The following is a 57,671-nucleotide window of genomic DNA, read 5'->3' as shown; positions in this document are numbered from 1 at the left end:
CGTTCTTCGTGTTCCAGCGAAGCGGCCCGGCCCGCAGGCAGGGGCAGGTGAACCTACCGGCCGAACAGGTACCGGATCCCGAAGCGCAGCACCACACCCCGCTCCCCGTTCTCCACGCCAAAGTTCACGTTCGTGCGCTCATTCACGTTGTACCCGGCGCTGAATGTCGGCCGGATCGACTGCAGGTTCAGGCCCTTGAGCGGCGTGGTCACGCGGAACGTGAACCGGTTGTCGGGAGTACTGTACTCCGCGTTCAGCAGCCCCTCGCCGTTCAGGTTCACCTGATACTGCAGGTACAGGTCGCGCGTCAGGTACGACCCCAGCGTGATTGTGGCGCCCAGCGTTCCGTCCTTCACCGACAGCTGCGGCGTCAGGCGGAACACGTCCAGGCCGAACGCCGTGGCAATAGTGCGCTCCAGTTCACCCAGCACGAACACGTTCAGGGCCGTCTGCAGGGCGCTGCTGCCCAGCGCCGCCAGGTTGCTGGGCAGCGTGGCGAGGTTCGGGACTCCGGTGGCCACCAGCGCGTACAGTTCCGCCTCGCCGTACGGCAGGCCCGTGGACGGGTCAGCGCAGCTGGCGCCCTCGGTAGTGCAGCGCAGCGTGGTGTCCAGTTCCAGCGCGGTCGTGCCGTCAGGGCGGGTCACGAACTCCCCACCGAGTTCCAGGGTCACCGGCACCCGCTGGCGCGTGGTGGCGGCCTGAACGGTGCCATTGGCCCGCACCTCGAATTTCGGGAAGAGGTTGTCGCCGCTGAAGGTGACGGTGCTCGTCTGCAGCGTGAACTCGTTCTCGCGCAGGTACACGAAGCCGCGCTGCGAGCGGACACTGCCGGCCAGACGCGGCCGGTCCCCGCTGCCCGCCAGAACCAGGTTCCCGGTGAACTCTGCGCGCACCAGGTTCTCATCGATGCGGATGCCGTTCGTTGCCGTGATGGGAATGTCCTCGAACACCAGCCGCTGCAGGAACGGCCGCGCCGGGCGCTCGCCGGCCTGCTGTTCAGGCTGCGGGAAGGTCGTGAACTGCTCCGGCAGCGGACTCACGTAGTTGTCGGTGGTGCGGCCCGTGCCGGGGTCCGTGCTGCTCTGTCCGGGCGCAGGAATGGTCGCCGGGGCGTTCACGCGGCCCAGCACCAGCCGCACGAAGTCGGCCGCACCGGTCACCCGGATCACGCTGCCGTCGTCCACGGCGCGCAGGTCGGCGTTCAGCGCGCTTTCACGGCCGTAGATCACCGCCAGCGGGAGGTTGTAGTTGCGGGCGCTGAGGCTCAGGTCCCAGCGGGGTGAGAGCGTGCCGCTCAGCACGAGGCTGCCCGCGCCACTGCTGGCACTGACGCTGCGGCTCTGCGCGTCCACCAGCCAGCGGCCGTCCGGCTGCTGGCTGACCGTGACGGCGGTGTTGGGCAGCGCGCCGAGGGCCTGCGGCGCCAGCAGCCCCGTGAAGGTTGCGCGCGTGTCGCTCAGGCGGCCCAGGGTGAGCTGACCGCGCAGGTTCACCGTGCCGTCCGTCCCGACCGTGCCGCCCGTCATCACCCGCCCGCCCGCCGTGAACGCGCCACTGTCCGGCAGGTCCCCCGCGAACTGGGGAACCCGGAGGCTCAGACCGGCCATGGCCCCCTGAAGGTTCTCGGCGCGCAGCAGCCCGCGCGGGCGGTCGTACGTGCCGGCCGCAGACAGCACCAGGGTGCCTTTCAGGCTGGGTTGCAGGTCAAGCAGACCCGGCACGAGCTGCAGCACCGGCGTGAAGGTCGTGTTCGTGAACCGGGCGTTCAGATCCACCCGTTCGCGGGTGTACTGCCCACGCACGTCCCAGGTGCCGGCGCCGCTCAGCTGGATGTTCACGCTGCGCAGTTCCCGCGCCGCGAACTCCAGGGTGCCGCTGCCCGTGAGGGTTTCGGTCACAGCGGCGGCCCCCTCCCCGCTCGTGGCACTGACGCGGATGCGTTCGGCCACCACATTCACCGTCCCGGCAGGCGGATCCGCCATCGGGAAGCGGAAACGGACCACGCCCGTCACCACGCCCTCGCCCGGCGCGGCGCCAGTAAATGCCGCCACGAGCGCGCCCACCGGCAGCCCGCGCAGGGCGCCCTGTCCGAATACTTCCCCGCCGCTCAGGCCAGCCGTGAAGTCCGACTCGCCCAGGAAGCCGCGGATACGCCAGTCGCCGCCCACCTGCGTGCCCTCGAGGCGTGCAGGCAGGGTTCTGGGGCCCACACTGAGATTCGCGGAGCGCAGCACGAACGTGCCGCCCCCGTCGCGCAGCGTCGCCTCGCCGCTGATCCGGCCCGCCAGGGCCGGCGCCACCTTCAGGTCCCGGATGTCCAGGTCGTCCAGGGTGGCGCGGGCCGTGTAGCCCTCTCCCGTCGCCTGAACGGCCAGCGGGCCGTCCAGCACGGGCAGCAGGTCCGCGATGCCGCCCGAGGCGGTCACGGTGGCAGCGCCCATGTTGTTTCCGCCGCGCAGGTCCGCGCGGAAGGTCTGACCGGCCAGGGTGACGGTGCCGTCCAGGGTCAGGACCTGCCCGGCCAGGTCCAGCGGATAGCGGGCGGCGCCCAGCGTACCGGTGAGCCCGTCCGCGCCGGCGCGGATATCAACACTCAGGGCACCGGACTCACGGACCAGGCGGCCGGTCAGCTGACCGGTCCAGGTCTCCGGGCTCTGCTGGGCGTTCAGCGTCAGCGTACCGGCGCTCAGGGTGACCGTGGCCTGCACGCTGGGGCGTCCGGCCCGCAGGGTCACCGCGCCAGTCACGGCGCCCTTGAGGGCGACCCCTAGCGCCGGGACCTCGTAGGGAGTGTCGAGCTCACGCGCTTCGAACGTCACGCGGCCGTCCTGACTCCCGGTATTCAGGGTGCCGTTGGCGGTCAGGAGGCCTGAGAGGCCGCTGATGCCCAGCCGGCCCAGGTTCAGTCCCGGCAGGTTCGCCGCCAGCTGCCCCGCCTGCCAGCGCAGGCGGCCGTCCACCAGACCGTCGGAGACGTTCAGGTCCGCGGCGCGCAGGCCGACCGTGCCGCTGGCCCGCCACTCGCCGCGGCGCACGCTGAGCTGCGCCTGCGGATCATCCAGGGTGCCGCCCGGCGTGACGCTCAGCGACCCCTCCGGGCGGGTCAGGCTGGCTGCGCCCAGCAGGCGCCACGTGCCGCCTGCGCCGGGCCGGGCTTCCAGCACGCCGCTGCCCTGCGCCTGCGGGCCGTCCACCAGCCGCAGTTGCACGCCGCGCGCGGTGGCGACGATGCGCGCGCCGGCGCCCAGGAGTCCAGCCTCGCCCTGCACCAGCGGCGCGCCGAACGGACCGGACACGCTCAGCGCGGCCGGCCGGGTCAGCAGCCCGGCGGGGCCGCCCGTGACGCGCGCCGTGCCGCGCCAGCCGCCCAGCTGGTCGGCGGTGAGGTCCAGCGCGCCCCGCAGGCCCTGCGGACCGCTGAGATTCCCACGCAGCGTCAGGGCGCGCGCGCCGTACGTGGCCTGCATGCGCCCCGCCAGGGTGCCCTGCGCGTCAATGGTCAGGGCCGCCGTGCCGTTCAGGTTCGCGGTGCCGCTGACCTCCAGGGTGCTGCTGGCCGCGCGTGCGCCCAGGCGGTCCAGCGTGACCCCCTGACTCTTCAGGGCGGCGACCGTGCGGCCCCCCTGCGTGAAGGTGCCGCTCAGACCGGCCAGCGTGCCGGTCAGGCTCCCGCTCAGGTCCTCCAGGGTCACGCCGCCGAGAGAGGCGCCGCGCGTGGTCAGTGTTCCGGCCAGGGTGGGGGAGAGCAGCGTGCCGCCCAGCGTGGCCTGCACGTTCGCCACGCCGCTTCCCCCGGCCAGCGGGAGGGGCGTGACCCTCAGGGTGCCGCCCAGGGTGGGGATCAGGTTCGTGCCGGGCGTGAGGGTCAGGGTGCCCTGCCCCAGCGGCCCCGCGCGCAGCGTGTACCCGCCTTGCCCGTTGCCGGTCACGAGCACCGGCCCGGTCAGGCCGGCCGTGGCCCGCACCTGCCCGGACAGGCGCGGCCACACGCCGCGCAGGTCCACATCCGCGCGGGTGGTGCCGCTCGTGACCGCGCCGTACAGCCGGGCCTGCACAGTGCCCGCCGCGAGGTTCAGGTTGCTCGCCTCGACGTACAGCGTGCCGCGCGCCGGGCCACGCAGGGACACGCGGGCGTTCAGGGCCGGGTCCGACGCCCTGCCGGACACGGCGGCCGCGGCGTCCACCTGGGTGGTGAGGAGCGTCACCCGCCCCGCCAGCGCCGGATCGGCCGCCCGGCCCGTGAGGGTCACGTCGGCGCCCAGCGTGCCCTGGCCCAGGGACGCGGCGTTCAGGTACTGCGTGCTGAGGTTCCGGGCCGTCACCCGCAGGCCGCCGGGCAGAGCGCCGCGCGCGCTGAGCACACCGTCACGCAGACTGCCGCTCAGGTCGGCGCTCAGCACGTCGCCTGCGGGCAGGTACCCCAGGGTACCGTACAGGCTGAACGGCCCGGCCTGCTCCTGCTGTCCCTTCACAGCAAGATTCCGGACCTCCAGACGGTCCAGGCCCCCCGCAAGGGTCCCGGCGGCGTCCAGGGTGCCGCCCACGGTCAGCGCGTCCACGTCCAGCGTGGCGGGCAGCAGGCGGGCGGCGCGCAGCGGGTCAGCCCGCAGGGCCAACGCATACCGCCCGCCCTGCAGGCGGCCGTCGGCGCTGACCCGCGGTCCGCTGAGGTTCACCCGGATGTCCCCGGCGGCGTAGCGGGCGTTCAGGGCGCCGCCCAGTTCGCCGCCCGAATCCTGCAGCTGCCCGGCGAACGCCGCGTTCAGGGCCGCCCAGCCAGGCCCGCCCAGCGTGGCGGTTCCGGTCACGCGCAGCTGCTCCGGGCGACCCCACAGGGCGCCCACGTCGAACGCCGCCAGCGACAGCGTGCCGCCCGGCCGGAAGGGCAGTGAGGCCGGCAGGCGGCCCGTGATCCGCGCCTCCCGCACACCGGTCCCCAGCACGGCGGCCACGTTCAGAGTGCCACTCTGGCCGTCCAGCAGTGCGTCCAGCGGTCCGCCGGGCACGTCGCCCACCACACGCAGCGCCCCCGTGAAACCCGTCCGGGCGTTCCAGCCGACCGGGCCGCGCAGCCGCAGGTCCGTGTCGCCACTCACGTAAGCCGTGTTCAGGGTCAGGGCCGCGCGTTGCAGGCCGCCCAGCGCGTTGGCGCCCAGCCGGCCGCGCACCTCACCTGCCAGCGGCGCGCCGCTGAACGTCACGCGGTAGTCACGGGCCAGCAGGCGGCCCATGACGCGTGAGCCGGTGGCGCGCAGGCCGGCCGGTCCACTGGCGAGCACGCCCTGGAAGGTGACGTCCGGTTTGCTCAGTGCGCCGCGCAGCTGCGCGGTGTACGAACCGGGCAGCAGGTCCGTCAGTGTGGCCTTGGCACTCAGGTTCAGGTTGGGCAGCACCGTTCCGCTGGCCCTCACGGCGCCCTGTGCTAGCGTGGCCTGCGCGCCGTCCAGGCGGAGCGTGCCGCTGACGTACCGGGCCGGAGCGCGGAAGTTCACGCCGGCCACCTCGCCGCTGACGCTGGCGCGCACGTCGGCCAGCGTGCCGGCCAGCGTCGCTGTGGCGCGGCCGGGGGAACCCAGCAGGGGGCGCAGGTCCGCGGCGCTGGCGCTGCCGCGGACCGCCCAGGCCGGCAGGCCCACACCGCGCCCCTGCGTGAGCCCCACGTTCAGGGCGGCGCCGGCCGCGCTGCCGTCTGCGGTAATGCCCGCCGATCCCCCGGTCAGGGCGGTCCCGGTCACCGTGACGTTCACGGGCTGGCGCGCGTACGTGCCGGCCACGCGCAGCGTCAGCGTGTCCCGCGTCGTCGGTCCGGCGCGGCCGGTCAGGGTGGCGCGCAGGTCGTCGAAGGTGACGGCGGCGTTCGCCTGCGGGTACAGCGTTCCCCGCACGCTCAGCGCCGCGCCGCCCAGCGTGCTGCGCAGCCTCGCGCTGAGCTGACCGCGCGCGAGGCTCACCTGGCCCTGCGCCGCCTGTCCGGCGGCGCGCACATTCACGTCCGCGCGGCCACTGGCGCGCGAGGCGTTCAGTTCCGGCACGTTCAGGTTCAGGCTCACGCGCCCCCGCACGCCCGGTACGACGGGCTCGAGCACGCGGGCGTCCAGTACGGCGCCGCGCACCGTGAGGCCAGCGGCGCTGTAGGCCACCGGCACGCGGGAGCCAGGATGCGTGAGGGTTCCCTGCACGCGCAGCGTGGTGCCCCACGCGGCCCGGGCGTCGAGCCTGACCGGGTCACCGAGGTAACGGGTGCCGCTGGTAAACAGCGTCACGCTGTCCGGCCCGAGCGCCGCATTCAGCTGCCCCGGGATGAGCTGCGTCCGTACCGCCTCAGGCAGACTGGCGGCGAACGGAGAGAGCGCCGTGCTGAGCGTACCGCCGAGCGCTGGCAGCACCGAGACCCGCCCAGTGAGCGGCCCGGCGGGCAGCGCGAGCAGCGCAGACGTGCCCTGCCCGGCCAGTTGCACCGTGCCTGCGCGGCCACCGAGTGCGTACCGCAGGCCCTGCGCGCCGCTCCAGGTGCCGCCCAGGTAGGTCAGGCCGCCGACGGTGATCCGCGCGCCAGTGAGCGAGCCACTCAGCGGGAACACCTGCGCCGGTACGCTCAGGCGCGCCGGCCCGCTACCGAACGCCTGTGCGTTCAGGCGCAGCGTCCCCCGCAGGTTCGCCACGCTGCCGCCCGCCACAGCTGTGAAGTAGGGACCGGCCACCTGCAGGTTCAGGTTCTCCAGCGTGGCCGGCAGCGTCAGACGCCCCGACGCCGTCACGGCCTGCCCGGCCACCGTTCCGGCAACGCGCAGCGCGCCGTTCTCCGCACGGATCAGGAAGGGTCCGGCGTTCAGCGTGCCGTTCAGTACGCCCCCACGGGCATTCAGGGTGCCCTGCAGCCGCTGCCCGGCGAGCGTCAGGCCGCTTGCCTGCACGTTCAGGTTGTCGAAGCCCGCGAGGGTCACGCGCGCCCGGCCGCCCTGCCGGTCGCGGACGGTAATCTCCCCGCGCGGTTCGAGCCCGGTGCCCTGCACGTTGCCGTCCACGAACAGCCCGCCCCCCAGCGGGCCGCTGACGTCCACGTCGTAGCGGCCGCTGGGAAGCGCCGCGGCGCCCTGGGCGCGCAGGCCCTCGGCGTCCGTGACCAGCAGGTTCAGCTTGTTCCAGGGGCCCTGCAGCGCCACGGTGTACTGGTCGAGCACACCGCGCGCGTCCACGGCGCCGCGGAACGCGCCGCCCCGCCCGGGACCCCAGGTGGCGCGGCCCTGAACGCGGCCCGCCTGCCCGAACGCCGTGAGGGTCTGTGCGCCGCGGACCCTCACCAGTCCGCTGGGTCCGTCGTACGCCACGCTCAGCTCTCCCCAGGTGCCGGTCGCGCTGAGGGCCGGGGTGACGGTACCCCGCAGGTTTACGGTCTGTGCGGGAAGGGTCACCCCGCCGAACGAGAGGGGCCCGGTCCGGCCGGTGGCTGCGGCGCTCAGCGCGCCGTACGGGCCGCTGACGGTCAGCGCCAGGGTCTGGCCCTGCACCTGGACCTGCCCGGCCGCGCGGACGTCCGGGAACACCTGGCCTGATACGCGCGCCTGCACGTCACCCGACGCCACCTGCAGCTTCGCCGTGACGGGGGTGCCTGCCCCCGGCTGCCGCGTCAGGGTACCGCGGACGGCGGCGCCGGCCACGCGCGCGTTCACGTCGGCCGTGCCGCCGCGACCGGTCAGGTTCAGGTCCAGCGTGCCGCCCAGCCCCAGGGTGGGCAGCAGGGGTCTCAGCGCGCCGAGGTTCACGCGGCCCGCGGCCTTGACCGACTGACCGTTCACCACGCCACGCGCGGTGGCGCCGGCCGTGTTCAGGGTGAACTGCACGCCCTGGTTCATGCTCAGTTCCCCGCGGATGTCCGCTCCCTGCACGCGGGCCGACACGCGGTACGGAGCGCGCAGGTCCGTGTCGGCACGGACCGTCACGCCGTTCGACACGCCACGCAGCTGCGCGGTGATGCCGTTGCCTTCCGCGCTGAGCACCACACCCCGCCCGGCTGCGCGCAGGGACCCGAACACCTTCAGGCCGGTCGTGACCGTCACGTCGCCCGTGACACTCAGGTCGCCAGACACCGGGAGATTCCGGGCGCGCACGCCGAACGCGTCCCCGCTCCAGGAAAGCTGCTGGGCGCCCGCCGTGAAGGTCCCGCTCTGGCGGGTGTAATTCAGGTTGAGGGTGCCGCTCAGGGTGTCACGCAGGCCTGGGACGGCGGCGCTGAGCGTTCCGGTCACGTCCCCGCCGATCAGGTCCACGCGGCCCTGGCCGCTCAGGGTGACGCCCGCGCCTTGCAGCGTGCGGGCTTCCCAGGTGCCCTTGAAGCTGCGGTCGAGATTCAACCGGGCGCGGCCCAGGTCGGCGCGCAGGCCGCGGCGGTCCAGCACTGCGGTGCCGGCCAGGGCGAACGGCCCGGCCTCACCGCCGGTAACGCGCGCCCGCAGGTCCTCGGCGGTGCCCGAAAGTGCCACGCGCGCCCGCGCCGCGCCGTAGGTGGGATTCAGAACGGCATCGAGCCGCGACCCGCTGAGCGCGTAGGAGCCGCGCAGCGGGCCGCCCAGGCCCTGACCGGTGAACCGGACGACGCTCTGCGCGTCGATGCTGGCCGCCACGTCCAGCGCCTTCTGCCCGAAGGTGCCGGCCAGTGTGGCGCGGCCCCCCCGCCCGATCGCCCAGCGGCCCGCGAGCTTCTGCACCGCGCCGCCCAGGGCCGTGTCGGCACTGAACGCCAGGTCGTTCGTCTGGCCGGCCACGGCCCCGTCGCGGTTCAGGTACGTGTACTCCACGTTCGCGTTGCTGACCCCCACACCGCCCAGCGTTCCGGCCCCCTGCGCGTACGCTTTCACGCGAACCGTACTCCAGCCGCCCGCCGTGACCCGCAGCTTCAGGTCGCCCTGTCCGGTCGTCCCCAGCGCGCGCGCCAGCCCGGACACGGTGGGAGCGGCGTCGGCCGTCACCTGCCAGTTCTGCGCCTTCAGGTCCACGTTGCCCCGCGCGGTCACCGGGCCGTTCCAGCCGCGCCCGGTCAGTTGCAGTCGAACGTTATCGCCACGGTGCGTGGCCGTGCCGGTCACGCCGGTGACGGTCACGAACTTCGCCTCGGGCACGCGCAGCGCCCCGTCCTGCACGCGCAGGTCTCCACGCACCGGGCCGTCGCCCAGCACGTACCGGCCCGTGATGCGGCCCGCCGTTACCCCCGGCCAGTAGTGGTTCAGGACCCGGGCGTCTGCGTTCAGGTCCATGGTAAACACGTTTGCACCGTTCTTTTCACCCAACGTCACGTCTGCGTTCAGGTCCCCGTCGGGGGTGGCGCCCCGCACTGCCAGCCGGCCCGCGCGCCCGGGCGTGACGCTGAAGCGGCCGTCAGGGACGTTCACGCCGGTGCCGTCCACGTTCACGCGCGTGTTCCGTACGGCCACGCTGCCCAGCGTGACCTTCCAGCCGGTTCCACCGCCGCTGCCGCCCGGTCCGCCGATGAGGTCCTTGAGTTTCAGGGCCACGGTGGCGTCTGTGGCCTGCACGTTCAGGCGCAGGGTCCGGGTGATGGGGTTCACGCCCGCCACGCTGACACTCAGCGTCCCTGCTTCGCCCTTCACGCCTGGGGCGTTCAGGGTCACGCCGCTCAGGTGCGGCGCCCACAGCGGTCCACTCACCCGGTCCGCCGTCAGTCCGGCCGACGCGCCGAAACGTGCCAGGACGGCGCCGCCGACCAGCGCTGGCAGAAACACGAGCGTCAGCAGCAGCGCGCCCACCAGGGCCAGCAGCCACCAGCCCCGCCGGCCTGGACCCGGACGGCGCCCCACACCTGGGCCGTCCGGGGGGGGCGGAGCGGCGGGTCCTTCCGCGTTCACAGGCCCGTGGTCGTTGGCCAGCGGTGGGTCTGAGGTCACGTCGTTCTGATCGCCCTGCGGCCTCTGCGTCACACCGTCACCCGGCCCCGAGCTTCACGGTGCCTCTCCACTTTCAACGCTCCTGGCCGCATTCTCCGCATTCTACGCAGCGGGGTGTGAACGCCGCACCCACCCGGTCCTCATGCAACCGTCAGAAAACCACGTTCTGCGCGTGCAGACCCGGTAGCATGCCCCCCATGCGCCTGTCATGGAGTGCGGCCGGACCTTCAGGCCCCGGCCCAGAACACACGAACGCTGCCAGCCCTGAAAGGCTGCCCGCCGGGCCCCGGTCCTGGGGGCCGTGGACGTCATGCGCCTGACCGCCCTGGTGTCCGGAACGGTGCAGGGCGTCGGGTACCGCCGCTACGTGCAGCGGCACGCCCGCGACCTGAATCTCAGCGGGTACGCCGAAAATCTCAGTGACGGGCGCGTGGAGATCGTCGCTGAGGGCCCGCAGCCTGAACTGGACCGCCTGCTGCACTGGTTGCGGCGGGGCCCGCCCCACGCCCGCGTGCAGGACGTGCAGACCATCTACAGTGAACGCACCGGCCTGAACGACTTTCACCTGTACTGACGCGGCTCTCCTCAAGGCGGCGCGGCCCCCATTGCCGGGGCCGCGCCGCTCTTTGATCCGGCGAGGTGCGCCTAGGCCTGAATGCGGCGGATCTCCCCGACCACGCGGTAGAACCCGCCGGCGTCCACAAGGTCATCCACGAGGTAGGTGGCGCCGGCTTCGCGCAGGTTGCGGGGGAACTGCACGTTCCAGGCGTGGAAGCGCGGATCGATCGCGCGGACGCGCAGGCGCGTGCCGTCGCGCTCGCACCTGAGGCGAACACCCGGCCCGGCGTCGCTCGTGACGTTCAGTTGGGTCAGGGGGGCGCTGGCCGGCAGGGCCGCGGCGAGCTTCACGTCGCGGGGGGTGGGGGTTTCGCCGCGCTGGGCGGCCTGAATGGCGGCCTCACTGGCGTCCAGGGCGGCGAGGTACCCGCGGGAGGTCACGAGGTACAGGCGCCCGCCGGCGTATTGCATGCTGAGTGCGCCGCCCACGCCGGTGCCGAGCTTCCACAGGCGTTCGCCGGTGCGCGTGAAGCAGTACACGGCGCTGCCGCTGTCGCCGGCGAACACGAAGTCCCCACCGGGGCTGGTGGCGCACGACAGCACGGGGGCGTCACAGGAGTAGTCCTGAACGTGCTCGCCGCCTTTCGTGAAGCGTTGAATGAGGTTGTGGGTGGTGCCGGCATACAGGTCCTGGCCGGCCTGCCAGCCGAAGAGTACGCCGCCCCGGGTTTGCTGCGTCCAGAGGGGCAGGCCGCTGTGCCGGTCGTACATGCCCACACCCGCGGAATGCCCGTAGTACACGCCCTGGTCGTCCACGCGGACCATCCAGCCCATGCTGCCGCCCGTGCTGACGTTCGCCCACTGCTGGTCGCTTTCTGCGTCGAAGGCGAAGACGTTCCCGCTGGCGTCGCTGGCGGCCAGGGTGCCGGCATGAATGTCCATCCACAGCAGGGCGGCGCTGCCTTCGACCTCGTACGCCACAAAGGGCAGCTTGCCGCTGAGGTCGTACACGTTGCCGTCGTCGCAGCCGGCGAAGGTCCAGTGGGCGTCGCGGACGAGACATTTGACGCCGTCCGGGAGTTTGAAGGACAGGTTCACCTCGCCGTCGGGCGTCAGGGCGTACACCTGTCCGGCTTCGTTGCCGACCCAGATCTGGCGGTCGTCGGCGAAGATGCCGAACGCGGTGGCGTTGGTGTTGAACTGCCACAACAGGGGCGCGCCCTGGCGGGTGGTGCTGCGGGTTTCGGTGAAGGTGCGGCGCATCACGGCGCGTTTCTGCCGGACGCCTGCGACGGCGTCCTCGTAGCCTTTGCGGCGTTTCTCGCGGAGCTTCTTGTCGGCTTCGGCCTGGGCTTTTTCGGGGCTGGGGAAAGTTTTGTGCTGGGTCTGGCCCTCGGTACCGATGCGGCCGTAGCGGATGGTGAGGGTGGCGGCGTCGAGGGTCACCTCGTAGAACTTGTGTTCAGCCCCGTTCGGATCAGAGTACTCTAGATATGTTACAGACATAATTTTATTGTAACGAGAATCACGCTGAGATACCAGCGCACATGACGCAGCGACCAGCCTGCGAGTGCGCCCCCCGGCCCGCTGGTGCCCCCGGCGCGCCCCGCTCCTCCCTCCCGGCCTGCCGCCCACCGCTGAGCAGCGGCATGAACTCACCGTTACGCCACTCGCCTGTTCGGCCTTCATGCCAAAGCCGTTCTGCCCCTGTACCAGCACAGCCTGCCCACCCTGCCTCCCAGCCGGACGCCACCGCGGCAAAGAAGGTGAGCAGCAGGCCGGGAAACAGGGGAGCCTGAAGGCGCATGGAGCCAGCGTTCACAGCACAACCGCCCTGGCCGCGCTGGCCAGGGCGGGACCGGGAACCGGGCCTACTCGAGGATAGCTTCGTGGACGATTTCCACGTTGCCCTGCATGACGCGGCTCATGGGGCACAGCTCTGCCGCCTGCCGGACGTGCTCCTCAAAGTCCGCCTGGTCGCTGCCGGTCACCCGGCCCCGCACGACCAGGCGCATGGTGCTCACCTTGAAGCCAGGGCCGTCCTTGACCATCTCACAGGTCGCCTCGGTGTCCAGCGCCTCGATGGTGTGGCCGTGGTTGGCGAGCAGCGCACTCAGCTGCATGGTGAAGCAGCCCGCGTGGGCGCTGGCCAGCAGCTCCTCGGGGTTGGTGCCCGCACCGTTTTCAAAGCGGGTGCCGAACGAGTACTGCGCGCCGTTCAGGACACCACTGGCGGTGCTGACCGTTCCTTTGCCGCTGCGCAGGTCGCCTTCCCAGTGGGCCGATGCCTTCCGTGCAATGTCTGCCATGCTGTCCAGTCTGCCCAGTCGGTGCGTGGGGTGGACGTGCCGGCAGTTGAGCTGAACTTCACGAATGCCGCGTGTGGCCCTGCCCGCGCGCCCTATGCTGCAGGTATGTCCACACCCCCACGTGCGCTCCGCAAACCCACTGTGCACGACCTGCATGGCCACCAGCGGCCCGACGACTACCACTGGCTGAAAACGCAGGGCAAACGCGACCCGGAGGTCCTGGCGTACCTGACGGCCGAGAATGAGCACCTGGCGCAGGTGATGGGCACGCTGCGGGCCGAGCAGCAGGCCATCTATCAGGAGCTGCTCTCGCACGTGCAGGAACGTGACGACCAGCCGGAAGTCACGCGCGGCGGGTACGCGTACTTCACGCGCACCGTGGAAGGTCAGGCGCACGCCATCTACATGCGCCGCCCGCTGACCGGCAGCCCCGGCGCCCCAGAAGCGGAGGAGACCCTGCTGGATCTCAATGCCCTGAAGGCAACCGAAGGGCTGGACAACGTGTGGGTGTCGCACACGGCGCCCAGCCCGGACGGCCGCCGCTGGGCCTTCCTGCTCGACACCACCGGACAGGAAATCTGGGAACTGCGCGTTCTGGACACCCAAACCGGCACACTGGCCGAACCGGCCCTGAGCGGCCTGGGCGGCTGGGTGCTGGGCTGGAGTGCAGACGGCGCGGCCCTGTACTACTCCACGGATGACGCCACGCAGCGGTCCTGGCAGGTCTGGCGGCACACGCTCGGTCAGCCGCAGGCGAACGACGAACTGCTGTTCCAGGAGAACGACCCTACCTTCCGCGTGGGCGCGTTCGTGACCGAGAACGGCGCCACCCTGCTGATCGGCAGCAGCAGCAACATGGCCACTGAATGGTGGGCGCTGAGCACGCATGACCCTCAGGCGCGCCCCGCGCTGCTTCTCGGGCGGGAACGCGGCACGGAAGTGCCGGCCCTCACGGACGGCGGAGATCACTGGCTGGCCCTGACCAACCAGGGCGGCGCCAGTGAATTCAGACTCGTGCGCCTGAACAAACGCCCGGACGGACAGCCGCTCGCGTGGGCGGACGCCGCCGAGGTGCTGCCCTACACCCTGGCCCGGTACCTGACCGGCATGCGCCTGTTCAGCGGGCACCTGCTGCTCGCCGGCCGGGAAGGGGGCTTCACGCGCCTGTGGGTGCTGCCACGCAACGACGCCGGGTACGGCCAGGCGCGGCCGGTGTCGTTCCCGGAATCCAGTTGCACCGTCCGCATCGGCCCGAACCACGTGTTCACGGCCGGCGCCGCCCGCATCACGTACACCAGCCTCACCCGCCCCCTGGAGCACCTCGACCTGCACCTGGACGCGCTGACCACCACGCTGGTGAAAGTCACCCCCGTCCCTGACTACGACCCGGCCCTGTACGTCAGTGAGCAGCGCTGGGTGACCGCGCCGGACGGCGAGCAGGTGCCGGTCAGCCTGCTGCGCCGCCACGACACGCTGCTGCCCGCCCCGACCCTGCTGTACGGGTACGGCAGTTACGGGATGAGCATGGACCCCGCCTTCTCGTTCACGCGCCTGCCACTCGTGGACCGCGGTTGGGTGTGGGCCATCGCGCACATCCGCGGCGGGTCCGAGCAGGGCCGCCGCTGGTACGACGCCGGGCGCCTGGAACGCAAGATGAACACCTTCACGGACTTCATCGCGGCCGGAGAGGCCCTGCGGGGCGCGGGCGTGGCGCGCGAACTGGTCGCCATGGGCCGCAGCGCCGGCGGACTCCTGATGGGCGCCGCAGTGAATCTCCGCCCGGACCTGTGGACGGCCGCGTTCGTGGGCGTGCCGTTCGTGGACGTGCTGAGCACCATGCTGGACGACAGCATTCCCCTGACCACCGCCGAGTACGACGAGTGGGGCAACCCCAACCACGCCGGGCAGTACGCGGTCATGGCGCAGTACAGCCCCTACGACAACCTGAAATCCGCGCGCTACCCGCACCTGTTTGTCAGCACCGGCCTGAACGACCCGCGCGTCGCGTACTGGGAGCCCGCCAAGTACGCCGCACGCCTGCGGGACCTCGCGCAGCCCGGCAGCGGCACCATCGTCCTGAAAACCATCATGGGCGCCGGACACGGCGGCTCCAGCAGCCGTTACGAGTCGCTGAACGAACTGGCCGAGGAATACGCCTTCGCGCTGGCCGCCGTGGACGGCCGGCTGAGCCGCCAGTGATCGTCCGCGGCACCGACCTGCACGTCGAGCAGCGCGGTCACGGCCACCCGCTGGTGATGCTGCACGGCCTGGGCAGCCACAGCGGCTGGATGGCGCGCGACATTGCTCATTGCGCCCACCGGCGGCGCGTGGTGGCGATAGACAGCCGCGGGCACGGCCGCTCGGCCCGCCCGGCGCACTTCACACTGAACGATCACGTGCAGGACGTGCTGGGGGTCATGGACGCCCTGAACCTGGAGCGCACGGACCTGATGGGCACCTCCATGGGCAGTTACGTGGCGCAGGCGCTCGCCGCCGCGCACCCGGACCGGATCACGCGCCTGATCCTGGTCGTGCCGAAAGCCAGCGGGCGCACGAGCGGCACCGCGGCCCTGATGGCCGCGCACGCGCACGCCCTGCGGGATCTCAGCCCGCAGGACGCCCAGGCGTACCTGCTTGACCTGATGTTCGCCCCGGCCACCTCCCCGGCCATCCGGTCGGACGTGGCCCGCCTGGCGGCGCAGGACCAGGCGGACGGGCTGGCGCAGACACCTGAGCAGGCCGAAGCGGCCCGCCGCGCCCTGGAGAACTTTGATGTCCGGCCCGGCCTGGGCCGCGTGCAGGCGCCCGCGCTGATCATCAGCGGGCAGCACGACCCGCTGAACCCACCTGCCGCCGGAGAGGAAATCGCCCGGCTGCTGCCGAACGCGCAGCAGGTGGTCCTGTCAGGCAGCGGGCACTTCCCGGGCGTGGAGGAACGCGGCCGGTACCTCGCCGTGATCGATGCGTTCCTGACCGCGCTGCCCGCCTGAAGCGCGCACGACTGGTCTAGACTCGGTTCATGGAACACGAGTCCTGGAAGGTGCCGGGCGCCCCGGTCGAAGGCTACGTCTGGCCCGCCCCGGCCCCCCGCGCCGCCGTGCTGCTTGCACACGGCTTCGGAGAGTACGCGCACCGCTACGTGGACCGCTATCACCGCCTGATTCCCACCCTCGTGGAGGCCGGGTACACCGTACACGCCTACGATCACCGCAGTCACGGCCGCTCCGGTGGCCGGCCGGCCGTGGCGGACATGCGCCAGCTCGTCGAGGATCATCTCGCCGCGCGCGAGGCCCTGCGCGCCCAGCCGCTGCCGGTGTTCGCGCTGGGTCACTCCATGGGCGGCCTCGTCACGGCGGCCAGTGCCACCCGCGACCCGCGCGGCCTGAGCGGCGTGATCCTGTCCAGCCCCGCGCTGCTAGTCGGGGAGAACGAACCCCGGTGGCTCAGGGCGCTGGCGCCGGTCATTGCGCGCGTCGCGCCGGGCCTGAACACCACCAAACTGGGCACCAGCGGACTGTCCCGCCTGACCGACGAGGTCGCCGCATATGAGGCCGACACCGTCATGTACCACGGCAGCGTGCCCGCCCTGACGGCCGCGAGCATGCTGACCCTCAGCGCCGCCCTCTGGCCCACATACGCCCGCTGGACCCTGCCCACCCTGACCATTCACGGCACGGCCGACCGGATCACCGACCCGCGCGGCAGCGAACGCTTCCACGCGGCCATCGCCTCCGGTGACAAGACGCTGCGCACCTTCGAGGGCGGATACCATGAACTCCTGAACGACGAACCACGCGAAGAGGCGCGCCAGATCCTGATCGACTGGCTGCGCGACCACACCGCCTGATAACCGCAGGGGGCGCGGGCATTGTGCTTCCCGCGCCCCCTGCTGCGCCGCGCGTCAGCCCAGGCCCAGGCTGATGAATTTCGTTTCCAGGTACTCGTCCAGGCCCCAGTGCCCCCCCTCACGGCCCACCCCACTGTTCTTCATGCCGCCGAAGGGAATATGCGGCGCAGCGGCGCTGGGCACCCCGTCGTTGATCCCCACGATGCCGTACTCCAGCGCCTCGGCCACGCGGAACGCGCGCCCCAGGTCCCGGGTGTACGCGTACGCCGCCAGGCCGTACTCACTGTCATTCGCGAGGCGCAGGCCTTCTTCCTCAGTGTCGAAGATCACCACCGGCGCCACCGGGCCGAAGGTCTCCTCGCGCAGGATCACGCTGTCCGGGTGCACGTTCGTCAGGACCGTCGGCTGGAAGTACAGGCCGCCCGCGTCCTGCCCACCCGTGGTGGCGGTCGCGCCGCGGTTCAGGGCGTCCTGAACCTGCGCGCGGATCTTGTCCAGCCCCGCCTGCTCCACCACCGGACCAACCTGCGTGCTGTCCAGCAGTGGGTCGCCCAGCGTCAGTGCCGCCGCCTGCTGCGTGAGCAGCTCCGTGAACGCCCCGGCCACGGCGCGCTGCACATACACGCGGTTCGTGCACACGCAGGTCTGCCCGGCATTACGGAACTTGCTGGCGACCACTTCCCGCGCGGCGCGCTCCAGATCCGCGTCCTCGAACACCAGGAACGGGGCGTGCCCGCCCAGTTCCAGGCTCACGCGCTTGATGCCGCGCGCCGCCTGCTCGTAGAGCAACCGGCCCACCTCGGTGCTGCCGGTGAAGGTCAGTTTCCGCACCCGGTCGTCGTCCATCATGGGGCGCGTCAGGGCTGCGGCGTCGTTGGTCGGCAGCACCTGCAGGGTGTTGGCAGGCCCGCCTGCCTCCAGCCACAGTTCGGCGAGATACAGCGCCGTCATGGGACTCAGTTCGGCCGGTTTGAGGATCATTACGCAGCCGGCCGCCAGGGCGGGCGCGGCCTTGCGGGTGATCATGCCCGCCGGGAAGTTCCACGGCGTGACGGCGTACACGATGCCCACCGGCTCCTGGGTGGTCAGGCCGCGCTTGTGCTCGAAGCGCAGACTGACGCGCTCCCCGGCAATCCGGCCGGCCTCCTCGGCGCACCACTCCACGAAACTTCCGGCGTAGTGCACCTCGCCGCGCGTCTCGGTGATGGGCTTGCCCATCTCCAGGGTCATCAGGCGCGCCAGGGGTTCCTTGTGTTCCAGCATCAGGTTGTACCAGCGGCGCAGGATCAGGCCCCGCTTGTACGGGTTCACGCGCCGCCACTCGCGCAGGGCGCGCTCAGCGGCGTCGATGGCCCGCCGCGCGTCGTCGGGCGTGCAGTCGGCCACCGCACCGATGGGTTCGCCGTTGCCGGGGTGGGTCACGGTGAAGGTGCGGGGCGTGTCGCGCCACGCCCCGTCGAAGTAAGCGCGGGACCGGGTGACAGGATCGTTAAGCAGGGTGGTCATGGTTCCTCCTGGAGAAAACGGGCGTGGGGGCAGGGCCGGGGTCAGTTTCCCCCGCTCTGCCCTCAGGTGGCGAGTGCCGGTTCAGTCAGCCGGGACGTGCCCCCGGCCCGGCGGTCAGTCGGCGGCGCTGCCCCGCATGCTGGCCGCCGGCGCCTGCGGCACGCCGTCACGCACGCTGGCGTGAATGCCGAAGTCCTGCGCGATCAGCCGGGCGGTCATCTTCGCGGACATCATCACGCTGGGCGTTCCGCCGCCCGGCTGCGCGCCTGCGCCCACCAGGTACAGGTTGCGGATATCCTCGCTGCGGTTGTGCGGCCGGAAGTACGCACTCTGCGCCAGGACCGGTTCCGGCCCGAACGCGTTGCCCAGATAGGAGTCGAGCGTCCCGGCAAAGTAGTCGGGTGTGATGAATTCACTGTGCGTCAGGCGGGCCCGCAGGTCCGGGATGTACCCCCGCTCCTCCAGGAAGGCGTACACGCGGTCCACGAGCTTCGGGCCCTGCACGCTCCAGTCGATGCCGCTGGCGTTGTGCGGCACAGGAATCAGGGTGTACGCCGCGTGGTGCCCCTCGGGGGCCAGGCCGGGGTCCGTCAGCGTGGGCACGTGCAGGTACTGACTGAAATCCGCGCCGAGCACCTTGCGCCCGAAGATCTCCGTGAGCAGCGCCTCATAACGCGGCCCCAGGATGATGTTGTGATGCCGCAGGTTCAGGTCCCGCCCGTCCCGGCGGAACCCGAAGTAGATCACCAGCAGGCTCATGCTCTGCCGCGCGGCCTTCACGCGCACGTCCGAGTTCACGAGGCGCGCCGCAGCCGGAACGCGTTTCAGGTACGTGTTCGCCCAGTCGCCGTTGCTGACCACGATATCCGCGTGCAGCACTTCTCCGTTCTCCAGCCGCGCGCCCCGCGCCACGCGCCGCCCGCCGGGCCGGCGCACCGGCCGGCCCCGGTCATCCGTGACCAGGATCTCCTCAATCCCGGCCTTCAGGCGCAGCGTTCCGCCCAGTTCCTTGAACTTGCGCACAAAGGCGTCCACCAGGGCGCCGGTCCCGCCCAGGGCGTAGTGAATGCCCCAGGTTTTCTCGACGAAGTGAATCATGGCGTAGATGGCCGGGACGCTCAGGGGGTTGCCGCCCACCAGCAGGGTCTCGAAGGAGAACACCTGCTGCATCTTGGGATTCGTGAAGTACTTCCGGGTGAACGAGAACAGCGTCCGCACGGCGTCCAGGCGCATCAGGTCCGGCACCACGCGGAGCATGGTCGCCATGTCCCCGAAGTGGGTGTACCCCAGCTCCAGAAACCCCCGCTCGAAGATCGCCTGGGCGTCCGCGTGGAAGCGTTCGTACCCGGCGAGGTCCTCCGGCGCGAGGGCCGCGATCTGCCGGCGGGTGCTGAGCGGGTCGCCGTCGTAATCGAAGAAGGTGCCGTCATCAAAGTAGATCCGGTAGAACGGCAGGATCGGGACGAGTTTCACGTACGCCTGCGTGCGCGGCCCGCCACTGTCCCCCTCACGGACCCGGGCGTCCGGGGCGAGCACGTGCGGCGGGTAGTCGGCCTCGGCCAGCATGCCGCAGTCGCGTTCCAGCGCGAACAGTTCCTCGATGAAGTGCGGCACGGTGATCACCGTGGGGCCCATATCGAACACGTACCCGTCCTCGGTGCGTTTCTGGTACGCGCGTCCGCCCGGCTGGTCGAGGCGTTCCAGGATGGTCGTGTCGAACCCCAGGGACTGCAGGCGGATGCCCAGGGACAGTCCGCCGATCCCGGCCCCGATAATCAGGGCCGTCTTGCGGCGTGCCGGGGAACCGGGCGCAGGGCGAGGGGAAGCGGATGGGGCGTCAGGCGTCATTCGTCAGGGTCCTCCCGCCGCCCGGCTGTCGGGCAGCGCAGTGGTGCGTGAAGGTGGTCAGGAAAGGGACGCCGGGACCGAGCGCAGTTCCCACCACGCGCGGGGCAGCATCAGCAGTTTGCGGGTGCCGCTCACGTAGGCCCGGCGGCCGAAATTGTCGAAATCGTTGCGGGCCAGGTCATCCAGAATGCCCTCGTAGGCGCGCGCCGCGGCCGCCACGGCCAGCCGGGCGCTGCCGTGCAGGCAGGGAATGCCGCGCCGCCCCTCGGCGTACCACTCGCGGGCCAGGGCGGTCAGGTCCTGCATCAGCGCGCGGTACGCGGCCGTGACCACGCCCCGCTCCAGGTCCGCGCGGCTCACGCCGTACTCGCCCAGCAGGTCAGCCGGCAGGTACACCCGTCCGCGCGTGAGGTCCTCGCCCACATCCCGCAGGATGTTCGTCAGCTGCATGGCCTGCCCCAGCATCAGGGCGCAGCGCAGCGTCGACTCGCCGCCGCTGTACCCGCTGACCGGCGCGATCATGAACCCCACCACGCCCGCCACACGCCGGCAGTACAGCGTGAGGTCCGCCATGGTGCAGTACTCAAACCCACCCAGGTCCATGCGCAGACCCTCGTGCAGTTCCTCGAACGCAGATAGGGGAATGGGATAGCTGCTCGCCGCCCACGCCAGTGCCACATCAATGGGGTGCTCGCCGGGCCGCCCCGCGAACGCCGCCTGCACGCGCGACCACCAGCAGTCCAGCCCGGCGTGAGCGGCAGTGTCACCGCGCTCGTCCACCGTGTCATCCCCATCGCGGCACGCGGCGTACACCGCCCACACGGCCCGCCGCTGCGCCGCCGGGAAGAACCGCGAGCCCAGATAGAAGGTCTTGCTGTGCTGCCGCGTCACGTCCTGACAGTGCGCCACGGCCCGGTCCAGGCCAGAAGGAGAAGCGGAAGTGAAGGTCAGGTCAGTCACAGTGGATTCCTTATGCGCCGAGTGTAGGGGTGACCTGCAGGGGAAACGTCACGGATTGTTACAGAGTTGCCCGGGGTGCACCGTGTCCCAGACCCCGCCGCGCACGGTCAGGCCGGGCCTCACGCGCCCCGCACGAACTGCTCGAACTGCACCGCGCCCACACCCAGCGCAGCCGTCCGGCGCAGGCCCGGCAGGTGCCGCTGCACCCACCCGGGGTCCGGGAAGGTCAGGCCGCCCAGCGCAGGCACACCCAGCAGCGCCTGAACGGGACCGGCCGTGCGGCGCAGGTACATCAGCCACACCTGCCCGCCCGGCCGGGTCAGGCGCGCCACCTCACGCAGCAGCCGGGCGGGGTCGTGCGTCTCATTCAGCGTGGCCCCCACGGTCACGCCGTCAAAAGAGGCGTCCGGCAGCCCGCTGACTTCCACGTTCATCCGCGTCCAGGTGATCGCCGGGGACGGTTCGCGCCTCGCCGCCTCACTCAGCATCGGCCCACTCAGGTCCGCGGCCACCACCCGCGCGCCGCAGCGCGCCAGCGCGCCTGCGTAGAACCCGGTGCTGGTGCCCACGTCCAGCCACAGCTCCCCAGGGACCGGCCGGCACAGCGCCCGGAACAGCCGCTCCTCCCGCGCCAGGGGAAAGGCACCCGCGCCCAGCAGCGACAGCGACCGCGCCCGCCACCAGCTGTAACCCCGCGCCGTGAACGGCAGCAGGTTGCTGCGCTGCGCGGCCGTGATGGATGGGCCGGAATTCAGGTTTTCTTGGTGCGGAGCAGCAGGGGGCACAGCGTTCATTATGCTGTGGGCATCCGACCCCATTTCGTGAGGGTTCACCCGGAGGGAAGTATGGAAGAACGCAAGAGTATGGGGGGGGCGCTCGTCGACGTGTTCGACGCCGCCATGACCCTCGTGAAATCCGAGATCAGCGCCGTGGCCCGCAAGGCCGGGCAGATCGCCAAAGCCAAGGGGATCGGGGCGGTCCTCCTGCTGGCCGCCACCGGACCGCTGATTCTGGGCCTGATCTTCATCATCCTCGCCGTCTTCTACGGCCTGATGCGCCTGGGGCTGGGCGCCTGGGCCGCCGCCCTGATCATCGCGCTGCTGAGCTTCGCCGTGACCGGCCTGCTGGTCATGCTGGGCCTCAAGAAACTCAGCGCTGAGGTCGACATGAACGAGCCGCGCCGCCGCCGCGACAGCCTCGACCAGGACACCGCCCCGGCATCCCCCACGGGCAGCCCCGCCCCGGGCACCACCGGCGCTGCAACGACAGTTCCGGCCGCGGGCGCCACCCACGACCCGGCGCGCACGCCCGTCACCGGCAGCAAAGCCGACATTGACGCCTTCAACCCCGCCGGCCCCCGCGTTGAACTTGGCCGTGACGCCCAGACGCACGCCGCCGGCGAGACCCGCGTGGTCAGCGAACGCCCCGGCGTCGCCACCGTCCGCATCGAGCACGGCACCACCACCGTGCCCGTGTACGAAAGCAAACCCGGCGGTGAACCAGCCCACCACAGCAGCGGCCTGAACAAGGAACTCACCGGGCACGAGCAGGACCATGGGCACCACCACGACCCCAACCTGAGAGAACCTGTGGTTCTCAAGGACGCGCCCGGCATTCCGGTGAGCACCACGCCCACCTACAAGGACGATTACAAGAAGGGGGAGAGCTGATGGCCGAATACCTCACCGAGCGTGAAGAAGCCCGCGAGCGCCTCAAGGCCAGCGTGGACGCCCTCGCCCACCAGGCAAACCTGCAGGTGCAGCTGCAGAAGGACCCTCTCAAAATGCTGGGCGGCGCGTCGGCCGTGGGCGCTGTGATCGGCCTCGTCATGGGCCGCCAATTCCGCCGCACCCGCAAGGTGTACGTGGATGCCCAGAGTCCCGTCAAGCACCAGAAAGCCCTGCTCAAGGCGCAGAAAAGCCACAAGGGCGGCGGCGTGGGGGGCGCGCTGGTCGCCACACTCGGCACCCTGGCTGTGAAGACCGTCATGGATAAGGTGGTCACGCCCCGCCTGGAAGGGCTCGCCGACCAGCTGCTCGACAAGGCGGGGCAGCCCCGCGACCCGCGTGCCGCGCAGCAGCCAGCCCAGAAGCCCGGTGGCGTCGGTGCGTTTGTGCGGTCCGCACCGGCCCTCGCCGCGCCCGCAACGGCCGCGCAGAGCTACGCCCAGCAGGCTCCCGCCGAAGGCAGCAGCCCGCCCGCCGCGCCGACCACACCCGTCAGCACAGTGGAAGCCAAAGCGCAGGGCAGCGTCATCCGCCCGGACGAGATGATCAACCCCAACAGCCGCTGAGCGGACCAGCACTTCCCGGCAGCCCACCCGCAAAAGGTGGGCTGCTTTTTGATACGCCCTGATCAGGAATGCTAGCCTGCGGCCTATGACCGCCACCCGCAGCACCCGCCAGCGCGACGTGATCGCCCGCGTCCTGCAGGACGCCGAGGGCCCACTTGGCGTCGCGGACGTGCTCGACCGGGCCCGCAGTGACCTCCCGGCACTCGGAGTCGCCACCGTGTACCGCACCCTGAAACTCCTCACTGAACAGGGAAGAATCCACCCTGTTACCCTGGACGGCGAAACCCGCTACGAAACGAGTGGCCGGGGTCATCATCATCATTTTGCCTGCACCCGCTGCAGCCGCGTGTTTACGCTGCACACCTGCCCAGTGGCGCTGCCCAGCGGCACGGTGTATCCAGGAGGATTCATCGTCGAAGCGCACGAAGTCACCCTGTACGGTCAGTGCCCCGAGTGCGCCGCGCAGACCGCCTGAACGTCATCGCAGGGTAAATCAGGAGAGGAGGAGCCCGGTTTTACCTTAGGCTCCTCCTCTCTGTCTTCCGCAGATTATTTCTGTAGGCGCAGGCGGCGCTGCTGCGGGGTCTCCTCAGGGAACACCACCAGACCGGTCTGGGCCTTGAAGGTCGGACTGAACCGCGCCTTTTGCGTGGGTTTCACACTCAGGTTCTCAAGGCCGTTCAGGTTCTCGTACCAGCGGTATGCCTCCACCGGTACGCCGGCCGTTTTCGCAGCGTTCAGCACGCTGCGGTACCCCTCGTGCGCCAGTTGCGCGGCGCCCAGGTAATCCATGGCGTCATACCTTGCTTTTGCCTGCGCGAAGCGCGTGTCGGCACTTACTGCAGCGCTCCTGACGCTGCTCGCTTTCTGGGCGCGGCGCACGAGCTCCAGCACGGCGTTCGTGTTATTCAGATACGCAGCCGTCAGGTACCGGTACTGGCTGTCCAGGTTAAACTGCCCGAACGTGCGGGACAGATCGTTGTACGACATGATGGTCGCGCTCTGGTCACCGGTGTTCACGAAGTAGAAGTTACCGCTGGGTCCGTAGGAAATATTCTGCTCGCTGTCGTACCCATCGTGCGGGTGGGACAGGCTCAGGTGGTGCCCGACCTCATGCACGGTGGTGTCGGTAAAGCCGTACCCGGCGTCAATCAGGTCAGGCGTGATAAACGAGTACACGAAACTCTGCGTGCCTGTCTCACCGTCATCGTACGCGACCCCCAGCAGGCCACCCTGACTGTTCTGGTTGTCGTTGAAGGCGTAGATCGGGAGCTGATAGCGGTTGCCGGGCGTGGTCTTGTAGGTTTCACGCAGCTCCTTCACGCCGAACTGGAACAGCTTCTCCCCACTGAAGTCCGCGTAGTCCGGAGAGCAGATGTCCTCCGCCTCAACCGGGAAGAAGCACTTGTACACGTCCGCCAGGTCCCCGTCCAGCGCCGTCTGACGGAGCGTGTTGCTGAATTTCGTGAACGGCTGCAGCACCGACACGCGGCTCTGCACCAGCTCCGGCTTCAGCACCTTGGCGGGCTCCACGGCCCCTTCGCCCTGTTCAACGTGCACATCCAGGTTGATCTCCTCGGGCAGATGCGGTGGTGTGAGTGCCGCGCGGTAGATGGGGCTGGGCGTGAACAGCAGGTTGATAGCGGTGTAACGCGCCACAAGAGCCAGGTCGGGGCTGACCTTGCGGCCATACCCGATGCTGGCCTTGCGGGTGCCGTACTCCCAGATGGGAGGCATGCGGTAGTCGGCTTCTTTGTCACCGTCCACATCGGAGTTCGTGACGTCGTACGCGTTGGTCCACGGATCCGGGTTGGCGGACAGGTCGTAGAACCACACGCGCTGCGCCGGGACACTCGGGCGGGTACTGCCGCCCCACGCGATCAGCCGGCGACTTCCACGGGCGCCAAACTTGATGCCTGTGTCGGTGTCGGCGGCGTCCGCGCGGGTGTAACTGTGGAACTTGAAGTCAGGCCGGTCAAACCAGTTCACAAAGTAGATGGTGTACTCGCCGGGTTTGACACCCACGCGGCTGACGTTGTCGGCCAGCCAGTTCTCGGTCTGGAGGGCGTCGATCTCGTAATTGTCCGTAATGACCCGGTTGATGTTTGTTGCGGGGGTCTCACAGTCGGCCAGCCCCGTGGCGGGGTCCGTACTCTGGCAGTTGTAGATGTTCTGCTGAACGGTCAGGGGCCTTTGCTTGGCATTGGCCGACAAGTGACTGAAAAAGTCATTCTCGAAGCTCTGATCGGCGAACACGTAGTTGTACTCGAAGTCGAAGGCGTTTCCGGTAGGTTCGGTGCGGCCGTATGCGCTGGGAATGCGGTTCACTGCGGTGTACGTCTCGGGCAGCGTGGTCTGGAAGTCCTCGGTGCTGATCTGCCTGGCGGTGGGAATCTGCCCGGGTGAGGTCTGGCGGTATCCGACGAAGACGATGTTCACCTTGAGCTTCGTGCGGATGGTGTCCTGCGTGCCGGGTTTAAGCATCTGGAGGCGACCGAATTCGGTCTCGGTACCCGGCGTGGGGGTCGTGGGGGACGAGGTGCGGGTGCACCCGGCCAGCAGGGACGCGCCCAGCAGGGCCACAGCAATCGTGGTGTGACGCATGAATCTCCTGAGAAGTGAGACGAGAACGGTCTGCAGGCAGACCAGGGTGCAGGACAGTCAGCCCAGCCCCACATCATGTGGGGACTCACATGCAATCGGGATGACTCCCTCATCTTATGACACCCCTGGATGGGTGGTGGTGTGTATATTTCCTCACGCCTGTCTGGATGTTCCCTTGACCTCACTTCCGGCGGCACGTTAGGCTGCAAGGTAGCTCCTGCGTGGAGCGACCCACTTCAGAGCGCCCGAGAGACCTGGCTCGTTGACGGCGCGGCAACCGGACCTCATCACGTCACGGTGCCAAGGCCAGCCCCGACCGGCGGGTCGACGATGACCGCCACGGGGAGCAAGAGGGAAGGACACGCGGTTGAATCTTTTCAGCGCCCCTTCTCGCAGTTCAAGAGCAGGGGCGCGCGCATGTGGGCGTCCCGGATTCTCACCCCCGAGGAGGTGGCGTCATGGCGCACAGATTTGAAACGCTGCAGGTGCACGCCGGTCAGAAGCCCGATCCCGTCACGGGCGCGCAGCAGGTGCCGATCTACCCCACGAACAGTTACGTGTTCCAGTCGCCGGAGCACGCGGCGGACCTGTTCGGCCTGCGGCAGTTCGGGAACATCTACAGCCGCATCATGAACCCCACGAACGCCGTGTTCGAGGAGCGCCTGGCGGCGCTGGAGGGTGGCGTGGGAGCCCTGGCGGTCGCGAGCGGGCACGCGGCGCAGTTCCTGGCAATCACGAATGTCGCGCAGGCCGGGGACAACATCGTGTCCACGCCGAACCTGTACGGCGGCACCGTGAACCAGTTCCGCGTGACCCTGCAGCGTCTGGGCATCGAGGTGCGCTTCACCAGCCGTGAAGAGCGGCCCGAGGAGTTCGCGGCGCTGATCGACGACCGGACCCGCGCGGTGTACCTGGAGACGATCGGGAACCCGGCCCTGAACGTGCCGGACTTTGAGGCCATTGCGGCGGCCGCACACGCCCTTGGTGTGGCGGTGTTCGTGGACAACACCTTCGGCGCGGGAGGCTACTACTGCCAGCCCCTGCGGCACGGCGCCAACGTGGTGCTGCACTCGGCCAGCAAATGGATCGGCGGGCACGGCAACGGGATTGGCGGCGTGATCGTGGATGGCGGGAACTTCGACTGGGGCAACGGCCGCTACCCGCTGGTGACGGAACCCAGCCCCAGTTACCACGGCCTGAACTTCTGGGAAACGTTCGGGGAAGGCAATCCGCTTGGCCTGCCGAACGTGGCGTTCATCATCCGGGCGCGCACGGAGGGGCTGCGGGACCTGGGGCCCACGCTGGCGCCGCAGCAGGCGTGGCAGTTCCTGCAGGGTCTGGAGACCCTGAGTCTGCGCGCGGAGCGGCACGCCCAGAATGCGCAGGCGCTGGCGTCCTGGCTGGCCGCTCATCCGGACGTGAAACGCGTCACGTACCCGGGACTGAGCAATCACCCGCACTTCGACCGGGCGCAGCATTATCTGCCGCGAGGTGCGGGCGCCGTCCTGACCTTTGAACTCAAGGGCGGGCGCGAGGCGGGCGAAGCATTTATCCGTTCGGTGGCGCTCGCGCAGCACGTCGCGAACGTGGGGGACACCCGCACCCTGGTGATTCACCCGGCCAGCACCACCCACAGTCAGCTGCACGAGGACGGGCAGCGCGCCGCGGGCGTCACGCCGGGCCTGGTGAGGGTCTCGGTGGGCATCGAGCATATTGAGGACCTGCGGGAAGACTTTGCGCAGGCGCTGGCCGGCGCGCTGGTCGAGACGGGCGCCGAGGCCGGAGAGGACGCGTGACGGCTCTGACACACCCCGCCCCCACTTCGTTTCCCCTGTCGGCCGCCGAGGACGCCCCGGAGCGATGTCAGGCGCCCGCCCCGGCCCACCGGCTGCGGGTGGCGCGCCTGTTCCGGCAGGCGCCGCTGCTGCTGGACTGCGGCCTGCCGGTCAATGACGTGCGCCTCGCGTACCACACGTACGGCGCGCCGCAGCGCACGGCCACCCTCGTTCTGCACGCCCTGACCGGAACCAGCGCCGTGCATGAGTGGTGGGGGGACTTCCTGGGGGAGGGGCGGCCCCTGGACCCCACGCGGGACTTCATCATCTGCGCGAACGTGCTGGGGGGCTGCGCCGGCAGCAGCGGCCCCGCGGACCTGCCCACCCTGAACGGTCAGGACGCCCCCCTGACCCTGCGGGACATGGCCCGCGCGGGGCGCGCCCTGCTGGAGGAACTGGGCGTGAACCGCGTGCGGATTGTGGGCGGCAGCATGGGCGGCATGCTCGCGTACGCGTGGTTGCTGGAATGCCCGGATCTCGTGGAGCGCGCCGTGATCATCGGTGCGCCCACCCGCCACGCCCCCTGGGCAATCGGCCTGAATACGGCCGCGCGCAGCGCCATTCGCGCCGCGCCAGGCGGCGAGGGGCTGAAGGTGGCCCGGCAGATTGCCATGCTGTCCTACCGCAGTCCCGAGAGTTTCGCCGCCACGCAGTACGGCTTGCGGGCGCCCGGCGTTCCGGCGATCACGTCGTACCTGCATCATCACGGCGAGAAGCTTCACGCGCGGTTCTGCGAGCGGACGTACGTGACCCTGACGGCCGCCATGGACGCCTTCCAGCCGGGCGACGCAGAGCTGCGCACCATTCAGACGCCTGTGCTGGTGGTCGGGATCAGCAGTGACCAGCTGTACCCGGCCGCGGAGGTGCGGGCCAGCGCCGCGCTCCTGCCGAACGCCCGGTACTGGGAACTGAACAGCATTCACGGGCACGACGCGTTCCTGATGGACGCCGGTGAGCTGCCCGCGCAGGTGCAGCGCTTCCTGAACCCCTGAGGGAGCGCTACACGCGCCGGAGCGCCTCGTGCGGACCGTCCGGGAGGGTCACGCTCACCTCGTCGCCCGGAGTGACCGGGCCGCCGCGGCGCACCACGCCCATCACACCTGCCCGGAACACCGGTTGTCCCGCATCGTCCGTTCCGATCAGGCGCCGCATCAGGCCCGGTTGAAACGCGTCAATCTGGGCGCAGGGATTGCGCAGTCCGGTGAGTTCCACGACCGCCCCGGACGGGAAGGTCAGGTGGGTGCCGCGCGGCAGGGTCAGGAGGGCCACGCCCCGCGTCGTGATGTTCTCGCCCAGGTCCGCGGGGCGCAGGTGGTAGCCGTCACGGGCCACCTCGCCGAACAGTTCCGCGTGAATGAGATGCACCTGCCTCAGGTTCGGCTGTGACGGGTCCTGCCTCACCCGCGAGCGGTGCTGCACCGTCACGCCGGCGTGGGCGTCGCCCTGCACGCCCAGACCTTCAAGCAGCGTGATGGCGCTCGTGGGGACCTTGCTGAAGCGGTGCGTGCCGTCACGCGCGACTGCCAGGACCGCCGGAGTGGTTGGGAAAGCCATACGCTCAGCGTCCACCTCTGCGTCCTGAAAGGAAAGGCAGTTGTCCAGTGTGCCCGCAGGGTTCCGTGGGGGAGCCCGGCCCGTCAGAGCAGCCGTTCCGGAACGCTCAGCAGGGCGCGGATGGGCGCAAAGGTCCGGCGGTGCACGGAACTCACCCCGAGCTCCTGCAGGGCGGCGCGGTGCGCGGGCGCCCCGTACCCCTTATGCGCCGCGAAGCCGTACCCGGGGTGCTGGGTGTCCAGGTCAGTCATGAGCCGGTCGCGTTCTGTCTTGGCGAGCAGACTCGCGGCCGCCACCGAGTAGCTCAGCGCGTCGGCGCGCGGCGGCGCGGTCAGCGGCAGGTCCACGCGAAGCCTGAGGTAATCGGTGACCAGCGCCTGCGGGGCGGGGTTCAGGCGGGCCAGGGCGCGCAGGGCGGCGGCGTGGGTGGAGCCCAGAATGTTCAGCCGGTCGATCTCGTCGGGCCAGGCGTGCTCGACCGCCCACGCGACCGCCACCTCCCGCACCTGCGCGGCGTACGTCTCGCGCTGCGCGGCCGGGAGCTGCTTGCTGTCCCGGAACGGGTAGTCCGCTGCGGCGCCGGGCAGGATCACGGCGGCCACAGTGACCGGCCCGGCCCACGCCCCGCGACCCGCCTCATCCACCCCTGCCACGCGGAACAAGCCGCGCCGCCAGTGTTCACGTTCAAAGGCCCAGTCGGGCGTCACGGAAGGCCGGGTCATGCTGCTCCGTACCCTAGCAGAGCCCTGAGCGCCGCACCGGGCCGTCACGGTGTGCCACTCTGTGGGCGTGACGCGCAGGCCCAAGCAGAAAATCCGTTTCAAGACGGACCGCCCCTCCCCCCGCCCCGCCGGGCGCGAGGACGCGGCGTCCCCTCCCGAAAACTACTTCGAGGTGCGGCCTGCGGGCCTCCCGCCGCGCCTGGAGGGCCTGCACGCCCTCACGAAAAGTGGCGTGCGGGGCTTCCCGGACGTGGACGCCGCCCAGGCCCTGCTGGCCCAGACCATACGCAGGGACCGCGTGCGCGGTGACGTGCTGGACCTCAGTGCCATGGGTGGCCTGCTGGGCAGCCTGAGCGGCGTGACCCTGCGCGCCGTGGAAGGAAGCGCCGCCGCCCTGAGCGTTCTGCGGGCCGGCGGTCTGGACGCCCACGCGGCGATTCCCGGTGAGGCCCTGCTGGACCGCTGGCCGGACCGCGCGCGCACCGTGGCGCTCGTTCTGGCCGGCGACCGCGGGAACGCCTACGCCGCGGCGCAGGTGGCGTGGGCGCACGCCTGCACGCCCCCCGGCGGGATCCTGTACATCGCCGGGGACCGTGACAAGGGCTTCGACCGCTACGTCCGGCTCGCCGGGAATGCCTTCGGGGCGGGCGAGGTCGTGGCGCGTGACGGCGGGATGCGCGTGGCGAAACTCATCCGGCGTCCCGGCCCCACGCCGGCCCTGCCGGACCCGGAGCACTTCGAGGCGTACGGCGTGAATGTCGTGGGTCTGCCCGGCGTTTTCAGCGCCGCGAAACCAGACAAAGCCACCGCCCTGATGCTGGGCGCCCTGGAGCGCCTGGAGCCCGGCAGTGACAGCCTGGCAGGGAAGACCGTGCTGGACCTGGGCTGCGGCACCGGCCTGATCGGCGCGTGGGCGGCGCGGCGCGGCGCGCAGGTGACCCTGGTGGACGGCGACCTGTCCAGTGTCCGCAGCGCCCAGGCTACCCTCGGTGCGAGCGGCCTGAACGGCGAGGCCGTCCATTCTGACGTGGACGCTGCGCTGGGCGACGCGACCTTCGACGTGATCCTGACCAACCCCCCCTTCCACGTGGGGCGCGGCGTGGTGCTGGACGTCGCGCGGGAGTTCATCGCGGCGGCCGGGCGGCGCCTGCGGCCGGGCGGGACCGTGCACCTCGTTGCCAACGACTTCCTGCCGTACGAACCTGACCTGCGCGCGCTGGGTGAGGTCCGGGAGACGCTCCGTGAGGCGGGGTTCAAGGTCCTGTCCGTCACGCGGGCCGGACCGCCCCTTTGAACCCTGGCGGGAACCTTTCCGGGAAGCTCCTCGTACCCTGTCTGTTGGCCCCCCATTCATCCGCGTTGCGTACCCTGTCCAGCGTCACGCCGTGTGCCCGGGCACGTTTGCTAGACTGACGCGTTCAGGTTTCCGGCCCTGACCGACCCGCGCCGGAACCCCCAGGCAAGACCCCACCCCGCCCCGACCCCAGTGTCCGCAGGAGGCCGCATGGCAGATTCCCCGACCGTCCGCACCCGCAAGAAAGTCGACGCGACCACCGACGCCGCCGGCGAAGCCTCGAAACCCGTCCGCGCGCGCGCCCGCGTGACCCCCGGCGCGGCGCCCAAGCCGGCCGCAGCCACCGCCGCGCCCCGCAAGACCACCCCCAAACCCACCGCGCCGCCTGCCGGAGACGCACCCGAAACGGCGCCCGCCGCTCAGGCTGCCCCGGCGGCTCCCGCGAAACCCAAAGCCGCACCGAAAGCCAAGAAGACCGAAGCGAAAACTGCGGCCAGTGAAGAACCGGCCGCCGCGCCCAAAAAGAAGGCCGCGCCGCGCAAGGCCGCCGAACCGAAAGCTGAGGCGACTGCCGGCGCGCCCGCCAAACCCACGGCGCGTGCCGGCGCCCGGCCGGCCGCCAAAGCCACGCCCGCCGCGAAAGGCGGCCCGGCCGAGAAACCGTACTACGCGCACGCCAGCATCCAGGAACTCCTGAAAGCGGGCCGCGCAGCCGGGGTGCTCTCCAGCGAGGAGATCGCCACGGCCCTCGCCACCGCCCTGGAAGCCGGCGGCCTGGACCCCGAGAGCCCCGACGCGTTCGAGGACATGCAGCTGTACCTCGCGGCGCAGAGCATCGAGGTGCAGGACCTCGATGAGGACGAAGAAACGGAGGAAGACGCCGAGGCCGAAGAAGGCCCCAGCGCCGCCGCGCAGGACGACGACGAGGAGAAGTACTTCGACGACATGCCGCGCGCCGTGTCCAACGACCCGGTGCGGCAGTACCTGCACGAGATCGGCCGCGTGCCCCTGCTGACTCTGGAAGAGGAAATCGCGCTGGCCCGCCGCATCGAGGAGGGCGAGGAAGCCCGCAAGGTGCTTGACGAGGACCTTGACCTCGACGACCGCGGGCGCCGCCGCCTGATGCGCCAGATGGAAGACGGCGCCGCTGCCCGCCAGGGCCTGATCGAGGCGAACCTCCGTCTCGTCGTGTCGATCGCCAAGAAGTACACGGGCCGTGGCCTGGGCTTCCTGGACCTGATTCAGGAAGGCAACCAGGGCCTGATCCGCGCGGTGGAGAAATTCGAGTACCGCCGCCGCTACAAGTTCAGCACGTACGCCACGTGGTGGATCCGTCAGGCCATCAACCGCGCCATTGCCGACCAGGCCCGCACCATCCGTATTCCGGTGCACATGGTCGAGACCATCAACAAACTCACCCGCACGGCCCGGCAGCTTCAGCAGGAACTGTCGCGTGAAGCCACCTACGAGGAGATCGCCGAAGCCATGGGGCCCGGCTGGGACGCCGCGAAGGTGGAGGAAGTGCAGAAGGTCAGCCAGGAGCCCGTGTCCCTGGAAACCCCGATCGGGGACGAAAAGGACTCCTTCTACGGCGACTTCATCCCGGACGAGAACCTGGACAGCCCTGTGGAGAACGCCGCCAAGACCCTGCTGTCCGAGGAACTGGAAAAGGCGCTGTCGAAACTGACCGAGCGCGAGGCGATGGTCCTGAAGTTCCGCAAGGGCCTCGTGGACGGCCGCGAGCACACTCTGGAGGAGGTCGGGCAGCGCTTCAGTGTCACCCGTGAACGCATCCGGCAGATTGAGAACAAGGCGCTGCGGAAACTCAAGTACCACGAGAGCCGCACGCGGAAACTTCGCGACTTCCTCGACTGAGTCTCACGTCCCGCCGCCCCACGTCCCGACCGGACCGGGGCGGCGTCGGTGTTGAACTGCCTGAACAGAGCCCTGGACCGCCGCGTATTCTCGGTCAGTCATGACTGAACCCCCTTCCGCACTGCCGGACGCCCTCGCGCCGCCCCGCAGTGCGCCGCAGCAGGGCGCAGACGGGCTGGCCCTGCTGCCCCTGAGCCTCGCTGGACTGCTGCCCGCGTGGGCGGTGGGACTGCTGTGCCTGCTGTTCGCCCTCAGCGTCCGGTCGACCGCCTGGGCGCAGGGCCGGCTCCTGATCACCCAGCTTCTCGTGGGAGGAGCGGTGATAGCCCAGGCAGTTGCCACGGACGGCGATCTGCCCGCGCTGTTGACCCTCGCCGCGCAGTACCTGCTGCTGAGCGTGGCGGCGCTGACGGTGTGCTGGAGTGCGCAACTGCTGGAAGATGGCCGGCGGCGCGGCCTGCTCCTCACGCTGGCCCTCGGCCTGCTGGCCCCGCAGCCGGGCCTGCTGCTCGCCCTGGCTGGCGGCGCCCTGGGCCGGCGGCAGCCAGGCCTGACGGGCCGCGCCCCGATCACCAGCCGGCGCTGGTGGCCCCTGCTGGGCGGCGCGCTCGTCATCCTGACCCTTTCTGCGGCCCTGCTCCCCGCCGCCGGACCCCTGCCCCGTTCCCCCCGCGCAGTCTCCCCGGCGGCGCAGGCCCCTGCCCCACCAGCCGCCAACCTCCCGCAGGAACAGCCCAGCGCGGGCGGCCCAGGAACGGCAGGGCAGGTCAACACGCAGATTGACCTGGGTTCGCCACCGCCCGCGCTGCTGAACCTGGCGTTCCTGCTGGGCGTCGCGTGCCTGGGGTGCGGCGCGGCCCTGCTGCTGCCCCTGCGCGGGCGGAGTGCCGCAGGGCGGGTCCGTCCCCGCCTGCCGGAGGTGCTCATGATCGGCGGGCTGCTGCTGACCGGCCTGCTGTGGCTGGCCGCCGGCCTGTTGCTGAGCCTGGACGGCCAGCCCGGCGCGGGTCCCCACGCCGAGGCCGGACCTGCTGGCCCGGCCTCGCAGCTGGGCCAGGGGAACGTGGTGGCCGAACGCGTGCTGAACGCCAGTGCGCTGGGACCGCTTTTCGTGGCGCTGGGGGTGCTGACCCTGATCCTGCTGCTGGCAGCCCTGCTGTGGGTGCTGAATCGCCGGGCAGCTGGCGAGTCACACGCCAGTGTGCCTGCGCCCGTGGAGCCGCTGGCCGGGCCAGCCGCCGCCCCGCCGCCCCTGCACCGCGTCCGCGCCGCGTACCGCGAGGCGCTGAGCAGCCTGACGGCCGCCGGACTGGGCCGCGCGGCCCACGAGACCCCCACCGGGTTCGCGGCGCGGCTGGGCGCGGCCCACCCCGAACTGGCCGGCGCCCTTCTGATCCTGACGCAGTCGTATGAGCCGGTCCGGTACGGTGGCCGCGTGACGGACGAGGACGCCGGCCGGGCCGAGACTGCCGCCCGGTCCATTCAGGCGGCGCTTGCCCCCCTGACCCCGCATTCCACCCCCCCGCCCGTAAAGGACCCGCCATGACCCACGTTGCACCCGCCACCCCTGTCCACACCCCCGAATTCGCCCAGCGGGTCCTTGAGAATGTTGCCCGTGTCCTCGTCGGCAAGGACGCCGTCACGCGCCTCGCGCTGGCCGGCATTCTGGCGGGCGGGCACGTGCTGCTGGAAGACGCGCCCGGCACCGGGAAGACCATGCTCGCGCGCGCCCTGGCCCGCAGCCTGGGCCTGCCGTTTCAGCGGGTGCAGTTCACGCCGGACCTGCTGCCCAGCGACGTGACGGGCGTCAGCGTGTACCGTCCAGGCAGCGGGCAGTTCGAGTTCGTGCCCGGCCCGATCTTCACCGGGGTGCTGCTCGCCGACGAGATCAACCGCGCCACGCCCAAGACGCAGTCGGCCCTGCTTGAAGCGATGGGGGAGGGGCAGGTCACGGAAGCAGGCGTGACGCGCCGCCTGCCCGCGCCGTTCGTGGTGATCGCCACGCAGAATCCCGTGGAGCACGAGGGCACCTACCGCCTGCCTGAAGCGCAGCTGGACCGCTTCCTCCTGAAACTTTCCGTGGGGTATCCCACCCTGCAGGAGGAGATCCGGATGCTGGCACGCCTGAAAGACCACCATCCCATTGACGCGCTGGGTGCCGTGGCCCGCCCGGAGGACCTGCTGGCCGCGCAGCGCGCCGCGCGCGCCGTCTTCGTGTCGGCGCCGGTGCAGAACTACGTGGCCCGGATGACCGCCGCCACGCGCGCGCACCCCAGCGTGGCGCTCGGCGCAGGTCCGCGCGCGAGCCTGGCCCTCCAGGGGACCGCTCAGGCACTGGCGTGGCTCGCGGGACGCCCGTTCGTCACGCCGGACGACGTGCAGCAGGCCGCGCCGGCCGTGCTCGCGCACCGTCTGAGCCTCAAGATCGAAGCGAGACTGCAGGGCCAGCCGGCCGAGGCGGTCGTGGCGGCGCTCCTGGCGGCCGAGGCGGTCCCTGTGGAAGACGCCAGCGCATGACGCCGCTGCTGGCGTCCCTGCTGTGGCTGGCCCTGACGGCACTCGTCACAGCGGGCCTGTGGTGGCTGGGCCGCCGCACGCCGCAGGTGAGCGTCACGCGGACCCTGCCGCCCACCGCCTTCGAGGGCACGCGGGGCACCCTGACCGTGCAGGTGACGGTGCGTTCACGCCGCCCTCTGCGCCTGCTGATAGAGGACCCGGCGCCCCGCGGCGTGGTGCCCGACCGGCTCGTCAGCGTGTCGGCCCTGCATGTGGGCATCACGGAACGGACCGAGACGCTCAGCGTCACCTTCAACCGCCGCGGTCAGTTCGACTGGCCCGGCGTGGAACTCGCCTGGGCGGACCCCCTGGGACTTTTCTGGCGTCGCGTGACCCTTCCCGGCCCCGGCACGACCGTCGCCGTGTACCCCGGCACGCACGGCCTGCTGCTCCCGGACCTGCTGCGTCCCCTCCTGTCTGAAGGCACCCTGACCCGGCAGCTGGGCCTGGACGACCCCATCAGCCTCCGCAGCGTGCGCCCCTACGTGCCCGGCGACCCGCCCGGCCGGGTGCACTGGCGCCTGTCCGCCCGCACCGGAACGCTGACGGTCCGCGACCCGGAACGCACGGCGGCCAGCAGCCTCACCGTGTTCGTGGATACGAGTGCCGGCGGTGACGCGTTCATGGACAGCGCCGCGCGGCTCGCTGCCAGCCTGATCCGGGAGGCTCAGGCGTTGACCCTCCCCGTGGCGGTGGCCACGAATGGCAGGGTCACACCGGCCGGCCGGGAGGCCGCCGCCCTGCATGAGGCGCTCCTGACGCTGGCGCGCCTGACCCCCAGCCTGGACCCGCCGCAGCTGCCGCCCACCCGCGCAGGCGGCAACCTGATTCTTCTGAGTGCCCGTCCATCTCCAGCGCTGGTGCAGCAGGCGCTGCGGGCGCGGGCCACCGCCAGTCGCGTGAGCATCGTGGCGCTTCCCGAGGGGTACTACCTGGAGCCGGGCGAGCAGCCCCGCCGGCAGTGGGCGGGTGTGCCCGACAGCGTGCGCGACCTGGAGCGGCGCGCGGCTGTCCTGGCCGGTGCAGGCATTCTGGTGTTTGTGCTGCGGGGCAACCAGAGCGTTCTTACCCTGGCCCGTTAGCAGGAAACGCGGGACGGAACAGCGCCCCCAGCCGGACCCGCCGGGGGCGCTGTTCCGGGCGGTCTACTGACGGCCGGGCTTCACGGTCAGGCTGGTGCTGAGCGTCGTCCGGCCTTTCATCACCTTCATCACGTACAGCCGGGCACTCTGACGGTCACCGGCGGCGTTGAATTTCACCGTGCCGGACAGCAGGCCGGTGTACGTACCGGCGCGCACGGCCTTCTCCACCTGTTCGCGGCTGGGAACCCGGCCGCCGTTGGCTTTGGCGGCGCTCAGCACGCCCTGCAACGCCACGCGCGCTGCGTCGTAGGCGAACACGGCGAATCCCTGCGGCGCGGTCTTGAAGGCCTTCTGGTACCGGGCGGCGAAGGCCTTCGCGGCCGGCAGGGCCTCGACCGGCGCCGAAACGGTCGTGAAGTACACGTTGTTGGCACCTGCCCCGGCGATCGTGCTCAGTTCGCTGCTGTCCAGGCCGTCCCCGCCCACCACCGGTGTGGCGAGGCCCGCGCCCCGCAGCTGCCGCAGGAACACGCCCACCTGGTTGTACACGCCCCCGAAGTAGATCGCGTCGGGCTTCTGCAGCTTGATCTTCGCGATCACGCTGGAGAAATCGCTTTTTTCCTCCGTGCCCTCGTTCACGATGACCTTCACGCCCCGGGTTTTCAGGGTCTTCCCGACCTCGTTCGCCAGGCCCTCGCCGTACGCGGTCTTGTCGTTCAGGATGTACACCTTCCTGGCCTTCAGGGTGCCGGCGATGAAACTTGCGCCGGCCGGGCCCTGCGCGTCGTCGCGCGGCACGATGCGGCTGACGTTACGCAGGCCCCGGTCCGTGACCTGATTGGCGGTGCTGGCGGAGTTCACCACCGCCACGTGACTGGCCTGCAGCGCGGCGCTGGCGGGAATGGTCACGCCACTGTTCAGGGCGCCCACCACAGCCAGAATCTGGCGGTCTGCGGCGATCTTGCGGGCCGCGGCGGTACCGGTGGCCGGGTCCGCCTGATCATCAAAGGCCACAAGCTGCACCTTCAGGCCCAGTTTCGAGAAGGCCGGCGCGAACTCGGTCACGGCCAGCTGCGTGCCGTTCCGCACCTGAATCCCCAGGTTGCTGATCGAACCGGACAGGGGGCTGAGCGTGGCGATCTTCACGGTCGCCTGCGCCTGGGCACTCACACTCAGGGAACCCAGCAGCAGTGCGGCCAGGAGGGAAATGCGGGGGGGAACAGTCATCAGGGAACTCCTTGGTCAGAGGGCGGGGGCCGGAAATGCGGGTCCCGTTGCGGTCAGTGGAGGAGGGTCGGGGGCGGCAGCGCTGGCGTCTGGCCGGGGCGCCCCAGGCGGCTCTGGGCGTCACCGCCTGCGGGGCGCCGGCTTTCAAAGATAGGAGCCTGCCGTCCGGCGGCGCGCGGATGTCCGAACAATTGCGGGGCCGCGAAGGCCATGTGTCTACACAGCGGCCGCGGCGCCCACCTGCCGGGGAAAGAAAAAACCCCACCCGCAGGGGGTGGGGCTAAAGGCGCAGGAGGCCGCTCAGTCGCGTTCGACATTCCGCAGGAACGCGGGAATATCGTAGTCTTTCGGGTCGTACGCGGCGCCGCCGCGCACAGGTTTCACGATCGTGTCGATGACGCTGGAGCGCAGGCCGCCCGCCACCGTGACAGGCATGTCGTTGAAGCCGGTGGCGATGACGGTCACGCGCACCTCGTCTCCGGCGGCCTCGTCGGGCGTGATGCCGAACAGGATGTCGGGCTCGTCGAAGCCGGTCGCCTCGCGGATCTTCTCCACGATCTCGTTCGCGTCGGTCATGCTCAGGTCGTAGCTGCCGGTGACGTTCACCAGAATCCGGCGCGCACCCTCAATGCCGCGTTCCAGCAGCGGCGAGTGAATGGCGCTCATGGCGGCTTCCTCTGCCACCTTCTCGCCACGTCCCGCGCCGATCCCCATCAGGACCGTTCCGCTGTTGGCGAGCAGATTGCGCACGTCCGCGAAGTCCAGGTTGATCATGCCCTCAACGTTGATGACGTCACTGATGCCCTTCACGCCGTAATATAGGACCCGGTCGGCAATCAGGAACGCCTCACGGAACGAGACTTTCTTGTCCACGGCCGTGAGCAGCTTCTCGTTGTTCACGACAATCATGCCGTCAACCCGGTCGGCCAGCTTGCTGATGCCTTCCTCGGCCACGCGCAGACGCTTGGGGCCCTCGAACTTGAAGGGCCGCGTGACAATCGCCACGGTCAGGATGCCCATCTCGCGCGCAATTTCGGCAACGACCGGCGCGCTGCCCGTGCCGGTCCCGCCGCCCATGCCGGCCGTGATGAACAGCATGTCGGTGCCTTCAAGGTATTCCTTGATGCGCTCGCGGTCCTCCAGCGCGGCCTTCTCCCCGACCTCAGGGTCCGCGCCGGCGCCCAGGCCGCGCGTCAGGCGGTCCCCGAGCTGAATGCGAATTTCGGCGTGACTCTTGGCGAGCACCTGCGCGTCTGTGTTGCCGGCGATGAACTCCACGCCCTCAAGTCCCGATTCAATCATGCGGTTCACGGCGTTGTTGCCCGCCCCGCCCAAGCCAATCACGCGAATTCTGGCCGCTTGCATCATCTCTCCTTACCGCAGACCGGTCCGTCCGGACCCGTCTGGTTTCGTGCGGTGTAGTTTAGCGCACGATAGCAGGGGAACAGGCCCGCGCGTTGATGCGCGGACCTGTTCCCCCGGCCGTGGTGGGGAGGCCAGGGAAGGCGCGCGGACGCGCGCATCTGCCCGGCCCCCCGCCTGGTCACATCCAGTCCTTGAACCAGGTTTTCATGCGGTCCACGAGACTCGGACCGCTCTTGTCCTTTTCCTTTGCGGGCGGGCGGACCTCCACGGGCGGTGCGGCCGGCTCCGGCGTGACCGTGGGAGCAGGGGGCAGCGGAGTGGCCGGGCCGGCCACCGTGGCCGGCGCCATGTCCCCGTACACCAGGTGCGGCATCTTGCCGTCCTCGCCAATCCCGTATAGGACCAGACCCACGCTGCCCGCGTGCCCGGGGCCGCTCACGATATCGGTCAGGCCGCCGATGCCGCGGGGACGGCCCACCCGGACCGGCAGGCGGAAACGGTCGCGGGCGAGTTCCGGCGTGCCGCGCAGAAGCGCTGCGCCGCCGGTCAGCACCACGCCCTGCGCCACGAGTTCCACCGGGCCGAGGGTCTGGTCGATCTCGTCGCGGATCATGCCGAAAATTTCAGCGAGTCGGGGCTTGATGATCCGGGACAGTTCAAAGGCAGTGATGGCGTGCGTGCTGCCCGACGAGGTCGTGATTTCCAGCGTGAGGTCCTGATCCGCCAGTTCCGGCAGAGCCGCGCCGTAGCGCCGCTTGACGTTCTCGGCCTCCTCGACAGGAATCTTCAGAATCTGGGCAAGGTCCGCCGTGACATGCTCGCCGCCCAGCGGAATGCATGCGGAGTGGGTGAGGTTCCCGCGTTTGAACACGGCGACGTCGGTGGTGCCGCCGCCCATGTCCACCACGATGATCGTCTGGGCCTGCTCGGCGGCTTCCAGGGTCGCCAGGCCGCTCGCCAGGGCGTGCAGCACGAAGCCCTCCACGCGCAGACCGGCTTCCTGAACGCAGCGGCGCAGGTTCAGCAGCGGCCCGGCGGTGCCGGCCACAATGTGCACGTCCACTTCCAGGCGCACGCCGTGCATGCCGACCGGATTCTTGATGCCTTCCTGGCCGTCCACGACGTATTCCTGCGGGAGGGTGTGAATGATTTCCAGGTTGGGGTCGAGCGGCACGGCCCGCGCGTTCTCAATGGCGCGGTCCACGTCGGTCTGGCCGATCTCCTGGTTGCGGCGGATGGCCGCCAGACCGTGACTGGTGATGGCCTTGGCGTGATTGCCCGCAACGGACACGTACACGCTCTCGACTTTCACGCCACTGACGCGCTCGGCCGTCTGCACCGACTGTTTGATGGCGTGTGTGGCCCGTTCCAGGTTCACGACGGACCCGCGTTTCATGCCCTCGCTGGGCACTGTTCCTTCACCGATGATGTCGACGGTGCCGTTCGGGCCGACCTCGCCGATCACGGTGGTGATTTTCGTGGTCCCGATGTCCAGGCCCACGATGATCGTGTTTTCTTTCATTCCTGGACGCTCACCCCCCAGGGGTAGATGAAAATGTCGCTGTCTGGATACATGCTGATGCTTCCAGCATACTTCACGAGAGCCTGAAGGTCGCCACTCCATACCGAGCCCGAAGGCAGTTTCACCGTCACGCCCGTTGGGCTGTAGGCGACCGACTGCACATTGTAACGGTCCAGACTCTGTAACAGGCCCAGCATGTCCGGCGTGCGGTCCGGGCCCCACCCACTGATCAGCGGCAAAGACTCCGTGGCGGTGGCTCCCGGCAGCACCGTACCGTCGGCGGCCACCGCCACGACCTGCCCATCCGGGCGTTTCAGGCGCGCGCGCGGCACGCGTTCGGTCAGGGTGATGCTGACGCGGTCCGGGAAGGTGCGCGTTACAACGGCGGACGCCACCCACGGACTGCTCAGCAGCCCCCGGGCGCGCCACGCCCCGTAGTACAACCACCCGAAGTCCGGACTGAGGCCGGCGAGGGCCTGTACGCGCTGCGCGCTCAGACGTTCATTCCCGCTGACTGTCACGGTCCGGACGGGCAGGCCATACCAGGCGCCCACTCCGGCGCTCAGCAGCAGGGTCGCTGCGGCCAGCGCCCACCAGGGGCGGCGGCGGGACGCCTGAGAGCGACGGGCATCCGGGCGCGACCCGTCAGGCTCTACCGGTGGCCCGTCGCCGGGCTCAGCGGCTGGCAGCGGCGTGACCCGGCGGTTGCCCGCGTCTTCGCTCACAGGCGCTCCGGCCACAGCTCGTATTCGAGTTCCAGCGGCACCGGAACGCGTTCGCGAATGATGCCCAGCAGGGCGTGCACGTCCGCCGCAGTGGCACCCCCCAGGTTCACGATGAAGTTCGCGTGCTCCGGGGCAATCAGGGCGTTCCCCACGCGGGTGCCTTTCAGGCCCGCCTCGTCAATCAGTTTTCCGGCGCTCACGCCGCCCGGGTTCTTGAACGCGCAGCCCGGCGTCTTCATCTTCGGCTGTCCCCGGCGCGCCTGGTCTGCGAAGTCCATCTTCGCCAGCACGTCCTGTGGCGCGGCGCGGCTCAGTTTCAGGCGCACGCGCGAAACCACGTGGCCCCGCGGGATGCCGCTGTTGCGGTACCCCCAGTTCAGGTCATCGGGTGTGACCTGCCGCACGCCCTGCGGGGTTGCGATCTCCAGCGTGTGCAGGCCGTCGAACATTTCGCCGTAGCGGGTGCCGGCGTTCATCCACACGGCGCCTCCAACCTGCGCGGGGATGCCGACAGTGCCCTCCAGGCCGCTCAGGCCCAGTTTCTGCAACTGCCGGATCAGTCCCGGCAGAGGCACGCCGCCCCCCACCCAGCCGGTCACGACGGTCTGGCCGTCACTGAGCTGTGGGTCCGGGTTCAGGTCCCGCCCGGCCAGCGGGCCACTCAGGCGGATGACGCGCTCCGGCACGCCCTCGTCGGCCACCACGAGGTTGCTGCCGCCTCCCAGCACCCGGTAGGGCCGCTGCATCGCCTCGGTGAGCTGCTCGTGCGATTCCACGAACCAGACCTCCGATTCACCGCCCACCCCCAGCGTCGTGAAGCGCGCAAGGGGCAGGCGCTCCACACGGGCGCCCGTGCCGCTCAGCACGGCCGTCACAGGGCCGCTCCCACCAGTTCACGCGACAGTTTCCAGACGTCGCCTGCTCCCATGGTCACGATGATGTCCCCGGGTCCTGCCGACTCCCGCAGGACCCGGAGCACCTCCAGCCGGTCTGGCAGGTAGCGCACGCCGCCATGCCCGTTGCCGGTCATGCGTTCGGAGATCAGGGTGGCGTGAATGCCTTCAATGGGCGGCTCACTGGCCGCGGCGATATCCAGCAGCAGGACCTCATCGGCGTCCATCAGGGCGTCCGCAAGGCGCGGCCAGGACTGCTGGGTCCGCAGGTAGCGGTGCGGCTGGAACACCACGCGCACGCGCCGCCCGGTCTGCCGGGCAGCCTGCACGGCCGCCTGGACCTTCGTGGCGTTATGGGCGTAATCGTCGACGATCAGCGCGCCGTTCAGCTCCCCGATGCGCTGCCAGCGCCGCCCAGGGCCCTGAAAGTCTGCCAGCGCCGCCGAGGCACGCGTCAGGTCGCCGCCGTGCAGGTCCACGGCGGCGAGGGCCGCCAGGGCGTTGAGAACGTTGTGAATGCCGGGCAGCGCCACGCGCGCTTCCGTCAGTGTCTCGCCGCGGCGCACCACGGTGAAACTGGTGCCGTCAGCGTCAGGCCGCAGGTTCACGGCGCGGTAATCCGCGTTCCCGGCCTGACCGTAGGTGAGGAGCTCGCGCGCCCCGGTGCACAGGGCGTCCAGGCCGGGCCAGTCCGCGCAGGCCAGCACCCGGCCCGACTGGGCGACGAACTGCGCGAACGCCGCGTGCTGTTCCTCCACAGTCTCCCAGTAGGTGGCCTGGTTGCCGCCCACATGGTCGTCCTCGGCGTTCGTGAAGACGGCGGTGCCCGCGCCGAGCGCCGCAAATCCCCGGTCAGATTCGTCCACTTCGGCCACGAAAGGCCCGTGGCCCAGCCGGGCGTTGCTGCCGAATTCCGGCACGATGCCGCCCACGAAGGCCGAAGGGTCGAGGCCTGCGCCGGTGAGGGCCACGGCGATCATGCTGGTGGTGGTGGTCTTTCCATGCGTGCCGATGACGCCCACGCTGGGGCCAGCGCGGAGCAGGGCGTCGAGCAGGGCCATGCGTGGGCGGATCTCGACGCCCGCGGCGCGCGCGGCTTCCAGCTCGGGGTGCGACTTTGGAACCGCTTCCGAGGCCACAAGCACATCGATCGGCCCGAACGGCGCCTGGGTCACGTGCGTGGCCGCATGACCCACCGCCACGGCCACGCCCTCCTGGGCGAGACGGGCCGTCAGTTCAGTGGCACTCTCGTCACAGCCACTCACGTGGTGCCCCTGCGCCGACAGCAGGCGCGCAAAGGCACTCATGCCGATGCCACCCACACCCATCAGGTGGTAATGCAGACGCCGCGAGGAAGAATCGGATTGGGACGCCGCAGCCGTGCCGGGCGAGGAGACAGCAGAGGAAAGGTCAGTCATGAGCAGGGGAGGCCCACTAACGCAGGTGCCGTTCGATCAGGTCCGCGAAACGCCCCGCCGCACCCGACTGGGCCCGCCCGAGCGCCGCCTCACGCATCGAGGCCCGCGTTCCCGCTGAGGCACACTCTAACACCGCCTGCCCCAGCAGTCCTGACGCGTCCTTCTGCGCCACCACACGCCCCGCCCCCGCCGCCTGCACGCTCAGGGCGTTATGGAACTGATGGTTCTCCGCCGACTCAGGCAGCGGCACCATGATCAGCGGCACCCCATGAAACGCGGCCTCCGCCAGGGTGCTCGTCCCCGCCCGGGTGATCGCGACGTCCGCCACCGACCACGCCGCAACGGCGTCCACGTACCCCACCGCCTTGTACCACTCCAGGTCCTTCACGCGCGGCGCGACGTCCGGCAGCCAGCGCGGCCCGGTCGAGTGCAGCACCTGCACGCCCCCCCCCGCCCGCGCCGTGAAATCCAGGTCCACCAGCCCGCCCCCCTCCGCCGGTGGCAGCAGTCCCTCTCGCCCGAACAGGTTGCGCAGCGTGTCCGGCACCGCGTTGTTCAGGAACAGTGACCCCTGCGAGCCGCCCATGACAAACACCGTCAGCGGCCCGTCCTGCAGGCCCAGCCTGGACAGCGCCTCCGGGCGCGTCAGGCGCTCCTCACGCACCGGCATGCCCACCATCGTGGCGCGCGCCGGGTCCAGCCCGATCACCCGCTCGTACGCCGTCCCCACCGCCGCCGCCCGGCGCACCGCCAGGCGCTGCGTGAGCCCCAGCCGGGCATTCTGCTCGTGCAGCACCGTCGGGACGCCGAGGCTCTGCGCGGCCAGCACACCCGGCAGGCTCGCAAACCCCCCGTAGCCCACCACCGCCCCCGGCTTCAGCCGCGCCAGCAGGGAGCGCGCTTGAAGCACCCCCTGACCGGCCCGCAGCAGCTCCCGGGGGTCCGGCCGGCCCTGACCGCTGCGCGCCAGCTTCCCGGCCTCCACGCCCTGAAATGGCAGACCCTGCTCGCGCGCCACGCGTTCCTCCATACCGCCGCGCTGCCCCAGCAGCAGCACTTCATGACCGCGCCCTGCCAGCTCGCGCGCCGTTGCCACCGCCGGGTAGATGTGCCCGCCCGTTCCCCCCGTCGCCATCACAACCAGACTCATTGCGGGCGAGTGTAGCCCAACTCCGCCGGACAGACAGACCCGACACCTCAACCGGGCAGACACGCGCGTGTCTGCCCGGCCTGGAAGTGAGCCAGGATCAGTCGAACAGGTCCCCCAGGCTGCGGCCCACGCTGTGCCCGCCGTGACTGTCGCCGCCCACCATGCCCGCCTCGAACTCCTCGTACGGCTGCACGACCACGAAGCCGTCTCCCTGGAACACCATCTGGTAGGTCTCCCCGCCGCCCCGCCCGAAGATGCTGCGCATGCTGGAATCCATTCTCAGCTGCGGCTGCAGGTTCCCGCTCCACGCGATGGTCGCATTCGGGTCCGTGAAGATCGGCTCGTGCGGCGTGACGCGCAGCGTGAGCGGCTTGCCGTGACTCAGGATTGCCACCATGCCGTGCCCCTGGACCCGCACGCTGAACAGTCCACCCGCCGCCATGCCCGCAATGCGGCGCTGCATGGTGATGTCGTACTGCACGGTGTCCTCAAAGGCCAGCAGGTCGTTGCCGTTCACGTTCAGCGCGTCGCCCTGCAGGCGCAGAATCTGCACTTCCTTCCCCTGGTCCGCCAGGTACGCCACGCCGCGCCCCTCGATCTTCGCCAGCGGACTCATCTCCTGCGACACGGCGCGTTTCAGGGCCTTCATCAGGCCGCCCTCCAGCATGCCTTCACGCGTGAACGACAGGTTGCCCTTGTACGCCACCATCGCCCCCAGCTTGCTCCAGATGCGGCCGTTGACCTTCACCTCCAGCATCTTGCTGCTCTCCAGCTCGAACACCTCGCCGGGATTGTCCCGCTCGGCGGTCTGCGCAATGAAATCGCGCAGGCTGTAGGTCCCGTCACTGCCCGGCTGCATGTTCGTCATACAAAGTCACAGTACGACGCCACCCGAATGAAAGTTGCGCCGCGCGACAAAGCGTCCCCGCAAGCGCCCTGCGCCGCCCCCCGCCTCAAGCGCCCGACAGCGGGGCGAGGCGGCGCAGCACCTCGTTGATGTTGTCCATGCTGGTCGCGTAGCTCAGGCGCACCTGTCCAGGTGCGGCAAAATCAGTCCCTGGAACGACCGCCACGCGCGCCTCATCCAGAATGCGCCGCGTGGCCTCCAGCTCATCGGCGTGAATGGGCGTCGTGTCCGCCATCACGTAGAACGCCCCCTGAGGCGTCGGCGTGCGCAGCCCCAGAGCGTTCAGTCCCGAAACAATCCGGTCGCGCCGGGCGCGGTACGCCGCGCGGGCCAGCGTGACGAACTGCGCGGTGGCCTCGTGATCGCCCAGCGCCGCGAGCGCCGCGTACTGCGACACGCTGCTGGCATTGCTCGTGCTCTGCGACTGCAGGGCATTCATGGCCGCAATCACGCCCTTCGGGCCGCCCGCGTACCCGATCCGCCAGCCGGTCATGGCATACGCTTTGCTCGCCCCGTTGACCGTCAGGGTGTGCTCGGGCGCCAGCGTGCCGATGCTGAGCTGCTCGGCGTCATACACAAGGTGTTCGTACATCTCGTCGGTCACGATCATCAGCCCGTGCCGCTGCGCCACCGCCGCCACGCCGCGTAGCACCTCCGGGGAGAACACCGCGCCGGTCGGGTTGCCCGGACTGTTCAGCACGATCATGCGGGTCCGTGCGGTGACCCGCGCCTCCAGCTCGCCGGGGTCCAGCATGAACCCGGACTCCGGCGTGGTCGGCACCGCCACCGGCACGGCGCCCGTCAGCGCCACCATCTCCGGGTAGCTCACCCAGTAGGGCGCGGGGATCAGCACCTCGTCACCCGGGTTGAGCAGCGCGAAGAACGCGTTGAACAGCGCCTGCTTCCCGCCGCTGGTGACGGTCACGCACTCCGGCGCGTACGTCAGGCCGTTCTCCCGCGCGAACTTCGCGCTGATGGCCTCACGCAACTCCGCAATGCCGCTGACGGCGGTGTATTTCGTCTTGCCTGACTCGATTGCGCGAATGGCGGCGGCCTTCACGTGATCGGGCGTGTCGAAGTCCGGCTCGCCCACACTCATGCTGATCACGTCCACGCCCTGCCGCTGCAACTCCAGCGCTCGGCTGGTGACCGCCACTGTCGAGGACGGCTTGAGGCTCAGGGCTCGGTCGGACAGCGAGAAAGGGCCGCTCATGCCCCGCAGCGTACAGGCCGCCCGGCCAGCACAGGCGCAGAGGTTTAGAAGCGGAGGGTGACCTGCCCCTGCGTCCGTCACGGATGAGCGGGAGAGGCAGAGGAGCCTGGTGGCCTCCGCCCCGCCGCTCAGCCAGCCAGAGCGACACGCGGGGCTGTTCCGCTGGGGAGGAACACAAAGCGCGGGGGCCACTGCTGGCCCCCGCGCGCATTGCCGTCCGGTTCAGTGCAGCAGACCGATGGACCGGGCGCGGCTGACCGCCTCGGTGCGGTCCCCGGCGTCCAGTTTCGCGTACAGGCGCGCGAGGTGATCCTTCACCGTGTCCGGACTCACGCCGAGGTTCTTCGCAATTTCCTTGTTGCTGTACCCCTGGGCAAGCAGGGGCAGCACCTCGGACTCGCGGGGCGTCAGGCGCGGCACATCCACGTGCGGCAGGCGGTCCACGTCAGGATTCGCCACGATGTCCCGAAGCTGCCGCGCGAGGCTCTCCGGGTCGGTTTCCTTGCTCACGTACCCGCGCGCGCCGGCCGCGCGGGCCGCCTGCACGATGGCGGGCTCCGCGAAGGTGGTGATCAGGACGCTCACGAGACGTGGATTGCTCTGGCGCAGGCGTTCACACACCTCAATGCCGGTCATGCCGGGCATCTTCACGTCCAGCAGCACCGCGTCGGGCTGCAGGGCCCGGCAGGCCTCCAGGGCGGCCAGGCCGTCACTGGCCTCCGCGACCACGTCGAAACCCTGGTGAATCAGGGCGTACTTCAGGCCCATGCGGAAGAGGGGGTGATCGTCGGCAATGACTAGTCTCATGGGTGAACCTCCGGGAGGAACAGGGTGAAGCGGGTCTGGGTGGGCGGGAGTGCGGACGTGGGGAGGCCCGGTGGGGCTTCGGTGGGAGAATGACTTTCGCGGGCGTACGACAGGCGCCCGCCGTGGGCTTCCGCGATGCGCCGCACGATGAACAGGCCCAGCCCGGCGGTGCCGGACGTGTACTGCCGACCGGCGATCATGGTGGGCTGAGCGTTGAAGGGTTGCGCCAGTTCATTCAGTGGAGCGGGAAGACCGGGGCCGTCGTCGGTGACGTGCAGGCCGAGGCGGTCCACGCTGAGCTTCACCTGCGTGCGGGCGTAACGCAGGGCGTTGACGGTCAGGTTGGTGACGGCGCGTTCCAGGACGCCCGCGTCGGCCGGAGCGACGCCGGCCCCGGTCACGGTGATGCTCAGGCCACGCTCCTCGGCCTGCACGGCCAGACGCTGCGCCACCGTGTCAAGCACCCCGCGCAGGTCAGTGGGCGCGCACTGCACCTGCACGTCCTCCTGCTCGAAACGGTGCGCGTCGGCCATCTGCTGCACGAGGTCCAGCAGCCGCTGCGTTTCTGCCTGGATCTGCCGGCCCACCTCGCGCCGTTCGGCGTCCGGGAGGGGCAGGGTGGTCAGGGCCCGCGTGAGGTGACCGGTGGCGATCAGAGGGGTCTTCAGGTCGTGCACCAGCGTGGCAATGAACGCATTGCGGCGGCCCTGCTCGGTGCTGAGGCGGTCCAGCAGCCCGGTGAACGCGGCGCGCAGCGTGAGGATTTCCCGCGGGTCGTCCGGATGGCGGTCCCGGAACCGCCCGGCTTCCACCTCGTCCTGAAGGCGGCTCACGGCGCGCAGCAGGGAGCCGCTCAGCACGTAGCCCACCACGCCGCACAGCATGCCCACGACCAGCATCCACGCCAGCACGGTCATGAGGGGCACGGTGGGCTGGGCCATCAGGGTCAGGACGATGTTCGGCAGGAACGCCAGCAGGAAGATCACGCCAGTGAACTGCGCGCGCAGCGTGCTGCCCCCCAGCGTCCGGCGGACGGTCTGCGGGGGTCGCTGCGCGCTCACCGGATTCCTCATGATGCTCAGGGTAGGGGAGAGGGTCTGACAGAACCCTCACGCTCCTGTCAAGCCCCACCCCCGCTGATTCCCCCTCACATGAAGAAACGGCCCAGACCAATGCAGGCGCCCCCTCCGTTCTTGAGGGGGCGCCTGCAGGAAAAACCCCGGCCTTACTCCTCGGTGCTCAGCACCGCCAGGAACGCCTCCTGCGGCACCTCCACCGTCCCGAACTGCTTCATGCGGGCGCGGCCCTTCTTCTGCTTGTCAAGCAGCTTCTTCTTCCGGCTGATATCGCCGCCGTAACACTTGGCAAGCACGTCCTTACGGAACGCCTTCACGGTGGCGCGCGCAATGATCTTCCCGCCGATCACCGCCTGCACCGGCACCGGGAACATCTGCCGGGGAATCACGTCCGCCATCTTGTCCACAATCTTGCGGCCCAGGTTGTACGTTTTGGTTTCGTGCACAATCACGGCCAGCGCGTCAATGACCTCGTTGTTCACCATGATGTCAACCTTGCGCAGGTCACCCTCGCGGTAGCCCAGCTGCTCGTAATCCATGCTGGCGTACCCCCGCGAGATGCTCTTAAGGCGGTCATGGAAGTCATACAGAATCTCCGCGAACGGCACCTCGTACAGCAGCTCCACGCGTTTGCCCACGTAGTTCATGGTGATCATCGAACCGCGCCGGTCCTGCAGCAGCTGCATCACCGTCCCGACATAGTCCTCGGGCAGCATGATCGACAGCTTGATGTACGGCTCCTCCACCATGCTGATCCGGTCGCGCGTAGGGAACTCCGCCGGGTTCTGCGTTTCGAAGATGTCCCCGTTCGTGAGCGTCACGCGGTACACCACGGCGGGCGCCGTGGCAATCAGGTCCAGGTCGTACTCGCGCTCCAGGCGCTCCTGAATGATCTCCGCGTGCAGCAGCCCCAGGAACCCGCAGCGGAAACCGAACCCCAGAGCCTCAGACGTTTCCGGCTCGAAGGAGAACGCCGCGTCGTTCAGTTTCAGTTTCTCCAGCGCGTCACGCAGCTTGCGGTAGTCCTCGGTGTCGGTCGGGTACAGGCCCGAGAACACCACCGGTTGCGCCGGTTTGAAGCCCGGGAACGGCTCGGTCGTCTGCCGGTCGCGGCCCGTCAGGGTGTCACCCACCTGCGCGTCCTGAATGTCCTTGATGCCGGCCGCCACCCATCCCACCGCGCCCGCCCCGAGCTCCTGACCCACGACCAGTCTCGGACTGAACGTCCCGACCTTATCGACCTCGAAGTTCTTCCCGGCGTTCATCAGGCGGATCTGATCCTTGGGCTGCAGCGTGCCTTCCAGCACCCGCACAAACAGAATCACCCCCTGGTACGCGTCGAAGAACGAGTCGAAAATCAGCGCTTTCAGCGGCGCGGCCGGATCACCGGTCGGCGCGGGAATCCGCTCCACCACTGCCTCCAGAATCTCCGAAATGCCGATCCCGGCCTTCCCGGACGCGAACACGGCGTCCGACGCGGGAATGCCGATCACGTCCTCCAGTTCCTGCGCCGCCCCTTCCGGATCGGCGGCCGGCAGGTCGATCTTGTTCACGACCGGCACGATCTCCAGGTTGTTGTCGATCGCCAGGTAGGCGTTCACGATCGTCTGCGCCTCCACACCTTGCGAGGCGTCGACAAGCAGCAGCACGCCCTCGCACGCCGCCAGGGACCGCGAGACCTCGTAGTTGAAATCCACATGCCCGGGCGTGTCGATCAGGTTGAGGGTGTACTCCTCCCCGTTCTCACGCCTGTATGTCAGGCGCACCGGAGTGGACTTGATGGTGATGCCACGCTCACGTTCCAGTTCCAGCGTGTCGAGCGTCTGGTCGCGCTTGTCCCGCTCGGACATGGCGCCCAGCCGCTCCAGAATGCGGTCCGCGAGGGTGGATTTCCCGTGGTCCACATGGGCGATAATCGAAAAGTTCCTGACGTTCACAAACCGCAGTCTATCCCGCCCGGCCCTGACGATGCAGTGATCCTTCATCCCGGCTGGGCAGGTGCCGCCGCGCTCACCCCGCACCACACTGGGGTGACACGCCCACCTTCGCCCACCCGTCTGCCCACTGCGCCCTGGAAGATTCTGCTCATGGCTCTGGCCACCGTGCTGCTCCGCTGGACTGGGTACCGGCTGGCTGACCCGGGCCGTGACCCTCCCTGCGGGCCTTCAACCTGGTGCCTGGGGCGGGGGGCGCGCCCTGACGTCCGGGCGCAGCGCGCGTAGACGCGAGAAGCAGGTGCCCGCCGGGTGTCGTCTCGCTGCGGCCTACTCGACCGGTTCGCCCCGCTGAAGTTTTACGGCCCGCACGAGATTCTGGTACATCAGGGCGCTGGTCAGCGGCCCCACACCGCCCGGGACTGGCGTCTGCACCTGCACCGGCAGGCCCGGCGCGGCGTCGCCGACCACGCCGCCCGGCTGCACGTTGATGCCCGCGTCGATCACGACCAGCTTCGGCTGAACGTGGTCCGGCCCCAGCAGGCCGGCGCGGCCCACGGCGGTCACCACGGCGTCCTGCGCGGCCAGCACTCCGCGCAGGTCCCGGGTGTGCTCGTTGCACAGGGTGACCGTGACGCCGCGGTTGTTCAGCATGAACGTCAGGGGCCGGCCGACGGTGCGGCCCGGTCCGATCACCGCCACCCGCAGCCCCCGCAGGTCGTCGCCCAGCGCTTCGCGCAGCAGGAAGCGCACCGAGCGCGGCGTGGGGGGCAGCAGCGCCTCGCTTTCGCGACCTGCGGCGATCAGCGCGAGGTTGGCAGGACTCAGGCCCTCGATGTCCTTGCGGGCGGTGACGTGCAGCAGCGCCGCGTCGGCGTCCAGGCCGGCCGCGAGCGGCAGTTCCAGCATGATGCCGTGAACCTCGGGGTCGCTGGACAGGGCGTCAAGGGTTTCGTGCAGCTGGGCCTGCGTGGCGTCCGCACCCAGGTCCTGCACGCTGAAGCGCACGCCCAGCCGCTGGGCCCGCCGGGCCTTGCTGTCCACGTACACGCGGCTGGCAGGGTCACCGGATGCCAGGACGCTCACCAGGTGAGGTTCGAAGGCCCAGGCGGCCAGGTCTGTGCGGACCTGCCGGGTCACGCGGTCCGCCAGGGGTTTACCGGGCAGCTCCCGGCCCGGGGTGGGGGAAACAGAGTCAGTCATGCGTTGTCCAGAGGGAAATCAGAGTCAGGGCCAGGGCAGGGCAGCCGGAATGGCCGCGCGGTCAGGGCATAGCATAACGGCACCCTGTGTCCCGCCGGGACACACTGCCGCCGTTCACCCCCCTGGGGAGGATACCGTGAAGAGCTTCACAGCGGCCTGCAGGACACGCCGCTATGGTCTACACTGATGCCCCCTGAAATCACCCGCCCTGCCCGCGCCCGAAGTGCGGAAGAAAAGAACCAGAGACGCGACGACATCCTCCGTGCGGCCGAACGCCTCTGGACCACGACGACCTACGCGGAGCTCAGCATGAACCAGGTGGCGCGGGAAGCCCAGCTGGCCAAGGGCACGCTCTACCTGTACTTCGACACCAAGGAAGAACTGTTCCTGGCGCTGCTCAGCGAGCACCTGCACGCCTGGATCAACCGGACGGCCGACCTGCTCGTTGAGCGTAAGCCCCGCACCCCGCAGCAGCTCACCGACGTGCTGCTTGACTCCGCCGAGCACCTCACCCCGCTGCGCCGCCTGCTGGTGCTGCTCGGCACCGTGCTGGAACGCAACGTGCGCCCCGAACTGGCGCAGGAGTTCCGCCGTGAACTCGACACGCAGCTGCGCCGCCTGGTGCAGCACATGCCCTACAGCGCCCCCACCACCCTGCGCCTTCTGCGCCACCTGTACGCCCTGGCGATCGGGTGGCAGCAGTTCCGGGAATCCCTGACCGGCACTGACCTCTCCGGTCAGCCCCGCCAGGAAGACCCGGGCGAGTACCGCGCGGAGTTTGAACTGGCGCTGCGCGCCATCCTGGAGCAGCTGGCCGCGCAGGACCGCCGCACCGCCAACGCCGTGTAATCACCCCTGCCAGAGCCGGGCGCACCGTGATGTGGTGCGCCCGGCCCTGTTGATCTCACCAGCGGAACTTGCCCACACTGGCCGTCCAGTTCAGAAGCCGGGGCCGCGTCACTGCGCTGAGATTCACGCCGCTGGCCTCGCACGCCCGCCGGGCCGTGTCCGGCACGACCGGCAGTGCGGCCAGCGTGATCCCCACCCGGGACGGCACGTACTGCACGCCCAGCGTCACGCCACGCAGGCAGGCCGGCACGCGCCCCGCAAAGAAGTCCTGGTCGCGGATCAGGGGAATCACTTCCGGTTCCGGCACGGCGCGCAGCGCGCCGCCCGACAGCCACGCGAAGGTGCTGCGCTGCTCGCACCGCCCGCCCTGGCACCACTCGCGGTTCAGGACCAGCAGCGCCTGCGCCTCACGCACGTAGGTCGCGGCGCGCACCACCGTGAACACCGGTCCCGCCGCGCCCGGCCCGACACCCCGCCAGTCCAGGAAGTGATTCCCGTCATCCGTGACCTGCACGGCAAACAGATTCTGGGTCGCCGTCCAGTCCAGACCTTCGCGGCGCGCGTAGGCCAGCAGCGAACCCTCTGCCGCGCCCGGCTGGAAGGCTCCCATGAACAGCTGCACGCCCCGCACCGGGCCCAGCGACAGAGCGGGAACCGGCTGGCCAGCGGCAACCCCCAGCAGCGGCAGGCCCAGCGCGATCAGGGAAGAAAGGAAACGCACGCCACAGTCATAGCGCGCCGCGCCTCTCCGAACCCTGACTCACGCCCAACTGCACAGCCCGCCCGCCCGGCACGCAGGCGCCCCGTATGCTGCACCGGGTATGCGCGTCGTCCTGAAACTCGGCACCAGCGTCCTCACGGCAGGCACCGACCGCCTGCACCGCCCCCGCATGGTGGACCTGATCCGCACCCTGGCCGCCGTGCGCGAGGCCGGGCACCAGGCGGTGCTGGTTACCAGCGGCGCTGTGCTCGCTGGCTGGGAAGCCCTGAACTTCCCGCCCCGCGACCGCACGCTGGCCGAAAAGCAGCTGCTGGCCGCCGTGGGCCAGGGCCGCCTGATGCACACGTACGCGCAGCTGGCCGACCTGTACGGCCTGCCGGTCGCGCAGGTGCTTCTCACCGCCGACGATTTCCGGGACCGTACCCGGTACCTCAATGCCCGCACGACCCTGGAAGCCTGCCTGACGCGTGGTGTGATGCCGATCATCAATGAGAACGACGCCGTGGCGCTGGAACAGCTGAAAGTGGGGGACAACGACACCCTCTCCGCGTTCGTGGCGAATCTCGTGGAGGCCGATCTTCTGGTCATCCTGACGGACGCCCCCGGCCTGTACACCAGTGACCCCCGCAGTGATCCCGACGCCACCCTGATTCCCGTCGTGGAGCGCGTGACCCCCGAGGTCTGGGCGCGCGCCGGGGGGGCCGGTTCTCACCGCGGCACCGGCGGCATGCAGACCAAGATCCAGGCGGCCGAAATTGCCACGCGGGCCGGCACGCCGGTCGTCATCGCGCCCGGTGATGAACGCGACGTGCTGCCCCGCCTGCTGTCCGGCGAGGCGATCGGCACCCGCTTTCTTGCTGCCGGCTCCCGCCTGGAAGCCCGCAAACGCTGGATTCTGGCAGAGATCGCCGCGGGCAGCGTGCAACTCGACGCGGGCGCCGCGCGCGCCGTGCAGGACCGCGGCGCGAGTCTGCTGCCCGCCGGCATCACGGCCGTCAGCGGCCGTTTCGGTCGGGGGCACACCATCCGCATCCTCGGCCCCGACGGGCAGGAACTCGCGCGCGGCCTGACGCGCTACGCATCTGAGGACCTGCTGCGCGTGCGCGGCCAGCATTCCCGCGCCATTGAAGGCCTGCTGGGGTACACGTACGGTCCGGAAGCCGTGCACCGCGACGACCTCGTGCGCCTCTAGGCGCCGCCTATACTGACGCGCGTGCTGGCCCTGCTTGCCTCCGTAATCACCATGACCGACCCGGCCGGGGACGCCCGCGGGGACGGCGGGTACATCCTGCCCGTCCGGCCCGCCCTGAGCGCCGAAATGCTCGATCTGCGCGCCCTCGAGGCCCGTCCGCAGGGCCACGGGATGCGTCTGACCATCACGTACGGCCAGATGGGAAACCCCTGGAACGGCCCGGCGGGCTTCAGTGCCGGCGTGACCGACATCTTCGTGAAAGGCGCCCTGGGCGGTCAGCAGGTGCTAGCCAACACCGGCCTGCGCGTGCGCGGCCAGGGCGGGTGGCAGTACCACCTGCGGGTCAGTCCTGGCGGGTCCACCCTGACGCAGGTGGACACCCAGGGACGCGAGACGGCGCTCGCGGCGCCCACCGTGCAGGTCGCGGGCAGCAGCCTCATTGTGGACGCCGCCGTGCCCGCCGGACAGTACGGGTACTGGGTCACGAACAGCGTGTACACGCCGCTCTCGCCAGACGGTGTGCTGAGGCCCGCCACCACCCCCGCGCCCACCGCGCTGCAGGCCGGCCGTGAGGCCGCCCCCACCCCGGTGGACGTGCTCGCCGCGCCCGGCGACATGCAGGCGTACACGAACGGCACGCTGGCAGCGGTGGGCCGCACCCGCGACTGGGTCAGCCTCACCCTGATCGGCCTGGGCATCACAGGTCTGCTGCTGACCGTCGCTGCCACTGCCGCCGTCTGGCGGCGCCTGGAGCGCCAGTGACCCCGCGTGTGCCTGCGCCCCTCCTGATTCTCGCGGCGGCCGTACTGTGGGGGCTGCTGGGCATCCTGGGCAAGCAGGCGCAGGCCGGCGGCCTGCATCCGCTGGAGGTGGCCTTCTGGCGCGCCACTCTGGCCGGCGGCCTGTACGCCGTGCACGCGCTCCTGACCCGCTCGGCCCTGCCGCGCGGCCGGGACCTGCTGATCACCGCAGCCTTCGGCCTGAGCGGTGTGAGCCTCTTCTACGGGTCGTACCAGCTGGCCGTTCAGGCTGGCGGCGCCAGCCTCGCGAGCGTCCTGCTGTACACCGCGCCGGCTTTCGTGGCCCTGATGGGCTGGGCATTCCTGCGCGAACACCTGGGCCTGCGCGAAGTGCTCGCCGTGGCCGGCACACTGGGCGGCATTGCCCTGATCAGTCTCGGTGGCGGGCAGGGCGTGACGGTCACCGCGCCGGCTCTCGCGTGGGGCCTCACGGCCGGGCTCACGTACAGCCTGTATTACCTGTACGGCAAGGCGTTCTTCCACCGGTACGACCCGGCCGCCCTGCTGGCTGTGGCCCTGCCCGTCGGGGCGGTGGCCCTGCTGCCCTTCGTGCCGTTTACCGCCAAGACGCCCGCAGTGTGGGGCAGCCTGGGAGGCATCGCCGTGTTCAGCACGTACCTGGCGTACCTGGCGTATTCGGCGGGCCTGCGCCGCCTGAACGCCACGCGCGCCAGCGTGATCGCCAGCCTGGAGCCGGTGGTGGCGGCCACGCTGGCCGCGCTGCTGTTCGGGGAGCGCCTGTCTGCGCTGGCACTGACCGGCGCGGCCCTCGTGATCGGCGCGGCCCTGTTATTAAGCCTGGGGCCCAGCGACACCGAACGTCACCCGCCGGCCGAGTAACCGTCCGCAGGAGGCAGACAAGGCGTGCCTGTTCCCCGGCGCGTGGCCCCTTTGCCCGGACCTGCTGCCCCTGGTTCAGGGCTGCGCTGATTGCAGCGTGAAATCCCACTCGAAGGACCGGCCCCAGGGAAGCGCCGCGCCACCCAGCGTGTAGTGTTCGCCCAGGCGCAGGGGAAAAAAACCCTGCGCTATCTGAAGCAGCGCTGCCTGCCCGCGCGGGGTGTTCAGTTCCACTTCCGGCACCTGCCGCCGCAGCTGCGCGCGGACCTCACCGCTGTAGATCACGTCGTTGGCGAATTCTCGCGCCAGCAGGGCGTCCTGCCGCTGCGGGTCAGCGCCGCGCAGGCTGAGCTTCGCGTGGGCCAGCGCCGTGCCGAGGTTGTTGCCCGGCGTTCCCCACGCGGCCAGGGCGCGCAGATTCGCGTGCTGCCGCAGCGTGCGCAGGTCCGACCAGAAGCGCGTGTTTCCCAGGTTCACCTGCTCCACGTCTGCCACCGCCACCGGTCCCTGGCGCAGCAGCGCACTGACCCGCAGGGCGGCGCGGCGCGGGTCACCGCCGCTGAACACGTACAGCGTCAGGTCCGCCCGGCCGTCCGGCAGGACCTGGAAGCCGCTGCCCTCGGCGTGATTCAGGGCGCTGCGCGTCAGGGGAATGCCTTCATACCTCATCACCTGCGCTGCGGCCTGGGCGTCGCTGTACTCGATGCGGACCGTGGCCGCCTCGGGTGCCAGCGCGCGGGCGGTCAGCATGGACAGCACCTCGTCCGCGCCGGGGTACACCCGGACGTTCGCGGGGGCCTCCCGGGCCAGCGCCTCGCCCTCCTGCGGCGCGGGACTGCCGCTCAGGGCGTCGTCCCACGTGACGTGCAGCTCCTTCAGGCGGCCTTCGCGCGCCCAGCCGGTCACGGCGCGCACCACGGCGAGGTTCCGGGCGCGGTTCGTCGCGTCAGGCTCCCGCGGCAGCGTGATGAACGCGTACACCGGCTGACCGGTCCGTTCGGTCCAGGTGCGCACAGGTTCCAGCCGCGCCAGGGCCTGCTCGGCGCTCAGCGCACTGGTCCGCGACTGCACCAGGCCGCCGTAA

General features: G+C 70.2%; 43 protein-coding genes and 1 riboswitch (1 of these 44 running past the window's edge). Of the genes, 18 read left to right on the top strand and 25 right to left on the bottom strand.

What is annotated here, in order from left to right; translation table 11 throughout:
• Positions 1-53: 53 nt before the first annotated feature.
• Positions 54-9,902 (bottom strand): translocation/assembly module TamB domain-containing protein, encoded by a 9,849-nt coding sequence (locus LAJ19_RS08060; protein ID WP_225475262.1) that lies wholly within the window; start codon positions 9,900-9,902, stop codon positions 54-56.
• A 310-nt stretch (positions 9,903-10,212) separates the two neighbouring features.
• On the opposite strand from LAJ19_RS08060, the gene LAJ19_RS08055 reads away from it, so the two are divergent.
• Positions 10,213-10,476, top strand: a complete 264-nt coding sequence (locus LAJ19_RS08055; protein ID WP_225475261.1) for an acylphosphatase — start codon at positions 10,213-10,215, stop codon at positions 10,474-10,476.
• A gap of 71 nt (positions 10,477-10,547) precedes the next feature.
• On the opposite strand, the gene LAJ19_RS08050 is transcribed toward LAJ19_RS08055, so the two are convergent.
• A complete protein-coding gene (locus LAJ19_RS08050; RefSeq protein WP_225475260.1) occupies positions 10,548-11,966 on the bottom strand; it encodes a WGR domain-containing protein in 1,419 nt (472 codons plus the stop codon).
• 365 nt (positions 11,967-12,331) lie between these two features.
• Positions 12,332-12,769: an OsmC family protein gene (locus LAJ19_RS08045; protein WP_225475259.1), complete on the bottom strand. Its 438-nt coding sequence runs from the start codon at positions 12,767-12,769 to the stop codon at positions 12,332-12,334.
• A gap of 105 nt (positions 12,770-12,874) precedes the next feature.
• Between LAJ19_RS08045 and LAJ19_RS08040 the strand changes: the two genes are divergently transcribed.
• The 3 genes from LAJ19_RS08040 to LAJ19_RS08030 are packed head-to-tail and all read left to right on the top strand — an operon-like array spanning position 12,875 to position 16,616.
• Complete coding sequence (locus LAJ19_RS08040) at positions 12,875-14,968, top strand: S9 family peptidase (RefSeq protein WP_225475258.1); 2,094 nt, start codon at positions 12,875-12,877, stop codon at positions 14,966-14,968.
• Positions 14,965-15,759: an alpha/beta fold hydrolase gene (locus LAJ19_RS08035; RefSeq protein WP_225475257.1), complete on the top strand. Its 795-nt coding sequence runs from the start codon at positions 14,965-14,967 to the stop codon at positions 15,757-15,759. The genes LAJ19_RS08040 and LAJ19_RS08035 overlap by 4 nt, the downstream gene beginning before the upstream one ends.
• Before the next feature lie 29 nt (positions 15,760-15,788).
• Positions 15,789-16,616 (top strand): alpha/beta hydrolase, encoded by an 828-nt coding sequence (locus tag LAJ19_RS08030; protein WP_225475256.1) that lies wholly within the window; start codon positions 15,789-15,791, stop codon positions 16,614-16,616.
• A 54-nt stretch (positions 16,617-16,670) separates the two neighbouring features.
• Here the strand turns inward: LAJ19_RS08030 and LAJ19_RS08025 are convergent, their stop codons facing one another.
• From LAJ19_RS08025 to LAJ19_RS08010, 4 genes are all read right to left on the bottom strand, one after another.
• Positions 16,671-18,122, bottom strand: a complete 1,452-nt coding sequence (locus LAJ19_RS08025; protein ID WP_225475255.1) for an NAD-dependent succinate-semialdehyde dehydrogenase — start codon at positions 18,120-18,122, stop codon at positions 16,671-16,673.
• A 114-nt stretch (positions 18,123-18,236) separates the two neighbouring features.
• A complete protein-coding gene (gene crtI / locus LAJ19_RS08020) occupies positions 18,237-19,970 on the bottom strand; it encodes a phytoene desaturase family protein (protein ID WP_225475254.1) in 1,734 nt (577 codons plus the stop codon).
• A gap of 57 nt (positions 19,971-20,027) precedes the next feature.
• A complete protein-coding gene (locus LAJ19_RS08015) occupies positions 20,028-20,921 on the bottom strand; it encodes a phytoene/squalene synthase family protein (RefSeq protein WP_225523229.1) in 894 nt (297 codons plus the stop codon).
• 128 nt (positions 20,922-21,049) lie between these two features.
• Positions 21,050-21,724, bottom strand: coding sequence for a class I SAM-dependent methyltransferase (locus LAJ19_RS08010; protein ID WP_225475253.1), 675 nt, complete (start codon positions 21,722-21,724; stop codon positions 21,050-21,052).
• Positions 21,725-21,775: 51 nt separating this feature from the next.
• On the opposite strand from LAJ19_RS08010, the gene LAJ19_RS08005 reads away from it, so the two are divergent.
• The 3 genes from LAJ19_RS08005 (at position 21,776) to LAJ19_RS07995 (ending at position 23,698) form a co-directional block, all read left to right on the top strand.
• Positions 21,776-22,600, top strand: a complete 825-nt coding sequence (locus LAJ19_RS08005) for a phage holin family protein (RefSeq protein WP_225475252.1) — start codon at positions 21,776-21,778, stop codon at positions 22,598-22,600.
• Positions 22,600-23,223, top strand: coding sequence for a hypothetical protein (locus LAJ19_RS08000; protein ID WP_225475251.1), 624 nt, complete (start codon positions 22,600-22,602; stop codon positions 23,221-23,223). Before LAJ19_RS08005 ends, LAJ19_RS08000 begins: the two co-directional genes overlap by 1 nt.
• 85 nt (positions 23,224-23,308) lie before the next feature.
• Positions 23,309-23,698: a Fur family transcriptional regulator gene (locus LAJ19_RS07995; RefSeq protein ID WP_225475250.1), complete on the top strand. Its 390-nt coding sequence runs from the start codon at positions 23,309-23,311 to the stop codon at positions 23,696-23,698.
• 74 nt (positions 23,699-23,772) lie between these two features.
• Here the strand turns inward: LAJ19_RS07995 and LAJ19_RS07990 are convergent, their stop codons facing one another.
• Complete coding sequence (locus LAJ19_RS07990; RefSeq protein ID WP_225475249.1) at positions 23,773-25,827, bottom strand: zinc metalloprotease; 2,055 nt, start codon at positions 25,825-25,827, stop codon at positions 23,773-23,775.
• Positions 25,828-26,055: 228 nt separating this feature from the next.
• A riboswitch (SAM riboswitch) is annotated at positions 26,056-26,153 on the top strand.
• A 132-nt stretch (positions 26,154-26,285) separates the two neighbouring features.
• On the opposite strand from LAJ19_RS07990, the gene LAJ19_RS07985 reads away from it, so the two are divergent.
• Positions 26,286-27,623: an O-acetylhomoserine aminocarboxypropyltransferase/cysteine synthase family protein gene (locus LAJ19_RS07985; RefSeq protein ID WP_225475248.1), complete on the top strand. Its 1,338-nt coding sequence runs from the start codon at positions 26,286-26,288 to the stop codon at positions 27,621-27,623.
• Complete coding sequence (locus LAJ19_RS07980; protein ID WP_432804200.1) at positions 27,620-28,654, top strand: alpha/beta fold hydrolase; 1,035 nt, start codon at positions 27,620-27,622, stop codon at positions 28,652-28,654. The genes LAJ19_RS07985 and LAJ19_RS07980 overlap by 4 nt, the downstream gene beginning before the upstream one ends.
• A 7-nt stretch (positions 28,655-28,661) precedes the next feature.
• On the opposite strand, the gene LAJ19_RS07975 is transcribed toward LAJ19_RS07980, so the two are convergent.
• Together LAJ19_RS07975 and rnhB are read right to left on the bottom strand one after the other, a co-directional pair.
• Positions 28,662-29,216 carry an MOSC domain-containing protein gene (locus LAJ19_RS07975; RefSeq protein ID WP_225475247.1) on the bottom strand — a complete coding sequence of 185 codons (555 nt, stop codon included), beginning with the start codon at positions 29,214-29,216 and terminating at the stop codon, positions 28,662-28,664.
• 83 nt (positions 29,217-29,299) lie between these two features.
• The gene (gene rnhB / locus LAJ19_RS07970; protein ID WP_225475246.1) at positions 29,300-29,938 is read right to left on the bottom strand and encodes a ribonuclease HII; all 639 of its coding nucleotides are present in this window, start codon (positions 29,936-29,938) and stop codon (positions 29,300-29,302) included.
• 67 nt (positions 29,939-30,005) lie between these two features.
• On the opposite strand from rnhB, the gene LAJ19_RS07965 reads away from it, so the two are divergent.
• The 5 genes from LAJ19_RS07965 (at position 30,006) to LAJ19_RS07945 (ending at position 36,745) form a co-directional block, all read left to right on the top strand.
• The gene (locus LAJ19_RS07965) at positions 30,006-31,232 is read left to right on the top strand and encodes a class I SAM-dependent methyltransferase (RefSeq protein ID WP_225475245.1); all 1,227 of its coding nucleotides are present in this window, start codon (positions 30,006-30,008) and stop codon (positions 31,230-31,232) included.
• Between the two features lie 210 nt (positions 31,233-31,442).
• Complete coding sequence (gene rpoD, locus LAJ19_RS07960) at positions 31,443-33,107, top strand: RNA polymerase sigma factor RpoD (RefSeq protein WP_225475244.1); 1,665 nt, start codon at positions 31,443-31,445, stop codon at positions 33,105-33,107.
• Positions 33,108-33,207: 100 nt separating this feature from the next.
• On the top strand, positions 33,208-34,653 hold the full coding sequence (locus LAJ19_RS07955) for a DUF4129 domain-containing protein (RefSeq protein WP_225475243.1): 1,446 nt from the start codon (positions 33,208-33,210) through the stop codon (positions 34,651-34,653).
• Positions 34,650-35,624, top strand: a complete 975-nt coding sequence (locus LAJ19_RS07950; protein ID WP_225475242.1) for an AAA family ATPase — start codon at positions 34,650-34,652, stop codon at positions 35,622-35,624. The genes LAJ19_RS07955 and LAJ19_RS07950 overlap by 4 nt, the downstream gene beginning before the upstream one ends.
• Positions 35,621-36,745 carry a DUF58 domain-containing protein gene (locus tag LAJ19_RS07945; RefSeq protein ID WP_225475241.1) on the top strand — a complete coding sequence of 375 codons (1,125 nt, stop codon included), beginning with the start codon at positions 35,621-35,623 and terminating at the stop codon, positions 36,743-36,745. The genes LAJ19_RS07950 and LAJ19_RS07945 overlap by 4 nt, the downstream gene beginning before the upstream one ends.
• Positions 36,746-36,808: 63 nt before the next feature.
• Here the strand turns inward: LAJ19_RS07945 and LAJ19_RS07940 are convergent, their stop codons facing one another.
• The 13 genes from LAJ19_RS07940 to LAJ19_RS07880 all read right to left on the bottom strand — a co-directional run bounded on the left by LAJ19_RS07940 (position 36,809) and on the right by LAJ19_RS07880 (position 52,185).
• Entirely contained in the window at positions 36,809-37,972 is a 1,164-nt protein-coding gene (locus LAJ19_RS07940; protein ID WP_225475240.1) for a branched-chain amino acid ABC transporter substrate-binding protein, read from the bottom strand.
• A gap of 300 nt (positions 37,973-38,272) precedes the next feature.
• Complete coding sequence (gene ftsZ, locus LAJ19_RS07935) at positions 38,273-39,337, bottom strand: cell division protein FtsZ (RefSeq protein WP_225523227.1); 1,065 nt, start codon at positions 39,335-39,337, stop codon at positions 38,273-38,275.
• 178 nt (positions 39,338-39,515) lie between these two features.
• Complete coding sequence (gene ftsA, locus LAJ19_RS07930; RefSeq protein ID WP_225475239.1) at positions 39,516-40,859, bottom strand: cell division protein FtsA; 1,344 nt, start codon at positions 40,857-40,859, stop codon at positions 39,516-39,518.
• Positions 40,856-41,584, bottom strand: coding sequence for a cell division protein FtsQ/DivIB (locus tag LAJ19_RS07925; protein WP_225475238.1), 729 nt, complete (start codon positions 41,582-41,584; stop codon positions 40,856-40,858). The genes ftsA and LAJ19_RS07925 overlap by 4 nt, the downstream gene beginning before the upstream one ends.
• Positions 41,581-42,459, bottom strand: a complete 879-nt coding sequence (locus LAJ19_RS07920) for a UDP-N-acetylmuramate dehydrogenase (RefSeq protein WP_225475237.1) — start codon at positions 42,457-42,459, stop codon at positions 41,581-41,583. The genes LAJ19_RS07925 and LAJ19_RS07920 overlap by 4 nt, the downstream gene beginning before the upstream one ends.
• Positions 42,456-43,805, bottom strand: coding sequence for a UDP-N-acetylmuramate--L-alanine ligase (murC, locus tag LAJ19_RS07915; protein ID WP_225523226.1), 1,350 nt, complete (start codon positions 43,803-43,805; stop codon positions 42,456-42,458). The genes LAJ19_RS07920 and murC overlap by 4 nt, the downstream gene beginning before the upstream one ends.
• A 106-nt stretch (positions 43,806-43,911) precedes the next feature.
• On the bottom strand, positions 43,912-45,045 hold the full coding sequence (gene murG, locus LAJ19_RS07910) for an undecaprenyldiphospho-muramoylpentapeptide beta-N-acetylglucosaminyltransferase (protein WP_225475236.1): 1,134 nt from the start codon (positions 45,043-45,045) through the stop codon (positions 43,912-43,914).
• A 97-nt stretch (positions 45,046-45,142) separates the two neighbouring features.
• Positions 45,143-45,913 (bottom strand): AIM24 family protein, encoded by a 771-nt coding sequence (locus LAJ19_RS07905; protein WP_225475235.1) that lies wholly within the window; start codon positions 45,911-45,913, stop codon positions 45,143-45,145.
• Positions 45,914-45,998: 85 nt separating this feature from the next.
• Positions 45,999-47,165, bottom strand: a complete 1,167-nt coding sequence (locus LAJ19_RS07900; protein ID WP_225475234.1) for a pyridoxal phosphate-dependent aminotransferase — start codon at positions 47,163-47,165, stop codon at positions 45,999-46,001.
• A 222-nt stretch (positions 47,166-47,387) separates the two neighbouring features.
• Positions 47,388-47,972 carry a response regulator transcription factor gene (locus LAJ19_RS07895; RefSeq protein ID WP_225475233.1) on the bottom strand — a complete coding sequence of 195 codons (585 nt, stop codon included), beginning with the start codon at positions 47,970-47,972 and terminating at the stop codon, positions 47,388-47,390.
• On the bottom strand, positions 47,969-49,045 hold the full coding sequence (locus LAJ19_RS07890) for a sensor histidine kinase (RefSeq protein WP_225475232.1): 1,077 nt from the start codon (positions 49,043-49,045) through the stop codon (positions 47,969-47,971). The genes LAJ19_RS07895 and LAJ19_RS07890 overlap by 4 nt, the downstream gene beginning before the upstream one ends.
• 152 nt (positions 49,046-49,197) lie before the next feature.
• On the bottom strand, positions 49,198-51,033 hold the full coding sequence (gene lepA / locus LAJ19_RS07885; RefSeq protein ID WP_225475231.1) for a translation elongation factor 4: 1,836 nt from the start codon (positions 51,031-51,033) through the stop codon (positions 49,198-49,200).
• Between the two features lie 279 nt (positions 51,034-51,312).
• Positions 51,313-52,185 (bottom strand): bifunctional 5,10-methylenetetrahydrofolate dehydrogenase/5,10-methenyltetrahydrofolate cyclohydrolase, encoded by an 873-nt coding sequence (locus LAJ19_RS07880; RefSeq protein WP_225475230.1) that lies wholly within the window; start codon positions 52,183-52,185, stop codon positions 51,313-51,315.
• Between the two features lie 186 nt (positions 52,186-52,371).
• Between LAJ19_RS07880 and LAJ19_RS07875 the strand changes: the two genes are divergently transcribed.
• On the top strand, positions 52,372-53,034 hold the full coding sequence (locus LAJ19_RS07875) for a TetR/AcrR family transcriptional regulator (protein WP_225475229.1): 663 nt from the start codon (positions 52,372-52,374) through the stop codon (positions 53,032-53,034).
• 55 nt (positions 53,035-53,089) lie between these two features.
• On the opposite strand, the gene LAJ19_RS07870 is transcribed toward LAJ19_RS07875, so the two are convergent.
• Positions 53,090-53,755, bottom strand: coding sequence for a hypothetical protein (locus LAJ19_RS07870; RefSeq protein WP_225475228.1), 666 nt, complete (start codon positions 53,753-53,755; stop codon positions 53,090-53,092).
• 100 nt (positions 53,756-53,855) lie between these two features.
• Here LAJ19_RS07870 and proB point away from each other — a divergent pair, with 100 nt between their 5' ends.
• Genes proB through LAJ19_RS07855 form a run of 3 tightly spaced genes read left to right on the top strand, consistent with a single transcriptional unit; the run spans position 53,856 to position 56,587 of the window.
• Positions 53,856-54,947, top strand: coding sequence for a glutamate 5-kinase (gene proB / locus LAJ19_RS07865; protein ID WP_225475227.1), 1,092 nt, complete (start codon positions 53,856-53,858; stop codon positions 54,945-54,947).
• 21 nt (positions 54,948-54,968) lie between these two features.
• Positions 54,969-55,709 (top strand): glucodextranase DOMON-like domain-containing protein, encoded by a 741-nt coding sequence (locus LAJ19_RS07860; protein ID WP_225475226.1) that lies wholly within the window; start codon positions 54,969-54,971, stop codon positions 55,707-55,709.
• Entirely contained in the window at positions 55,706-56,587 is an 882-nt protein-coding gene (locus LAJ19_RS07855) for a DMT family transporter (protein ID WP_225475225.1), read from the top strand. The genes LAJ19_RS07860 and LAJ19_RS07855 overlap by 4 nt, the downstream gene beginning before the upstream one ends.
• 75 nt (positions 56,588-56,662) lie before the next feature.
• Here the strand turns inward: LAJ19_RS07855 and LAJ19_RS07850 are convergent, their stop codons facing one another.
• Positions 56,663-57,671: the 3' portion of a DUF4127 family protein gene (locus tag LAJ19_RS07850; protein ID WP_225475224.1), read on the bottom strand. It continues 254 nt past the right edge of the window; the window shows 1,009 of its 1,263 coding nt (coding positions 255-1,263); its start codon lies off the right edge, out of view — the gene reads right to left on this strand; the stop codon is at positions 56,663-56,665.

The organism is Deinococcus taeanensis (genome assembly GCF_020229735.1).
Classification (GTDB): domain Bacteria; phylum Deinococcota; class Deinococci; order Deinococcales; family Deinococcaceae; genus Deinococcus; species Deinococcus taeanensis.
This window is presented reverse-complemented; position numbering and strand designations above follow the sequence as displayed.

Coding starts and splice junctions, on each gene's coding strand:
- LAJ19_RS08055 (WP_225475261.1), top strand. CDS start 10,213: ATGCGCCTGACCGCCCTGGTGTCCGGAACGGTGCAGGGCGTCGGGTAC.
- LAJ19_RS07990 (WP_225475249.1), bottom strand. CDS start 25,827: ATGCGTCACACCACGATTGCTGTGGCCCTGCTGGGCGCGTCCCTGCTG.
- rpoD (WP_225475244.1), top strand. CDS start 31,443: ATGGCAGATTCCCCGACCGTCCGCACCCGCAAGAAAGTCGACGCGACC.
- LAJ19_RS07985 (WP_225475248.1), top strand. CDS start 26,286: ATGGCGCACAGATTTGAAACGCTGCAGGTGCACGCCGGTCAGAAGCCC.
- murG (WP_225475236.1), bottom strand. CDS start 45,045: ATGAGTCTGGTTGTGATGGCGACGGGGGGAACGGGCGGGCACATCTAC.
- LAJ19_RS07890 (WP_225475232.1), bottom strand. CDS start 49,045: ATGAGGAATCCGGTGAGCGCGCAGCGACCCCCGCAGACCGTCCGCCGG.
- ftsA (WP_225475239.1), bottom strand. CDS start 40,859: ATGAAAGAAAACACGATCATCGTGGGCCTGGACATCGGGACCACGAAA.
- LAJ19_RS07875 (WP_225475229.1), top strand. CDS start 52,372: ATGCCCCCTGAAATCACCCGCCCTGCCCGCGCCCGAAGTGCGGAAGAA.
- LAJ19_RS08040 (WP_225475258.1), top strand. CDS start 12,875: ATGTCCACACCCCCACGTGCGCTCCGCAAACCCACTGTGCACGACCTG.
- LAJ19_RS07995 (WP_225475250.1), top strand. CDS start 23,309: ATGACCGCCACCCGCAGCACCCGCCAGCGCGACGTGATCGCCCGCGTC.
- LAJ19_RS08005 (WP_225475252.1), top strand. CDS start 21,776: ATGGAAGAACGCAAGAGTATGGGGGGGGCGCTCGTCGACGTGTTCGAC.
- LAJ19_RS08010 (WP_225475253.1), bottom strand. CDS start 21,724: ATGAACGCTGTGCCCCCTGCTGCTCCGCACCAAGAAAACCTGAATTCC.
- LAJ19_RS08050 (WP_225475260.1), bottom strand. CDS start 11,966: ATGTCTGTAACATATCTAGAGTACTCTGATCCGAACGGGGCTGAACAC.
- LAJ19_RS07975 (WP_225475247.1), bottom strand. CDS start 29,216: ATGGCTTTCCCAACCACTCCGGCGGTCCTGGCAGTCGCGCGTGACGGC.
- LAJ19_RS07945 (WP_225475241.1), top strand. CDS start 35,621: ATGACGCCGCTGCTGGCGTCCCTGCTGTGGCTGGCCCTGACGGCACTC.
- LAJ19_RS07955 (WP_225475243.1), top strand. CDS start 33,208: ATGACTGAACCCCCTTCCGCACTGCCGGACGCCCTCGCGCCGCCCCGC.
- proB (WP_225475227.1), top strand. CDS start 53,856: ATGCGCGTCGTCCTGAAACTCGGCACCAGCGTCCTCACGGCAGGCACC.
- ftsZ (WP_225523227.1), bottom strand. CDS start 39,337: ATGCAAGCGGCCAGAATTCGCGTGATTGGCTTGGGCGGGGCGGGCAAC.
- LAJ19_RS07900 (WP_225475234.1), bottom strand. CDS start 47,165: ATGAGCGGCCCTTTCTCGCTGTCCGACCGAGCCCTGAGCCTCAAGCCG.
- LAJ19_RS08030 (WP_225475256.1), top strand. CDS start 15,789: ATGGAACACGAGTCCTGGAAGGTGCCGGGCGCCCCGGTCGAAGGCTAC.
- LAJ19_RS08000 (WP_225475251.1), top strand. CDS start 22,600: ATGGCCGAATACCTCACCGAGCGTGAAGAAGCCCGCGAGCGCCTCAAG.
- LAJ19_RS08025 (WP_225475255.1), bottom strand. CDS start 18,122: ATGACCACCCTGCTTAACGATCCTGTCACCCGGTCCCGCGCTTACTTC.
- LAJ19_RS07950 (WP_225475242.1), top strand. CDS start 34,650: ATGACCCACGTTGCACCCGCCACCCCTGTCCACACCCCCGAATTCGCC.
- lepA (WP_225475231.1), bottom strand. CDS start 51,033: ATGAAGGATCACTGCATCGTCAGGGCCGGGCGGGATAGACTGCGGTTT.
- LAJ19_RS07880 (WP_225475230.1), bottom strand. CDS start 52,185: ATGACTGACTCTGTTTCCCCCACCCCGGGCCGGGAGCTGCCCGGTAAA.
- murC (WP_225523226.1), bottom strand. CDS start 43,805: ATGGGTGTGGGTGGCATCGGCATGAGTGCCTTTGCGCGCCTGCTGTCG.
- LAJ19_RS07895 (WP_225475233.1), bottom strand. CDS start 47,972: ATGAGACTAGTCATTGCCGACGATCACCCCCTCTTCCGCATGGGCCTG.
- rnhB (WP_225475246.1), bottom strand. CDS start 29,938: ATGACCCGGCCTTCCGTGACGCCCGACTGGGCCTTTGAACGTGAACAC.
- LAJ19_RS08045 (WP_225475259.1), bottom strand. CDS start 12,769: ATGGCAGACATTGCACGGAAGGCATCGGCCCACTGGGAAGGCGACCTG.
- LAJ19_RS07940 (WP_225475240.1), bottom strand. CDS start 37,972: ATGACTGTTCCCCCCCGCATTTCCCTCCTGGCCGCACTGCTGCTGGGT.
- crtI (WP_225475254.1), bottom strand. CDS start 19,970: ATGACGCCTGACGCCCCATCCGCTTCCCCTCGCCCTGCGCCCGGTTCC.
- LAJ19_RS07905 (WP_225475235.1), bottom strand. CDS start 45,913: ATGACGAACATGCAGCCGGGCAGTGACGGGACCTACAGCCTGCGCGAT.